This window comes from Ruegeria sp. AD6 (assembly GCF_056542325.1).
This window is the reverse complement of the sequence record NZ_JBQFZQ010000001.1, coordinates 1,184,612-1,238,230: the sequence shown is the minus strand read 5'-3', so window position 1 is coordinate 1,238,230 and position 53,619 is coordinate 1,184,612. Positions and strand designations below refer to the sequence as shown.

At 59.8% G+C, this 53,619-nt stretch carries 64 protein-coding genes (2 of these 64 only partly in view); 40 read left to right on the top strand and 24 right to left on the bottom strand.

What is annotated here, in order from left to right:
* From secF to ACR0KJ_RS06030, 8 genes are all read left to right on the top strand, one after another.
* Positions 1-257 carry the final stretch of a protein translocase subunit SecF gene (gene secF / locus ACR0KJ_RS06065; protein WP_170449797.1) on the top strand. 712 nt of this gene lie to the left of the window's left edge, so 257 of the gene's 969 nt are visible here — the last part of the coding sequence; its start codon lies beyond the left edge, outside the window; its stop codon occupies positions 255-257.
* A complete protein-coding gene (locus ACR0KJ_RS06060) occupies positions 250-996 on the top strand; it encodes a TSUP family transporter (RefSeq protein WP_480626173.1) in 747 nt (248 codons plus the stop codon). Before secF ends, ACR0KJ_RS06060 begins: the two co-directional genes overlap by 8 nt.
* 9 nt (positions 997-1,005) lie before the next feature.
* Positions 1,006-1,359, top strand: coding sequence for an Mth938-like domain-containing protein (locus tag ACR0KJ_RS06055; RefSeq protein WP_480626172.1), 354 nt, complete (start codon positions 1,006-1,008; stop codon positions 1,357-1,359).
* 182 nt (positions 1,360-1,541) lie between these two features.
* A complete protein-coding gene (gene ccmA, locus ACR0KJ_RS06050; RefSeq protein ID WP_480626171.1) occupies positions 1,542-2,156 on the top strand; it encodes a heme ABC exporter ATP-binding protein CcmA in 615 nt (204 codons plus the stop codon).
* Entirely contained in the window at positions 2,153-2,809 is a 657-nt protein-coding gene (ccmB, locus tag ACR0KJ_RS06045) for a heme exporter protein CcmB (RefSeq protein ID WP_170449804.1), read from the top strand. Before ccmA ends, ccmB begins: the two co-directional genes overlap by 4 nt.
* Before the next feature lie 61 nt (positions 2,810-2,870).
* On the top strand, positions 2,871-3,644 hold the full coding sequence (locus ACR0KJ_RS06040) for a heme ABC transporter permease (protein WP_480626170.1): 774 nt from the start codon (positions 2,871-2,873) through the stop codon (positions 3,642-3,644).
* The gene (ccmD, locus tag ACR0KJ_RS06035) at positions 3,641-3,799 is read left to right on the top strand and encodes a heme exporter protein CcmD (RefSeq protein WP_170449808.1); all 159 of its coding nucleotides are present in this window, start codon (positions 3,641-3,643) and stop codon (positions 3,797-3,799) included. The genes ACR0KJ_RS06040 and ccmD overlap by 4 nt, the downstream gene beginning before the upstream one ends.
* The gene (locus ACR0KJ_RS06030) at positions 3,792-4,331 is read left to right on the top strand and encodes a DsbE family thiol:disulfide interchange protein (RefSeq protein WP_170622006.1); all 540 of its coding nucleotides are present in this window, start codon (positions 3,792-3,794) and stop codon (positions 4,329-4,331) included. The genes ccmD and ACR0KJ_RS06030 overlap by 8 nt, the downstream gene beginning before the upstream one ends.
* Positions 4,332-4,340: 9 nt before the next feature.
* On the opposite strand, the gene ACR0KJ_RS06025 is transcribed toward ACR0KJ_RS06030, so the two are convergent.
* Entirely contained in the window at positions 4,341-5,042 is a 702-nt protein-coding gene (locus ACR0KJ_RS06025; RefSeq protein WP_480626169.1) for an SDR family NAD(P)-dependent oxidoreductase, read from the bottom strand.
* Between the two features lie 144 nt (positions 5,043-5,186).
* Positions 5,187-7,877 carry an aconitate hydratase AcnA gene (acnA, locus tag ACR0KJ_RS06020; protein WP_480626168.1) on the bottom strand — a complete coding sequence of 897 codons (2,691 nt, stop codon included), beginning with the start codon at positions 7,875-7,877 and terminating at the stop codon, positions 5,187-5,189.
* A gap of 247 nt (positions 7,878-8,124) precedes the next feature.
* Here acnA and ACR0KJ_RS06015 point away from each other — a divergent pair, with 247 nt between their 5' ends.
* Positions 8,125-8,826, top strand: a complete 702-nt coding sequence (locus ACR0KJ_RS06015) for a DUF1223 domain-containing protein (protein WP_480626167.1) — start codon at positions 8,125-8,127, stop codon at positions 8,824-8,826.
* Here ACR0KJ_RS06015 and ACR0KJ_RS06010 read toward each other — a convergent pair whose 3' ends face one another.
* The 5 genes from ACR0KJ_RS06010 to purB form a co-directional block, all read right to left on the bottom strand.
* Positions 8,827-9,750, bottom strand: a complete 924-nt coding sequence (locus ACR0KJ_RS06010) for a lysophospholipid acyltransferase family protein (RefSeq protein WP_480626166.1) — start codon at positions 9,748-9,750, stop codon at positions 8,827-8,829.
* A 95-nt stretch (positions 9,751-9,845) separates the two neighbouring features.
* Entirely contained in the window at positions 9,846-10,937 is a 1,092-nt protein-coding gene (locus ACR0KJ_RS06005; protein WP_480626165.1) for a flagellar motor switch protein FliG, read from the bottom strand.
* 67 nt (positions 10,938-11,004) lie between these two features.
* Positions 11,005-11,544 carry a tetratricopeptide repeat protein gene (locus tag ACR0KJ_RS06000; protein WP_170449822.1) on the bottom strand — a complete coding sequence of 180 codons (540 nt, stop codon included), beginning with the start codon at positions 11,542-11,544 and terminating at the stop codon, positions 11,005-11,007.
* Positions 11,545-11,648: 104 nt separating this feature from the next.
* A complete protein-coding gene (locus tag ACR0KJ_RS05995) occupies positions 11,649-11,801 on the bottom strand; it encodes a hypothetical protein (protein WP_170449824.1) in 153 nt (50 codons plus the stop codon).
* 113 nt (positions 11,802-11,914) lie between these two features.
* Complete coding sequence (purB, locus tag ACR0KJ_RS05990; RefSeq protein ID WP_170449825.1) at positions 11,915-13,219, bottom strand: adenylosuccinate lyase; 1,305 nt, start codon at positions 13,217-13,219, stop codon at positions 11,915-11,917.
* A gap of 89 nt (positions 13,220-13,308) precedes the next feature.
* Here purB and ACR0KJ_RS05985 point away from each other — a divergent pair, with 89 nt between their 5' ends.
* The 3 genes from ACR0KJ_RS05985 (at position 13,309) to ACR0KJ_RS05975 (ending at position 14,695) form a co-directional block, all read left to right on the top strand.
* Positions 13,309-13,650, top strand: a complete 342-nt coding sequence (locus ACR0KJ_RS05985; protein WP_170519461.1) for a hypothetical protein — start codon at positions 13,309-13,311, stop codon at positions 13,648-13,650.
* Between the two features lie 107 nt (positions 13,651-13,757).
* The gene (locus ACR0KJ_RS05980) at positions 13,758-14,318 is read left to right on the top strand and encodes a hypothetical protein (RefSeq protein ID WP_170519458.1); all 561 of its coding nucleotides are present in this window, start codon (positions 13,758-13,760) and stop codon (positions 14,316-14,318) included.
* An 11-nt stretch (positions 14,319-14,329) separates the two neighbouring features.
* Entirely contained in the window at positions 14,330-14,695 is a 366-nt protein-coding gene (locus tag ACR0KJ_RS05975; RefSeq protein WP_170519455.1) for a UbiA prenyltransferase family protein, read from the top strand.
* Between the two features lie 41 nt (positions 14,696-14,736).
* On the opposite strand, the gene ACR0KJ_RS05970 is transcribed toward ACR0KJ_RS05975, so the two are convergent.
* Entirely contained in the window at positions 14,737-15,546 is an 810-nt protein-coding gene (locus tag ACR0KJ_RS05970; protein ID WP_480626281.1) for a glycosyl transferase, read from the bottom strand.
* Positions 15,547-15,596: 50 nt separating this feature from the next.
* A complete protein-coding gene (locus ACR0KJ_RS05965) occupies positions 15,597-16,814 on the bottom strand; it encodes a bifunctional alpha/beta hydrolase/OsmC family protein (protein ID WP_170519452.1) in 1,218 nt (405 codons plus the stop codon).
* Positions 16,815-17,082: 268 nt separating this feature from the next.
* Here ACR0KJ_RS05965 and ACR0KJ_RS05960 point away from each other — a divergent pair, with 268 nt between their 5' ends.
* The gene (locus ACR0KJ_RS05960) at positions 17,083-17,277 is read left to right on the top strand and encodes a hypothetical protein (RefSeq protein WP_170735112.1); all 195 of its coding nucleotides are present in this window, start codon (positions 17,083-17,085) and stop codon (positions 17,275-17,277) included.
* A gap of 8 nt (positions 17,278-17,285) precedes the next feature.
* On the opposite strand, the gene dddP is transcribed toward ACR0KJ_RS05960, so the two are convergent.
* Entirely contained in the window at positions 17,286-18,629 is a 1,344-nt protein-coding gene (gene dddP, locus ACR0KJ_RS05955; protein ID WP_170449840.1) for a dimethylsulfonioproprionate lyase DddP, read from the bottom strand.
* Between the two features lie 123 nt (positions 18,630-18,752).
* On the opposite strand from dddP, the gene ACR0KJ_RS05950 reads away from it, so the two are divergent.
* Positions 18,753-19,496: a heme-dependent oxidative N-demethylase family protein gene (locus ACR0KJ_RS05950; protein ID WP_170449842.1), complete on the top strand. Its 744-nt coding sequence runs from the start codon at positions 18,753-18,755 to the stop codon at positions 19,494-19,496.
* 35 nt (positions 19,497-19,531) lie between these two features.
* Here ACR0KJ_RS05950 and ACR0KJ_RS05945 read toward each other — a convergent pair whose 3' ends face one another.
* The 5 genes from ACR0KJ_RS05945 to ACR0KJ_RS05925 form a co-directional block, all read right to left on the bottom strand.
* Positions 19,532-20,434, bottom strand: coding sequence for a hypothetical protein (locus ACR0KJ_RS05945; RefSeq protein ID WP_480626164.1), 903 nt, complete (start codon positions 20,432-20,434; stop codon positions 19,532-19,534).
* Between the two features lie 200 nt (positions 20,435-20,634).
* Complete coding sequence (locus tag ACR0KJ_RS05940) at positions 20,635-21,426, bottom strand: lytic murein transglycosylase (RefSeq protein WP_170449844.1); 792 nt, start codon at positions 21,424-21,426, stop codon at positions 20,635-20,637.
* 63 nt (positions 21,427-21,489) lie between these two features.
* Positions 21,490-22,134, bottom strand: coding sequence for an MSMEG_1061 family FMN-dependent PPOX-type flavoprotein (locus ACR0KJ_RS05935; protein ID WP_480626163.1), 645 nt, complete (start codon positions 22,132-22,134; stop codon positions 21,490-21,492).
* A 101-nt stretch (positions 22,135-22,235) separates the two neighbouring features.
* Entirely contained in the window at positions 22,236-23,642 is a 1,407-nt protein-coding gene (gene glnA, locus ACR0KJ_RS05930) for a type I glutamate--ammonia ligase (RefSeq protein ID WP_170449848.1), read from the bottom strand.
* A gap of 36 nt (positions 23,643-23,678) precedes the next feature.
* Positions 23,679-24,017: a P-II family nitrogen regulator gene (locus tag ACR0KJ_RS05925; RefSeq protein ID WP_050602105.1), complete on the bottom strand. Its 339-nt coding sequence runs from the start codon at positions 24,015-24,017 to the stop codon at positions 23,679-23,681.
* A gap of 169 nt (positions 24,018-24,186) precedes the next feature.
* Between ACR0KJ_RS05925 and ACR0KJ_RS05920 the strand changes: the two genes are divergently transcribed.
* The 3 genes from ACR0KJ_RS05920 to tig all read left to right on the top strand — a co-directional run bounded on the left by ACR0KJ_RS05920 (position 24,187) and on the right by tig (position 28,792).
* Complete coding sequence (locus ACR0KJ_RS05920; protein WP_480626162.1) at positions 24,187-25,842, top strand: NAD(P)H-hydrate dehydratase; 1,656 nt, start codon at positions 24,187-24,189, stop codon at positions 25,840-25,842.
* Positions 25,843-26,150: 308 nt separating this feature from the next.
* A complete protein-coding gene (locus ACR0KJ_RS05915) occupies positions 26,151-27,275 on the top strand; it encodes a porin (protein WP_170449853.1) in 1,125 nt (374 codons plus the stop codon).
* A 185-nt stretch (positions 27,276-27,460) separates the two neighbouring features.
* Positions 27,461-28,792 carry a trigger factor gene (gene tig, locus ACR0KJ_RS05910; protein WP_170452999.1) on the top strand — a complete coding sequence of 444 codons (1,332 nt, stop codon included), beginning with the start codon at positions 27,461-27,463 and terminating at the stop codon, positions 28,790-28,792.
* A 94-nt stretch (positions 28,793-28,886) separates the two neighbouring features.
* Here the strand turns inward: tig and ACR0KJ_RS05905 are convergent, their stop codons facing one another.
* From ACR0KJ_RS05905 to rpsF, 6 genes are all read right to left on the bottom strand, one after another.
* Complete coding sequence (locus ACR0KJ_RS05905; RefSeq protein ID WP_170449855.1) at positions 28,887-29,741, bottom strand: acyl-homoserine-lactone synthase; 855 nt, start codon at positions 29,739-29,741, stop codon at positions 28,887-28,889.
* Positions 29,742-29,848: 107 nt separating this feature from the next.
* Positions 29,849-30,550 (bottom strand): LuxR family transcriptional regulator, encoded by a 702-nt coding sequence (locus ACR0KJ_RS05900; protein WP_170449857.1) that lies wholly within the window; start codon positions 30,548-30,550, stop codon positions 29,849-29,851.
* A 239-nt stretch (positions 30,551-30,789) separates the two neighbouring features.
* The gene (locus tag ACR0KJ_RS05895; protein WP_170449859.1) at positions 30,790-31,275 is read right to left on the bottom strand and encodes a lytic transglycosylase domain-containing protein; all 486 of its coding nucleotides are present in this window, start codon (positions 31,273-31,275) and stop codon (positions 30,790-30,792) included.
* Positions 31,276-31,425: 150 nt separating this feature from the next.
* The gene (gene rplI, locus ACR0KJ_RS05890; protein WP_480626161.1) at positions 31,426-32,046 is read right to left on the bottom strand and encodes a 50S ribosomal protein L9; all 621 of its coding nucleotides are present in this window, start codon (positions 32,044-32,046) and stop codon (positions 31,426-31,428) included.
* A gap of 12 nt (positions 32,047-32,058) precedes the next feature.
* Entirely contained in the window at positions 32,059-32,286 is a 228-nt protein-coding gene (rpsR, locus tag ACR0KJ_RS05885; protein ID WP_005608650.1) for a 30S ribosomal protein S18, read from the bottom strand.
* A 28-nt stretch (positions 32,287-32,314) separates the two neighbouring features.
* Positions 32,315-32,668, bottom strand: a complete 354-nt coding sequence (rpsF, locus tag ACR0KJ_RS05880) for a 30S ribosomal protein S6 (RefSeq protein ID WP_170449863.1) — start codon at positions 32,666-32,668, stop codon at positions 32,315-32,317.
* 285 nt (positions 32,669-32,953) lie between these two features.
* On the opposite strand from rpsF, the gene ACR0KJ_RS05875 reads away from it, so the two are divergent.
* Entirely contained in the window at positions 32,954-33,472 is a 519-nt protein-coding gene (locus ACR0KJ_RS05875) for a hypothetical protein (protein ID WP_170449865.1), read from the top strand.
* A 125-nt stretch (positions 33,473-33,597) separates the two neighbouring features.
* Positions 33,598-34,170 (top strand): YceI family protein, encoded by a 573-nt coding sequence (locus tag ACR0KJ_RS05870; protein WP_170449867.1) that lies wholly within the window; start codon positions 33,598-33,600, stop codon positions 34,168-34,170.
* A gap of 59 nt (positions 34,171-34,229) precedes the next feature.
* Here ACR0KJ_RS05870 and ACR0KJ_RS05865 read toward each other — a convergent pair whose 3' ends face one another.
* On the bottom strand, positions 34,230-35,459 hold the full coding sequence (locus ACR0KJ_RS05865; protein WP_480626160.1) for a cytochrome b/b6 domain-containing protein: 1,230 nt from the start codon (positions 35,457-35,459) through the stop codon (positions 34,230-34,232).
* A 166-nt stretch (positions 35,460-35,625) separates the two neighbouring features.
* Here ACR0KJ_RS05865 and fabD point away from each other — a divergent pair, with 166 nt between their 5' ends.
* From fabD to mltG, 7 genes are all read left to right on the top strand, one after another.
* The gene (gene fabD / locus ACR0KJ_RS05860; protein WP_170621994.1) at positions 35,626-36,564 is read left to right on the top strand and encodes an ACP S-malonyltransferase; all 939 of its coding nucleotides are present in this window, start codon (positions 35,626-35,628) and stop codon (positions 36,562-36,564) included.
* A 42-nt stretch (positions 36,565-36,606) separates the two neighbouring features.
* On the top strand, positions 36,607-37,344 hold the full coding sequence (fabG, locus tag ACR0KJ_RS05855; protein WP_170449874.1) for a 3-oxoacyl-[acyl-carrier-protein] reductase: 738 nt from the start codon (positions 36,607-36,609) through the stop codon (positions 37,342-37,344).
* Positions 37,345-37,554: 210 nt separating this feature from the next.
* Complete coding sequence (locus ACR0KJ_RS05850; RefSeq protein ID WP_008756330.1) at positions 37,555-37,788, top strand: acyl carrier protein; 234 nt, start codon at positions 37,555-37,557, stop codon at positions 37,786-37,788.
* 139 nt (positions 37,789-37,927) lie between these two features.
* Positions 37,928-38,467, top strand: coding sequence for a GNAT family N-acetyltransferase (locus tag ACR0KJ_RS05845; RefSeq protein ID WP_170519421.1), 540 nt, complete (start codon positions 37,928-37,930; stop codon positions 38,465-38,467).
* Between the two features lie 122 nt (positions 38,468-38,589).
* The gene (locus ACR0KJ_RS05840) at positions 38,590-39,333 is read left to right on the top strand and encodes a 1-(5-phosphoribosyl)-5-[(5-phosphoribosylamino)methylideneamino] imidazole-4-carboxamide isomerase (RefSeq protein ID WP_170449877.1); all 744 of its coding nucleotides are present in this window, start codon (positions 38,590-38,592) and stop codon (positions 39,331-39,333) included.
* Positions 39,334-39,544: 211 nt separating this feature from the next.
* Positions 39,545-40,810, top strand: coding sequence for a beta-ketoacyl-ACP synthase II (gene fabF, locus ACR0KJ_RS05835; RefSeq protein ID WP_170449879.1), 1,266 nt, complete (start codon positions 39,545-39,547; stop codon positions 40,808-40,810).
* Entirely contained in the window at positions 40,811-41,968 is a 1,158-nt protein-coding gene (gene mltG / locus ACR0KJ_RS05830; RefSeq protein ID WP_170449881.1) for an endolytic transglycosylase MltG, read from the top strand.
* Between the two features lie 55 nt (positions 41,969-42,023).
* Here the strand turns inward: mltG and ACR0KJ_RS05825 are convergent, their stop codons facing one another.
* Positions 42,024-43,286 carry a DEAD/DEAH box helicase gene (locus tag ACR0KJ_RS05825; protein ID WP_170449883.1) on the bottom strand — a complete coding sequence of 421 codons (1,263 nt, stop codon included), beginning with the start codon at positions 43,284-43,286 and terminating at the stop codon, positions 42,024-42,026.
* Positions 43,287-43,704: 418 nt separating this feature from the next.
* On the opposite strand from ACR0KJ_RS05825, the gene ACR0KJ_RS05820 reads away from it, so the two are divergent.
* From ACR0KJ_RS05820 to ACR0KJ_RS05810, 3 genes are all read left to right on the top strand, one after another.
* Positions 43,705-44,586 (top strand): DMT family transporter, encoded by an 882-nt coding sequence (locus tag ACR0KJ_RS05820; RefSeq protein WP_170449885.1) that lies wholly within the window; start codon positions 43,705-43,707, stop codon positions 44,584-44,586.
* A 465-nt stretch (positions 44,587-45,051) separates the two neighbouring features.
* Positions 45,052-46,422, top strand: a complete 1,371-nt coding sequence (locus ACR0KJ_RS05815; RefSeq protein WP_480626280.1) for a DNA-packaging protein — start codon at positions 45,052-45,054, stop codon at positions 46,420-46,422.
* A gap of 90 nt (positions 46,423-46,512) precedes the next feature.
* Entirely contained in the window at positions 46,513-46,911 is a 399-nt protein-coding gene (locus ACR0KJ_RS05810) for a hypothetical protein (protein ID WP_480626159.1), read from the top strand.
* A 26-nt stretch (positions 46,912-46,937) separates the two neighbouring features.
* On the opposite strand, the gene ACR0KJ_RS05805 is transcribed toward ACR0KJ_RS05810, so the two are convergent.
* Positions 46,938-47,135 carry a hypothetical protein gene (locus tag ACR0KJ_RS05805; protein WP_480626158.1) on the bottom strand — a complete coding sequence of 66 codons (198 nt, stop codon included), beginning with the start codon at positions 47,133-47,135 and terminating at the stop codon, positions 46,938-46,940.
* Between the two features lie 264 nt (positions 47,136-47,399).
* Here ACR0KJ_RS05805 and ACR0KJ_RS05800 point away from each other — a divergent pair, with 264 nt between their 5' ends.
* The 11 genes from ACR0KJ_RS05800 to ACR0KJ_RS05750 all read left to right on the top strand — a co-directional run.
* The gene (locus tag ACR0KJ_RS05800) at positions 47,400-48,560 is read left to right on the top strand and encodes a phage portal protein (RefSeq protein ID WP_480626157.1); all 1,161 of its coding nucleotides are present in this window, start codon (positions 47,400-47,402) and stop codon (positions 48,558-48,560) included.
* The gene (locus ACR0KJ_RS05795; protein ID WP_170449893.1) at positions 48,553-48,771 is read left to right on the top strand and encodes a GTA head formation protein, RCAP_rcc01685 family; all 219 of its coding nucleotides are present in this window, start codon (positions 48,553-48,555) and stop codon (positions 48,769-48,771) included. The genes ACR0KJ_RS05800 and ACR0KJ_RS05795 overlap by 8 nt, the downstream gene beginning before the upstream one ends.
* Before the next feature lie 26 nt (positions 48,772-48,797).
* Positions 48,798-49,343 (top strand): HK97 family phage prohead protease, encoded by a 546-nt coding sequence (locus ACR0KJ_RS05790; protein WP_480626156.1) that lies wholly within the window; start codon positions 48,798-48,800, stop codon positions 49,341-49,343.
* A gap of 29 nt (positions 49,344-49,372) precedes the next feature.
* The gene (locus ACR0KJ_RS05785) at positions 49,373-50,551 is read left to right on the top strand and encodes a phage major capsid protein (RefSeq protein WP_480626155.1); all 1,179 of its coding nucleotides are present in this window, start codon (positions 49,373-49,375) and stop codon (positions 50,549-50,551) included.
* Positions 50,552-50,724: 173 nt separating this feature from the next.
* Positions 50,725-51,324: a head-tail connector protein gene (locus ACR0KJ_RS05780; RefSeq protein ID WP_170621986.1), complete on the top strand. Its 600-nt coding sequence runs from the start codon at positions 50,725-50,727 to the stop codon at positions 51,322-51,324.
* Entirely contained in the window at positions 51,321-51,659 is a 339-nt protein-coding gene (locus tag ACR0KJ_RS05775; protein WP_170449902.1) for a phage head closure protein, read from the top strand. Before ACR0KJ_RS05780 ends, ACR0KJ_RS05775 begins: the two co-directional genes overlap by 4 nt.
* Positions 51,656-52,069, top strand: coding sequence for a DUF3168 domain-containing protein (locus tag ACR0KJ_RS05770; RefSeq protein WP_170449904.1), 414 nt, complete (start codon positions 51,656-51,658; stop codon positions 52,067-52,069). The genes ACR0KJ_RS05775 and ACR0KJ_RS05770 overlap by 4 nt, the downstream gene beginning before the upstream one ends.
* 20 nt (positions 52,070-52,089) lie before the next feature.
* Positions 52,090-52,503, top strand: coding sequence for a phage major tail protein, TP901-1 family (locus ACR0KJ_RS05765; RefSeq protein WP_170449906.1), 414 nt, complete (start codon positions 52,090-52,092; stop codon positions 52,501-52,503).
* Positions 52,503-52,823: a gene transfer agent family protein gene (locus tag ACR0KJ_RS05760; protein WP_170449909.1), complete on the top strand. Its 321-nt coding sequence runs from the start codon at positions 52,503-52,505 to the stop codon at positions 52,821-52,823. The genes ACR0KJ_RS05765 and ACR0KJ_RS05760 overlap by 1 nt, the downstream gene beginning before the upstream one ends.
* Positions 52,820-53,029, top strand: a complete 210-nt coding sequence (locus ACR0KJ_RS05755; protein ID WP_480626154.1) for a rcc01693 family protein — start codon at positions 52,820-52,822, stop codon at positions 53,027-53,029. Before ACR0KJ_RS05760 ends, ACR0KJ_RS05755 begins: the two co-directional genes overlap by 4 nt.
* Positions 53,016-53,619 carry the 5' portion of a phage tail tape measure protein gene (locus tag ACR0KJ_RS05750; protein ID WP_170449913.1) on the top strand. 59 nt of this gene lie beyond the right edge of the window, so 604 of the gene's 663 nt are visible here — the first part of the coding sequence; the start codon lies at positions 53,016-53,018; its stop codon lies off the right edge, out of view. Before ACR0KJ_RS05755 ends, ACR0KJ_RS05750 begins: the two co-directional genes overlap by 14 nt.

Genomic DNA, 53,619 nt, shown 5'->3' with positions numbered 1-53,619 from the left:
TGAACATCTCGATCAACGAAACGCTCAGTCGGACAGTGATGACCTCGGTCACAACCTTGCTGGCGCTGATCTCGCTTTATGTTTTGGGCGGCGACGTGATCCGGGGGTTTGTGTTTGCGATGATCTGGGGCGTGATCGTGGGGACCTATTCGTCGGTCTTTGTGGCCTCGACCATCCTGCTGTGGCTGGGGGTCAAGCGTGACTGGTCCAAGCCATCCAACACCGCCGGCAACCAGTTTGCCAACATAGATGCCTGAGGTTTTCGGCCAGTCCCCGCAGGGTCTGGGCGTTATCTTTTTTGCAGCGTTTCTGGGCGGGGTCGTGCGCGGCTTTTCGGGATTCGGAACCGCTTTGGTCTTCCTGCCCATCGCCACGCCTTATCTGGGCCCCTTCGGGGCTCTGATCGGTCTGACCATCATGGATATCTTCGGCCCCTTGCCGAACCTGCGCCGGGCTTGGGGCGCGGTGAACAAGGGCGATCTGGCACGTTTGGTGATCGGTTGCGCCGCGATTCTGCCGGTCGGCCTGTGGGTACTAACGCAAGTCGACCCCGAAGTGTTTCGCTACGCGGTCAGCGGCCTTGCCCTGATCATGCTCGCCATTCTGATCCTGGGCCTGCGCTATCACGGCCGTGTCGGCCGCGCGATGGTCACAGGTATCGGCGGTGCCGCTGGATTTCTGGGCGGCGTTGCGGGGTTGCCCGGACCAGCCGTTATCCTGTTCTACATGTCGCGCCCGCTGCCTGTGGAAGTAATCCGGGCAACCATCCTGCTTTTCCTGTTTGCCTTTGACTTCCTGCTGTTGGGCTATCTCACCGGCATGGGGCAGGTAACGCTGGCCGCCGCGGGGCTGGGGTTTGCGCTGGCCGTGCCAAACCTGTTGGGCAACTGGCTGGGGGGCTGGCTGTTCCGACCCGACCGCGAGCACCTCTACCGTGCCGCCGCCTATCTGGCGATTGCGCTGGCGGCCTTGTCCGGCCTGCCACTTTGGGGATAGATACCACCCATGCGATTGAATGAGATCACCTATTCCAACGCCCAACCCATCGACGGCTACGGACCGGGCTTTTTTCGTATCGGAGGGCAGGTCCATAACGGAGGCGTCTTGACTGGCGCAACTGGAACCCAATCGTGGGAGGGGTACGCCGACTCCGAACCCCTGCTTAACCTTTCGGACGCCGTAGATGTACTGTTGATCGGCACCGGAGCCGAACTGACCCACATCCCCACAGACCTGCGCCACGCATTGGAAAATGCGGGTATCGGGATCGAGATCATGAACTCCCCAGCTGCTTGCCGCACCTATAACGTCCTGCTGTCAGAAGGTCGCCGCATCGCGCTGGCCCTGATCCCCGTGTAACCGGATCCCCCTTCATCTGGCCAAAAATATCCCGGAGAGCCGCCATTAGTGCGCCATTGGTTCGAGCGCCAATGGCGGCGAGGCTGGCCTCTCGCTCCCGCAATCACCAATATGCGCCGACATCGCCACCCTGCGGCAAATCCCGCCTTTTGCCTGCGTCCCCAATCGGATAAGCGGGTCACATGACGTTAACCGTAACCGATCTGACCATCACCCGAGGCGGCATTCCAGTACTGGAGGGGCTGAGCTTCACGCTCCATCCCGGTCAGGCCCTGATCCTGCGCGGGCCGAACGGGATCGGCAAGACAACCCTGTTGCGCACGCTGGCCGGGTTGCAGGCCCCGTTGACCGGTCAGATAGACGGTGCCGAAGATCAGATCGCGTACGCCTCGCATTCCGACGGGTTGAAACCAACGTTGACAGTGACTGAAAACCTCAGCTTCTGGGCCTCGGTTTTTGGGACGCAGCAGATCCAGTCCGCCTTGGACGCCTTTGCGCTGAATGAGCTTTCGGACCGTCACGCTGGCAACCTGTCCGCCGGACAAAAGCGGCGATTGGGGCTGGCGCGGATGCTGGTCACGGGGCGGCCGATCTGGATGCTGGACGAACCAACCGTTTCGCTGGACAAAAACGCCGTGCAGATGTTCGCAGATGCGGTGCGCGCGCATCTGGGGCAGGGTGGCTCGGCCCTGATCGCCACCCATATCGATCTGGGCCTTGATGGCGAGGTCCTGGACGTAGGCCCCAACAAAGCCAAACCCGCCCCCATCGAAGACTTTGACGGAGGTTTCCTGTGATCGCCCTGTTGCTGCGTGATCTGAAACTGGCCTTCCGGGCGGGCGGCGGCTTTGGTCTGGGGCTGGCCTTCTTCCTGATCGTAACGGTTCTGGTGCCCTTTGCGGTCGGCCCGCAATCGTCGCTGCTGTCTACGATCGCGCCAGGTGTCCTGTGGCTCGGTGCGCTTCTGGCCTGCCTGCTGTCGCTTGACCGCCTGTTGGCGCTGGATTGGGAAGACGGCTCGCTGGACTTGCTGGCCACCGCGCCACTACCGCTTGAAGCGGTTGTCTCGATCAAGGCGCTGGCCCATTGGATCACCACCGGCCTGCCGCTGGTCCTCGCTGCACCCTTTCTGGGTGTGCTATTGAACCTGCCGGTGCCGGGCTTTTTCTGGCTGGTGATCTCGCTGCTGCTCGGCACCCCAGCCATGAGCGTTATTGGCACCTTCGGCGCAGCGCTAACCGTCGGCCTGAAACGGGGCGGGTTGCTGCTGTCCCTTCTGGTCCTGCCGCTTTACGTCCCAACCCTGATTTTCGGCGCTGAGGTCGCCCGCCGTGGTGCCATCGGGATGGAAACACAGACACCGCTTCTGATGCTTGCCGGGATCACCGCAGCAACCATCGCCCTGCTGCCCTTTGCCAGCGCAGCGGTGCTGCGGATCAATCTGCGGTGAAGCGCCACATCTTTGACCGAGGTCAATTGAGAAAACCTCCGATTCAGACTAAATAACGGCCATGACAATCGCAGCCAAAGCCAACGCCCTCTGGGAATATGCCAACCCGCGCAAGTTCCTTGCCACCAGTGAACGTGTCCTGCCGTTTTTCTGGATCACATCGGCAGTGTTTATCGTGGTCGGGCTGGTCTGGGGCTTTTTCTTCACGCCGGACGATTACAAGCAGGGATCGACCGTTAAGATCATCTACCTGCACGTCCCGTCGGCGCTGATGGCGATCAATTGCTGGCTGATGATGCTGGTGACCTCGCTGGTCTGGCTGGTGCGCCGCCACCATGTCAGTGCTCTGGCTGCGCGAGCCGCCGCCCCGATCGGCATCGTCATGACGCTGATCGCGCTGGCAACCGGTGCGATCTGGGGACAGCCGATGTGGGGGACATGGTGGGCTTGGGATCCGCGCCTGACCTCGTTCCTGATCCTGTTCCTGTTCTACCTCGGATACGTGGCGTTATGGGAGGCGATTGAAGACCCCGATACCGCTGCCGACCTGACCTCGGTCCTGTGTCTGGTGGGGTCGGTCTTTGCGATCCTCAGCCGCTATGCGGTGAACTTCTGGAATCAGGGCCTGCATCAGGGCGCGTCCGTCATGCGGGCGGGTGCCGTCACCGGCACCGATACCGAAGAGAAGGTCAGCAATATCTTCTTCTATCCGCTGCTGGCGTGCATCATCGGCTTTGTGCTGCTGTTCATCGCGCTGGTGCTGTATCGCACCGGCACGGAAATCCGGGCGCGGCGGATCAAGGCGTTGCTTACACGGGAAAGGGTGGGCGGATGATCCCTGATCTTGGAAAATACGCGGACGCGGTCCTGTCGTCTTATGCAGCCTCGATTGCACTGCTGGTCGCACTGGTTGTCTTCAGTATCCTGCGCGGACGCAAGGTGCGGGCCGAGATGGAAAAGATCGAACAAAGGGTAACCCGGAATGGCTAAAATCTCGCCCCTGATGCTCGCTCCGCCCCTGATTTTCGGGGCTTTCGCGGTTCTGGCCGGGATCGGCATGTTCCGCGAGGATCCAAATGCGCTGCCCTCTGCGCGCGAGGGGCAGCCTGCGCCCCCGGTCGTGCTGACCGAGTTTCCCGGCAAGGCCCTGTTCGACGACACGACCCTGAGGGATGGTGAGGTCAAGCTGGTCAACTATTGGGCCAGCTGGTGCGCTCCATGCCGGGCCGAGCACCCGAACCTTGAGGCGCTGTCGGACGAAGGCATCCCGGTCTATGGCATCAACTACAAGGACAAGTTGGACAATGCCGAGGGATTCCTGACCGAGTTGGGTGATCCATACGAAGCCATCGGCCGCGACGAGCAGGGCCGCATGGCGCTGGATTGGGGCCTATACGGCGTGCCGGAAACCTATGTGATTGACGGCGAGGGTATGGTCATTCTGCGTTTTGCCGGGCCGATCACTCAGCGCGTGATCGAAAGCACGATCCGCCCTGCTTTGGAAAAGGCGGCGGGCGGATAACCCCTTTGCCTAAAGCCTGTAGCCCCCGGTAACCGCCAAGGTCTCGCCGGTGATGAATGCAGCGTCATCCGAGGCGAGGAACCGAACGGCCTTTGCAATGTCTTCCGGTCGTCCGACGCGCCCAATGGCCGTGTCTTTCACAAACAGGGCTGTCAGATCATCGGGCCGCGGGGCCTCGGGGATGTTGATGGCCCCTGGTGCAACTGCGTTCACCCGGATGCCTTCGGGCCCAAGCTCCTTCGCCATGCCGCGGGTCCATAGGTTCAGCGCAGCCTTGCTTGCCCCATAGGTTACCGCGTCTTTCGGCGGCAAAACGGCGTTCATCGAAGATATGCTGACAATCGCCGCACCCGGTTTCAGATGCGGCAACGCGGCAGTCAACAAGGCTGCGGGCACAAGCAGGTTCAAATCCAGAATGGCGCGGTGGTCGTCGCGATTGAACACCTCTTTTGGGGTCGATTTCACCGCCCCCGCGTTGTTTACGATCACGTCCAGCCGGCCAAACTTGTCGATGATCTGCTGAATCACGGCCTCCGGCTGCCCATCCTCAGTCAGGTCGGATCGAATGGACAGAGTCCCGTCACTCAAAAGCGTATGCGTCGGCTCGGTCGAAAACCACGTGAATGCGATGTGATGGTCGCGGCTCAACTCCTCGACAATCGCGCGCCCAATGCCGCGCGCGCCTCCGGTTATCAATGCCACCTTGTTCATCGCGACCTCCCCGGCGCAGCAAACCCGGTCTCTTGCGCCAATTCAACTTCTTCTGTTCAAAAATACCTCGGAGCGCGAGGCAGAGCCTCGCAAAAAAAAGGACGCCCGAAGGCGTCCTTTCTGATCAAGTCCAAAGGCGCGGCTTTACCCCGCCTTTGCCAGATTCCGCAGCACATACTGCAGCACGCCGCCGTTTTCGATATATTCAATCTCGGGCGCGGTATCGATCCGGCATTTCAGGGTGATGGTCTTCTCGGATCCATCCCCGTAGATGATGGTGCAGGGCACCTCTTGCAGCGGCTCGACAGTGTCCAATCCGTGGATCGAGACCGTCTCATCCCCCTTCAGACCCAGCGTTTTGCGCGTGTCGCCGCCTGTGAATTCCAGCGGAATTACACCCATCCCCACAAGGTTCGATCGGTGAATGCGCTCAAAGCTTTCGGCGATCACCGCCTTGACGCCCAGCAACGCCGTGCCCTTGGCCGCCCAGTCACGGGACGAGCCCGCGCCATATTGCTCGCCACCAAACACGACCAACGGGGTTCCGTTCGCCTGATGCGCCATCGACGCCTCGTAGACTGAGGTCTGCTGACCGTCCGGCCCGACGGTGTAGCCGCCCTCGACGCCGTCCAGCATCTCATTCTTGACGCGGATATTGGCGAAGGTGCCGCGCATCATGACCTCGTGGTTGCCACGGCGGGACCCGTATGAGTTGAACTCGCGCGGCTGCACCTGGCGGTCGGTCAGGTACTTCCCAGCCGGTGTGGTCGTCGCAAACGATCCGGCGGGCGAGATGTGGTCGGTGGTGATCATGTCGCCCAGGATCAGCAGAACCTTGGCACCTTCAATATTCGAGATCGTGCCCGGCTCGGGGCCCATGCCCTGAAAATAGGGCGGGTTCTGGATGTAGGTCGAGCTCGGCGGCCAGTCATAGGTTTCCTGTTGCGGAACCTCGACGCTCTGCCATTTCTCGTCGCCCTTGAACACATCCGCATATTTGGTCTGGAACGCCTCGCGGGTCACGGTTGCCTCGACCAGTTCGGCGATTTCGCTTTGGCTGGGCCAGATGTCTTTCATGAAGATGTCGTTGCCGTCCTTGTCCTGACCGATCGGCTCCGAGGTCAGATCGATATCCAGTGTGCCCGCCAGCGCATAAACCACGACCAGCGGCGGTGATGCCAGATAATTGGCGCGCACGTCCGGAGAGATACGACCTTCGAAGTTGCGGTTGCCCGACAGAACCGAGGTGGCAACCAGATCGCCCTCGGCAATCGCTTCGGACAGTTCTTTCTGGATCGGACCCGAGTTGCCGATACAGGTGGTACAGCCGTAACCCACAAGGTTGAAGCCGATCTTGTCCAGATCATCCTGCAGGCCAGCGGCCTCAAGATAGGCCGACACAACCTGCGATCCGGGCGCCAGCGAGGTTTTGACCCACGGCTTGCGATCCAAACCCAGCGCGGCAGCCTTGCGCGCCACCAGACCTGCGCCGATCATCACATAAGGGTTCGAGGTGTTTGTGCAGGAAGTGATCGAGGCGATCACGACCTTGCCCGATTCCATGGTGTAGTCTTCGCCTTTGACGGGGACCTCTTTGCCCATGGGCCGCTTGAAGGTCTCGGCCATCTCGTGTGCAAAGGCGGCCTTGGCGTTGGTCAGCGCGACATAATCTTGCGGCCGTTTCGGGCCCGAGATCGCCGGGACAATGGTGCCCATGTCCAGCGACAGGGTATCGGTATAAATCGGCGCATAGTCCGCCCCGCGCCAGAACCCGTTTTCCTTGGCATAGGCTTCGACCAGCGCGATCCGGTCCTCGTCGCGGCCCGTATTGCGCATGTAGCGCAGGGTTTCGCCGTCGATGGGGAAGAAACCGCAGGTCGCGCCGTATTCCGGTGCCATGTTGGCGATGGTGGCACGGTCGGCCAGCGGCAGGCGATCCAGACCGCTGCCGTAGAATTCGACGAATTTGCCCACGACGCCTTTCTCGCGCAGCATTTCCACAACCTTCAGCACCAGATCGGTGCCGGTGGTGCCTTCGACCATCGCGCCGGTCAGCTCAAAGCCCACAACCTCGGGGATCAGCATCGAGATCGGCTGACCCAGCATCGCGGCCTCGGCCTCGATCCCGCCAACGCCCCAGCCCAGAACGGCCATGCCGTTGACCATGGTGGTATGGCTGTCAGTGCCGACCAGCGTGTCGGGATAGGCGACTTCTTCGCCGTTCTGGTCGGTGTCGGTCCAGACGGTCTGGGCCAGGTATTCCAGGTTCACCTGATGGCAGATGCCGGTGCCGGGGGGGACAACGCGGAAATTGTTAAACGCGTTCTGGCCCCATTTCAGGAACTGGTAACGTTCCATATTGCGTTCATATTCGCGATCCACATTCATCTGGAAGGCGCGGGGGTTGCCGAACTCGTCGATCATGACCGAGTGGTCGATGACCAGATCGACCGGGTTCAGCGGGTTGATCTTCTGCGCGTCGCCGCCCAGACCCTTGATGCCATCGCGCATCGCTGCCAGATCGACCACCGCCGGAACGCCGGTGAAATCCTGCATCAGCACGCGGGCAGGGCGGTAGGCGATCTCACGCGGGTTCTTGCCGCCATTCGCGCCCCATTCGCCGAAGGCCTTGATGTCCTCGACCGAGACGGAAAAGCCGTCATCCTCGAACCGCAGCATGTTTTCCAACACGACTTTCAGCGCGGCGGGAAGCCTTGAAAAATCACCCAGCCCGGCCTCTTGCGCTGCGGGGATTGAGTAGTACGAGATGGTTTTGCCATTCACGCTCAGGCTGCGGCGCGTTTTGGCGGTGTCCTGTCCGACTTTGATGGGCATCTGTTGGCCTCCCTCTCAAACAACTTGGAATTCAGGGTCGCTGCATTTTATCTGCATCACTCGGGCCACCGGTTCAAGAAGGATCGGCTCGTTAAGTGCATTTTTTGTATACCATTGCACACATTTTGGTGGAAATCCTTGCAACCGGTCTCAAGAAACCTTGATTGGAGGGTGATGAGCAAAGGGTTTAAACCATTACCACACCTTATCGAATCCAGAGAATAAAGCTGTTAGCCCGAGGCCAGACATGATCCGAACTGCCGCCATTGCCACTGCATTTTCCCTTTTTGCGCTTGTCCCCGTTGTGGCCAAAAGCGATCCGGTGGTGATCGAGCTGTTTACCTCGCAAGGCTGTTCGTCCTGCCCGCCGGCCGACGACATCATGCACGAACTGGCCAAACGCGACGATGTGATCGGTCTGGCCCTGCATGTGGATTACTGGGACTATATCGGTTGGAAAGACGAATATGCCGACCCCAGCCACACTGACCGGCAGCGCGCCTATGCACGGCAGGGCGGACGGACGATGATCTACACACCGCAGATGGTGGTAAACGGACAGCAGGGCGTGGTCGGGGCACAAGCCCGCCAGCTCGATCAACTGATCAATGCGCATCTGACGGCGGCCCCGCAAGCTTCGGTTCAGGCGCAGCGGGATGGCGGTGCCGTGACTGTTGAGGTCTCACCGGTCGAGCTGCCCGCGGGGCAGGTCTATGACGTCCGAGTGGTCCAATATTCGCCGATGCGCCATGCCTCGATCCGCCGGGGTGAGTTGGCGGGGCATGAACTGGATTATGCCAATGTGGTCGAATCCTGGCAGATCGCCGGGCAGTGGGACGGTGTTTCGTCGCAAAGCTACACAGCGGAACTGGTGTCAGACCTGCCTGCGGTCGTGCTGGTGCAGCAAGCCGGGCACGGGCCCATTGTTGCCGCCGCCAAGGTCAGGTGATCAGGGCATTTCCTCGGGGCTGACGCCCAGCCCGTTCCAGTGTTTCCACCGGCGATGGATCCAGAACCATTGGCCCATGTGCTGACGAACCATCTTTTCCAGATCGTTATTGGTGAACTGCGTCATTTCCTTGGGATCGGTGTGCGGAACCGGCTCATGCAGAACGATTTCAAAGTCGATTCCGTTGGGTTGACGCACCGCGTAAACCGGGATCAGGACCGCTTTGTACTTCATCGCAAGTTCGGCGTTCAGAACCGAGGTGATCGCGGGTTTGCCAAAGAACTGCAGCTGTTCGCCGCCCTGAACATGCAGGTCTGATACGATCGCGATAATGCCACCACTTTTCAGCGACCGCACCATTTCCACCATTCCGCGCCGACCCTGCTCGAACATGGGTGAGCCGGTTTTGTAGAAGGCTTTGACGTAATCGTCGTTGAAATAGGGGTTTGCCATTCGACGATAAAGGCATCCGATGGGCTTGCCGCACCGGGCCTGAAGCGCGACGCGCGCCGCCAGATAATGCCCGAAATGAGCGGTGATCATCATCACCGGACGGCCTTCGGCAATGGCGGCATCAAGCGCTGCGATTCCGGCACCACTGATTTTGGCGGTATTCTGACGCGCCATGAAACCTTCGGGCGAAAAATGCTCCATGATGGCGCGCCCGGCATTGTCCGACACATCGCCCGAGATCTTGCGAATCTCGGCCTCGGACAGGTCCGGGCAGGTCAGGTTCAGGTTGCGGCGCACGCGTCTGCGAAATCCAACCACCGGGGCAAGGCCGCGCACGATGGCACCCATGGTCGCGATGCGCCGTTCATACGGCAGCAGGCGCATGGTGCCGATGACCCCCTTCAGGAACAGATTGGCGACATAGTATTTTGCAAGCTCAGTCTGGCTGAGCTCTGACTTTTCGACAGGCATGAAGGCGTCTCACCGCATATTGCGCGTTTCCCGATCAGACATACAGACCGGGGCTGGCAACCTCAAGCATCCTCATGGGTCCATGGCGACCCAATCTACGCGTCCTCTTCCTCGGCTTCGATCAGGGTGAGCGTGCCTGCATCCACCAGATTGCGAATGGCACCGACGATCTGCGTCATCGCCTCCTCGGCTTCGGCTTGTTTGACGCGGCCGCGTTCGCCCATTTCTTCGCGTAGGTTATCGGCCATACGGGATGAGATGTTCGAAAGGACATATTCCACCGACGCCTTGTCGTCATCCGCCGCAGCACCTGCCAGGGCGGTGATCAGAACGGGTTGATCTACCTCGCGCAGGATGGCCGGAATGTCGCGGGCGGCGATACGGGTCGTGATATGGGCGAAGGTGAATATGGACTGGCGCACGACGCTAGCGAAATCTGCATCCTCTTCGTCCAGCGCGGTCAGCAACCCGTCGCGGGTCGAGGCCGCCGACTGGTTGAGAATCGCCCCGACCCGCGCGCCGGGCCCGTCGCTGAAGGCCTGGGCCGGACGTTGATCCAGTTGCGAGGCCAGCGACCAGCCAATCCGTTCGACCGCTTCGGGGGTGACATTGGCGGTTTTAGAGATGGCATAGGTGATCCGTCGGGCCACAGGTCCGGGTAAATGACCCAGCAATTGCGCCGCCTGCGCTGTATCGAGCTTGGAGACCATGACCGCCGCAATCTCGGTGCTTTCGGCTTGCGCCATTTGGGCAAGGTCTTCGGTTGGAATTTCGCGCAACCTTTGCCACGGATCACCGATCTGGCGCACGCCAGCCATTTTGCGCAACCGGGCCGCCGTGGCGGGCGCGATCTTGCCGTTGATCGCGTCCAGAGCCCCAGCCAAACCATGCGGGAAGGACAATCCGATATTGTCCAGCGCATCGCCAAATTCACGCGCGACGGCATCCAGTGTAACGCGATCCACCAACCCCATCTGACCCAATTGATGGGTCAGCTTTTCCTGCAAATCGTCAGGCAGGTCTTCCAGCGGTATATCCGCTCCTTCATTCAACAAAAGCCGCACAACAACCGCGGCCTTTTGTAGAGAGCTGAGCGATCGGGGAACAACCCTTGGGGCGTCGTTACCGTCACCGGCGGGGGCGGCCGCCCCCGGTGCCAATTGTATCAGCGCGTTCGTATCCTGCATCTGCCTGCCGAGCGAAAATCAAGTCCACAGGCAGATTAGCGAGAATCGGGTAAAGAAAGGCTGAAGCCTAATAGCTATATGTCAGCCCGGTGCGGATTGCGTCGCGCAACGAGGCTTCGGCCCAGGTGCCTTCGCCACCACGGGCCTTGATCTCGCGCCATTGTTCGATGGCCAGATCGGTGCGGCCTTCCGAGACAAAGCCCTGACCCATATAGCTGCGCGCCAAAATGTTGTCGGGGTTTGCAGTGATCGCATCCTGATAGAACGCATTGGCCAGCGCCAGTTCGCCCATCTTGCGGTAGGTAAAGCCCCAATATGTAAGAACACGGTCATCGCCTTGATCCATCACGCGCAGAATGTCCTGCGCATGTTCATACTGCCCGTCATAGGCCAGCTCGCGCACCGCGTCATACAACTGATCTTGGGTGAAATTGGTTTTGTTCGGCTTCACACAGCGGCCCGCAGCCTCGTCATACACACGGCCAAACAGGCATTTCTTCGTCGTGTTTGTCGGTTTCGGCGGGCTGCTGTCGCCACCTGCGGCATGAACAATGGGGGCAAAGGCAAATGCCTGAAATGCAATCGCGGATGCTAGGACTAGGCGCATAATTTAACTCCGTTCTCGGGTCTGCTAATTGAAATCATAGTGCGATCTTCAAAAAAGCTAACACCGGACGGGTCGCATTTATTCACAAACAGGAAAGAAAACTCTTAGCTGTTTATGATTTTTGTGCAGCTTTGCGATTCCTGATCCCAAACGGCGCCATCGGCGCAGGATTGGGTCTGCTTGGAATGGCCGGTGCAGGCAAGGCTGGCCGAGGCAAAGCAGACAAGGGCGATCGAGCAAAGAACGGTTCGGATCATGATCAGTTCCTTTTGCAGAGACGTCCCGTGAAGAGTAACCGATTCTTGCTGAATCGCAAAAAAGCCCGGCCTGCTGCTGTGGCAGACCGGGCTGTTTCACGGCTTACGATGATTTATTCGCCAAAAACACGCTCGAAAATCGTGTCGACATGCTTGGTGTGATAGCCAAGGTCGAATTTCTCTTCGATCTCTTCGGGGCTCAGCGCGGCGGTGACGTCGGCATCTGCCAGCAGCTCTTGCTTGAAATCGGTCCGGTGTTCCCAGACTTTCAACGCGTTGCGCTGCACCATGGCATAGGCGTCCTCGCGGCTGACACCGGCTTGGGTCAGGGCCAGCAGAACGCGTTGGCTCATCACCAGACCGGGGAACTTGTTCATGTTCTCCAGCATGTTCTCGGGGAAGATCAGCATCTTGTCGATCACGCCGGTCAGACGGGCCAGGGCAAAGTCCAGCGTGATTGTGGCGTCGGGCCCGATCATGCGTTCAACCGAGGAATGCGAGATGTCGCGTTCATGCCAAAGTGCCACGTTTTCCATCGCCGGGATCACAGCCGCGCGCACCATGCGGGCCAGACCGGTCAGGTTCTCGGTCAGAACCGGGTTTTTCTTATGCGGCATCGCCGACGAGCCCTTTTGACCCATCGAGAAGAATTCGGCGCCTTCCAGCACCTCGGTCCGCTGCATGTGGCGGATTTCGATGGCGATGTTTTCGATGCTGCTGGCGATCACGCCAAGGGTTGCAAAGAAGGCCGCGTGGCGGTCGCGGGGGATAACTTGGGTGCTGATCGGTTCGGGCACCAGACCAAGTTGGTCGCAGACGTGTTCCTCGACGCGCGGGTCAATGTTGGCGAATGTGCCAACCGCACCGCTAATTGCGCCGGTTGCGATTTCCGCACGGGCGTCGCGCATGCGGGACAGGTTGCGGTCCATCTCGGCGTAGAAACGGGCAAAGGTCAGGCCCATGGTGGTCGGCTCGGCGTGGATACCGTGGCTGCGGCCGATGCGGACGGTGTTCTTGTGTTCAATCGCGCGGCGTTTGAGCGCGGCCAGCAGACCCTCAAGATCGGCGATCAGCAGATCGGCGGCGCGGGTCAGCTGCACATTCAGGCAGGTGTCCAGCACGTCGGAACTGGTCATGCCCTGATGCACAAAGCGGGCTTCTTCACTGCCAACATGCTCGGCCAGATGGGTCAGGAAGGCGATGACGTCGTGCTTGGTGACGGCTTCGATCTCGTCGATGCGGGCGACGTCGAATTCCACGTCCTTGGCTTTCCACACGGCCTCGGCATTCTCACGCGGGATCACGCCCAGATCGGCCATGGCGTCGCAGGCATGGGCCTCGATCTCGTACCAGATGCGGAACTTGCTTTCGGGCGACCAGATGGCGACCATATCGGGGCGGGAATAACGTGGAATCATAAGCAGCGGCACCTTATTGTGTTTGGGCAGGAGGCGATGCGGCGGGGTTTAAACCCGCACCATCTAATGAACAAGGTGTGAGTGCGGATATGAGACGGTTTGCCCTGATTTTAGCGATCTGGCCCGGCTTTCTGGCGGCTGAAGAGTTTCAGACCCTGTCCGGCGAAGGAATTCTGGCGACGCTGACTGAACAGAAGCTGGATTACGGGGATGGCGTCTGGCAGACCTTTGAGCCCTCGATGCTGACCCAGTATTTTGCGGGCGGCCCAAGTGAGGGGCGCTGGGCTGTGCGGGGGGATCAGTATTGCTCGCTCTGGCCGCCATCGGATCTGTGGGCGTGTTATGATGTTCTGCAACAGGGTCAGACAATCCGCTTTGTCGATGACGCCGGCAACACAACAGATGGCGTGCTTGTTAAGCGGGGGAACTGACCCAACCCCTCCCGCAAGGATTTTCCGTTGTTGGGCAAGGCAGTACTGGACAAAGCAAGCGCGCCCGGTTCAATCTGATGGCAGCGAAACCATCAGGTTATTGAGATATGCGTATTTTTCTAGCGTCAACACTTGCTGCCTGTGCGGCCCTATGGGCGGCAGGGGCTGCGCCTGTCCGGGCCGAGACGCCTGTGACCTATACCGATGCGGGTCGGGCCTTGTTCCGGTTCTCGGTTCCGGATTTCTGGGCCCTGCGCACCGGCGGGCCGCGTGACATTGAAGATACCGAGTTAGGGGATGCCCGCGCCGTTGCGCGCGTGATGGCCATTCGACCGGTTACTGACGACACGGTCTGGATGGGCTTCGTATCGCCAGCCGGAGTTGAAGATATTCAGGACGGGGAGCGGTATCTTGAAGATATCGACAAGTTCCTTGTCAAAGATCCAAGCGTCACCAGCACCAGCGATACCCGCATCGGGGGGTTGCCCGCCCGTGTCTACCGTGGCACCGGCAACCGCGATGGTCGCCGGATCAATTTCACGGCGACCCTGATCGACCTGCCGCGAAACCGGGTGGCCGTCGTGGTGGCGATCCTGCGCGATGGGGCTGATCCGGCCTATGTGGATGATCTGAACGCCGTTTTCGCGTCGTTCCGGTCGCTGCAATGACGGAGGTTGGTATGACACGCAAACTGATCAAACGTTCTGTGCTAGCGCTGGGCTTGGGGGTCGCAGGTCTGACCCTGTCAGGCTGCGATGGCGTAAGTGTCGGCGTGGGCTATGGGTACCGGTACGACCCGTTTTACGACTCGATGCTGTGGAATGATTATTACCACGACGTCGATGTCGATATCGACGTGAACCGACCGGACCGGCCCAGACCTCCGGACGGCAAGCCGCCCAATCGACCGAAGCCCCCAGCGGGCAAGCCACCTGCGCGTCCGAAGCCGCCGATTGCCAAGCCGCCGTCGCGTCCGCGTCCTCCGGTTGCAAGACCGCCTGCGGCGCGGCCTCCGATCCATCGGCCTGCGCCGCGGAGACGCTGATTGGCGATCTGTTCCGTGCCCGGCATGCAGCCGGGCAGGGCCTAGCTTTGTTCTGCCTGATCCCAAATCCGTTCGACCCAGGTTGCAGGTCGTACAAATTGGCGGATTCCCCGAAGCTTGTGCTTTGACCTTAGCGCGCGCCAGATGTGTTGGCCGGGCGGCAGGTGCGGAACCTCGGCGTGGTACTGGCCTTTGATCGCATCGGGCGGGTTGAGCGATCCGGCAAAGATCACAACGCGTGCGTCCTTGGGTGCGCGCGTGTCCAGAAAGTAGTTCAGCGGGAACTTGGGAATACACTCGATCCGGAAATGGCGGACCCAGCCGGAGGGCCAGAACCTTATCCCGTTTGGCGCGTTCTTTGTCACAAAATGCTGTTCAAACCGATACGTATCCGCCACGCCCTGAGGGTCGGCGGCAAAGATATCCTGCAGCGGGGCAAGCGCCCCGACCGGCATACGGTAGATCGACGTCTGCCCCAGACGGCTGAGGGGTTTGGCCACATTGCGAGCAAGGATGACGTCGTCCGGGTCGCCGAACTCGAAGAACGGATCCAGCGAGCCGGTGATCGCGACGTCCAGATCCAGAAACAGGAATGGCCCCGTCAGATCAGCCAGCTCTGCGGCCCACAGTCTGGATTTCGGCCATTGGCCAATGGTTCGCTGCGGCATGAAGCCGGGCATCTCGGGCAGGTCAAAGCACTCGACACCGGGATCGACACCGTCGCGCGAATCCGTGAAGGCCACAAACCGGAAAGGCGGCGTCGTTCTGGCACAGACCATCCGATAAAGGCGGTTGATATAGGGGGCACCGTAGAGCGTGCCCCAGTTTATGCACACGATCTGTTTTTCCATGGCCGCGTGGGTAGCAGCCACGCGAAACAGTTCCGTGACAGGATTTCAGGTCACGCGTCCAGCAGGATCGTGGTCACAACGGACGAGCCTTCCAGCGTGCGGTGCACGGGGCATTTATCCGCAATCTCCAGAAGGCGCGCGCGTTGGTCGGGGGTCAAGGGACCTTCCAGCCGTATCTTGCGTTTGAACTGATCGATCTTGCCCTCGTTTGCCAGCCCCGCATCCTGCGCGTGGACCTTGTCGTGGCAGACATCGACGGTGATGCCGGTCAGTGGCCACCGTTTGCGCCGCGCATACATGCGTATGGTCATCGAGGTACACGCCCCAAGACCCGAGGAGACAAACCCGTAAGGCGACATGCCACGATCCGTGCCGCCATATGACACCGGCTCGTCCGCCACGACGTGATGGCGCGGCCCCGATTGAATGTCCTGCAAGAAACCGTTGGGGTCCGACTCGGTCACGCGAATGACGCCTTCGGGCGCGCCCGGCGGTGGGGCAGGCGGGCATAGCGAAACATAGCGCGACACCCAGGCTGCGATCACATCGGCCGCATACTCGGCATCTGCGGCGCGGGTGATCAGGTGGTCGGCATCGTCAAGGGTGACAAAGCTTTTGGGGTGTTTGGCCGCAAGAAAGATCGTGCTAGCATTGTCGATGCTGACGGTTTCATCCATCGGCGCGTGCAGGATCAGCAATGCGGCTTTCAGATCAGCAACCGATGGGGTCAGTGCTGCTTCGGCAATATCGTCGACAAAGGCCTTGCCAATGCGGAACGGACGCCCGCCCAGCGAAACCTCGGCGCTGCCGTCCTGTTGGATCTGCGGCAGGGCATCTTCGAAATGGTGCGAGACGTGGCTGGGATCGGCCGGGGCCCCAAGGGTCACAACCGCCTTGACCGAAGGGATGCCCGCACGGGCGCGCAAAACCGCAGCACCGCCGAGCGAGTGACCGATCAACAGGGCTGGGGCCATATTCCGGCCCGCAAGATACTGAGCCGCCGCAATCAGGTCTTCGACATTCGAGGTGAAGGTGGTGTTTGCGAATTCGCCTTCCGAGTGGCCCAGACCCGTAAAGTCGAACCGCAAGACCGCGATGCCCATTGCCGCCAGCCGGGCCGAGATGCGGCGCGCGGCTGGAATGTCCTTGGAACAGGTAAAGCAATGCGCGAACAGGGCGGTTGCCAGCACCGGACCGTCGGGCAGGTCCAGTCGTGCTGCAAGTTGACCGCCGTCATGTCCGGCAAAAGTGATGCGTTCCGTGGGCATTTCGGCTCCTTCGGTTTGGGGGGATGCCTGCAATACTGTGGTGAAGCAAAGCCAGTCTCAAGGGATATGTCAAAGGCGTAACGGTAAGGTGAGGACTTGGCGGACAGGTGCACAGGACCTGTGCACTTGCGCAGGTAAGCGGTGTTGCGGCGTCCAATTGAATGACCAAACATCACAATTGGTGATGTTGTGTCGATTAAATATTCATTTTCATAATTCAACTGCCTCCCCCATCTTCACGGTATCCACACCATCGCCGGAGGAAAGCATGACACATATTACAGCAACCCCGCAGTCGCCCGGTATCGGGGCAGGCACATTGGTTACTCTTGTTCTGGTTGGCGCATTGGGTTTTGCGCTGGGACAGTCCTGGCCACTGGGCGAATTCGCAAGCGACCCGCAATTGACGCAGCCGATTGAAGACTGGCACGGCAATGTGCGTCGTTCAAATTGGTCAGAGTGAGGGCATCCTCACTCTGACCCCATAAGCCGCCCATCAAACGGGTATTTGGTCAGGTTTTCATAGCCGTCCTCGGTTATCAGTACCTGATCTTCCAGCTTGATCGAGAAATCTCCGCCCACTTCGCCAACAGCGGCTTCGACACAGAGCACCATGCCGGGTTCCAATGGATAGTCATAGGCCCCGGTAACCGCCTTGTCGGGATAGGCAACCAACGGCCATTCGTCACACAATCCCACACCATGCATCAGGCAGCCGTATTTCTGCGCCTGAAACTTGTCGTCCAACCTGTGAGAGTTGGCCGTCAGTTCAGGGATCATCACACCGGGTTTCAGCATTTCCATATTGGTCATGATGTGTTCATGCGCGTGCTGCATGGCATAGATCATATCGGCGCGGGGTTTCTGGTCGCCGATCCACCATGTGCGTGAAATATCGATGCAAATCCCGTACGAACCGATCAAGTCCGTGTCGAAGGCAATGATTTCATTCTGCTGCGTAATACGGGGGCCGCATTCCTGAAACCACGGGTTGGTGCGCTGGCCCGAGGCCAAAAGGCGGGTTTCGATCCACTCACCCCCGCGCCGGATGTTTTCGGCATGCAGAACGGCCCAGATGTCATCTTCCGAGGTTTTGCCGTCGCCGACATTGGCACGGGCGAATTTTTCCATCTCGGCCACGGCGGTCTCGCAGGCATGGCTGGCGCAGCGCATGGCCAGAATCTCGTCCGGGCCTTTGATGGCGCGGGTCTTTTCGGTCAGTTCCTCGCCTTCCATGATTTCGAACCCCTGCGCCTCAAGCGCGCGCAGCCCGTGCAACATGATCTTGTCGACCGCCAGACGCTTGTTTCCGCCGCCATGTGCGTCGATCAGCACGCGCACCTCGTTCGAGAACACGTCCGCTGCGATATCCACCTTGTCGCCCCGGTCGAAATAGAACAGATCCGCGCCTGACCGCTGTTCGCGCACCAACGGGTTGAACGTCGACAGGAAGGGTGAGTTCTTATAGTCCCAGATCACCATATACCCGTCGGCGCATAGCAGCACAGCCCGGAACGGGTTGTGGGTGTTCCACAGCTGCATGTTGGTGCTGTCAGTGGCGTAGCGGATGTTCAGCGGGTCGAAGATCAACAGTCCACCGTATCCGCGATCGACAATCGCCTGCGTTAGGCGCTTCCAGCGGTATTCGCGCATCCGTTCAAGGTTCGGTAGCTGCAACCCGGCCGCAGCCCATTCGTCAAAGGACAGTTGCGTCGGTCCGATCTCGATCCGGTTGTTGTCGTTGGGTGTTCCGTCGCCCAGTGTTTCCCCTCGGGTCGGGTCGATTTTGCGGGTATCCCGGTAGTGTTGATTCACGTCACGCCTCCCTGACATGGGGTCGAGTGTGTTGAGGCCCTGATCCGTCGTCGCAGAAGATTGCGACCGTCTGCGGGTCGTTTTTTGACCGACATTGCATGGATTCGGTGGTAGCTGGGTCTCATGACTATCATTTTGCAGGAAAAAATCCCGTATGACCCGCGCAACGCCCGTGCGCTGCCCGGTGTGCAGCCTGCGTCGCTGGACGCGTGGCTGCATCAGGATGATGCCTTTGCCGCGCAGATGAGCCATCGGGCGACCCTGTTGAAAGAACTGCGCGATCAGGTGCTGGCACTGGACCAAGGTGCCGAACCTGCGGCGCAAGAGCTTTTGGAGCTGGTTCTGGCGCAGGTCTATCCTGATGCTACGGACAGCGTGCGCCGACCTGACGGCGTGTCGGTTGACATCGATAGGACCCGGCCACTGGATACGCTGTGCCATCTGGTTCAAGAGGATTTCTGTATCCTGCAAAAGCAAGCCGAACAGCATGTTCTGACAGGCGCGATCCTGTGTTTTCCGGCCAGTTGGCGTTTGAGTGAAAAATTCATGCGCCCGCTGGTAGATATTCATGTGCCGGTCGCCAGCTACGACGACAATATCGCCCGGCGCGTGCAGCGATTGTTCGATGGGATTCAACCAGATCGCCCGCTTTGGCGCTTCAATGCGCTGTGGTACGAGGACCCGGAGCTTTTTCAACCCCGCAGTGCCAGCGAACCGCGGGAAAAACCAAAAGCGGGGACCACCTCATACCTGCGAAGCGAGCGTCAGACTTTGATGCGGCTGCCCAAGACTGGCGCGGTCGTTTTCTCGATCCACACCTATGTTTTGGCCGCGCACAGCCTGGCAGAAATGGAAAACCCCGCCTGACGGCGGGGCCTCCAAGGAGGGTTCTTGTAATTCGGTTACATGCCCAAAGCGGTGGCAACGTCGGCAAAGGCGTTGCTGGCATTCAGGGCGACAATGGCAAAGGTGAAGACCAGAACCTGAGTGTTCAGTCTGAAATCCTCACCGCGGATCAGGTTAACCGCCGCCATGGACAGCGCAATCGGGGTGGAGACACTGGCGATCACGCCTGTCATGCACCAGCTGCTGAGCCGCAGAATGTCGCTTGGCCGCTCGTCTTCCTCAGCGGTTTCGCTGGGCAGGGTTTCTGTTGGGGTTTGGGGTTCGTCCGTGCGAAACGCGATGCTGAGCAGTTGTTCGTCTGACAGCTGGATCGGACGGGCCGCAGGTTTGGCTGCTTCGATAGGATCTTGCGGTTCTGGGATGTCCAGACCTGCAAACTGACCGGTCACAGATTGAAAGATCTGTTTTCGGTTTCTGGGTTTGCTGGGGGCCAGCGTGTCAAAGGCGCTCATGAACTGTTCGACGGTCAATACCGTGTGCGGTGACAGCCATTCCACCCGCCGGGTCGAGCAGATATCGACCATGCGATACAGAATGACGACCAGCATAAGTTCCGAGATCTCGAGATCGTCCAGCAGCGGCGACACCGGAGTAACCGTCAGGACCAACCGGTTCTGAGGGTTGGACACAACGGGCCGGGCGAGCGTCCGCAGGCCAGCCGCGCGATCCATACGTTCGTAACGTGTGTCGGTATCCGCCGCTTCGGTATCCAGCGTCAGGCGCACCATATACTGGCTTGAGACAACGCTTGCCTCAGTCCGTGACAACAGCGCTTTGCGTTCGACCAAATGGCCGTAATCCTCAAGCGTCGTGGCGACAATTGTGCCAAACCGCTCGATCGCGCCGTCTGTGTCGCCATCGAATTGCAGGCCGCCATGGTAGCTGTGCTTCCGAGCCACTGGAGTGTTCCTTTGCCGCTTATTGTCTAAGCCGACAAACTATCAACGGTTTTTGGACAGAATTTGACCAAAATGGAAAAAAATCGAAATTTCCGAGGATTGATTACGCTTTGGAAACCCTGAATCCAAGGCGTTTTGGTGGCCACTATGGCAATTTTGTGGCCGAATTGCGTGTAGGGCGTGGTGACGGAGTGTCGGGCCTAACCATCGATTCGCGCGGCCATGATGGCGATGGATTGCTGATAGACCGATGCCGCATTCCATTGTTGAATGACTGCGAAATTCGGCTGTCCCGGCTGATACCCACGCCCCGGTTTCCATCCTTTTTTGCGAAGGAAATTCGCGGTCGAGGCCATTGCATCCGTCAGGTTGTAAAAGTCCACACGTCGGTCGCCGGTGGCATCGACACCGTATTCCAGGGCGTTGCCGGGCAGGAATTGCGTATGGCCCAGTTCGCCATGTTTTGCCCCTTTTGTCGCCATGGTGATGCTGCCCTGATCGACCAGTTTAAGCGCCCCAATGGCATGGGGGATAAAGAAATCCGATCTGCGGCAATCATAGGCTAATGTTGTGATTGCGGAAACAACCTGACTGTCGCCCATGAAGCTGCCAAAGCCGGTTTCCATGCCGTGGATGGCCAGCAGAATTCCGGATGGCACGCCGTATTGGCGTTCCAATGCGGCGTAGAAATCCGGGTTTCTGGCTTTGCGTTTGCGCCCCTGCGCAACAATTGTATCCGCGCCGCGCACACGCATGAATTTATCCAGCGAGTATTTGAAACTCTTCTGGTTTCGGTCGGCCGCAATGGTGCGGGTGGCGTATTGCGTCTGAGCCAGCGCTTGCAAGCCCTTCCTTTTCACTCCGGCCCGGCGCGCCTGTTTGGCAAAGTCCGCTTTCCAGGCCTCGAACCCCGCGCTGGTATTCCCGCAGGGCGCGGTTAGTCCGACGGTCGGGATGGTCAGGGCAAGCGACAGAAAAAGCGCGCGCAGCATAGGGGCACTCCGATTGGCTGTGGTTGTGAAAGCGTAAATGCCAAGGGCGAAATGGCAAGTCGGTTAATACAGGTCCAGTTCGTCCGTGGCTTTCAGGCTTTCGAACCATTCCTCGGGGGTTTTGTCGATTTTCGCGTGTTTGACCATCATCGCGTTCATGTTCGGCAGTTGCGAGGCATCGGGCCAGTGATCGGGTTGCCACAGGTTCCCACGGATGACGCATTTGGGGCAGTGGGCAAAGGCAGTTTCGACATGGATCAGCAGGACAAGTTTCGGCACCCGCCCGTTCACGGCCATACCGCTTAGCAGGTCGGGGTCAGCGCATATTCGCGCCGTGCCGCGAATGCGCAGAGTTTCCATTTTGCCGGGAACAAAGAAGATCACACTGACGCGCGGGTCTTTCAGAACGTTGTGAAACGTGTCCACCCGCTTGTTGCCGGGGCGATCCGGGATGGCGATCAGGGTGTCCGAGATCACCTGAACAAACCCCTCAGGGTCGCCTCGCGGTGAGATGTCCAGATACCCATCCGGGTTGGCCGAAGCGATCAGGCAGAAGGTGGATTTGTCGATGAAGTCGCGGCACATCTGGTCCAGTGCGGACAATTCCTTGGCGATGATCTGGGGCAGAGGCGCGCCGGTGATGCGTTCCAGATCTTCGACCGAGGTTACAATGTCCGAGAATTGTGCAAACGGGGTATCGGATGACATGCGCTCTCTCCTGACCGGTTTGCATCCGAGTGTGAAAGATCATGCCAAACGAAACAAGGGCGCCCGTTTGGACGCCCTTGCAGATGTAACCCTGTGCCGGATCAGCAGCTGTAGTACATGCCGTACTCAACCGGGTGCGGGGTATGCTCGTAGGTTTCGACCTCTTCCATCTTCAGGGCGATGTAGCCGTCGATCTGGTCTTTGGTGAACACGTCGCCCTGCAGCAGGAAGTCGTGATCGGCAGCCAGAGCTTCCAGAGCCTCACGCAAGCTGCCGCAGACGGTCGGAATGTCGGCCAGTTCTTCGGCGGGCAGGTCGTACAGGTTCTTGTCCATGGCTTCGCCCGGATCGATCTTGTTCTTGATGCCGTCCAGACCAGCCATCAGCAGCGCAGCAAACGCCAGATAGGGGTTTGCGGCCGGATCGGGGAAACGGGCCTCGACGCGCTTGGCTTTCGGGCTTTCGGTCCACGGAATACGGACACAACCCGAACGGTTACGGGCCGAGTAAGCGCGCAGAACCGGGGCTTCAAAGCCCGGGATCAGGCGCTTGTAGCTGTTGGTCGACGGGTTGGTGAAGGCGTTCAGGGTCTTGGCGTGTTTCAGAACACCACCGATGAACCACAGGGCCTCGTCCGACAGGTCGGCGTATTTGTCGCCTGCAAACAGTGGCTTGCCGTCTTTCCAGATCGACATGTTCACGTGCATGCCAGTGCCGTTGTCGCCTGCGATGGGCTTCGGCATGAAGGTCGCCGATTTGCCATAGGCGTGCGCGACGTTGTGGATGACGTATTTGTACTTCTGCAGCTCGTCCGCCTGTTTGGTCAGGCTGTCGAAAATCAGGCCCAGCTCGTGCTGGCACGAGGCAACCTCGTGGTGGTGCTTGTCGACCTTCATGCCCAGACGCTTCATGGTGCTGAGCATTTCCGAACGCAGGTCCTGAGATTCGTCGATCGGGTTAACCGGGAAGTAGCCACCCTTGACGCCTGGACGATGGCCCATGTTGCCCATCTCGTATTCGGTGTCGGTGTTCCACGACGCGTCGGTCGCATCAACCTCGTAGGATACCTTGTTGATCGTGTTCGAGAAACGGACATCGTCAAACAGGAAGAATTCAGCTTCGGGGCCGAAGAAGGCCGCGTCGCCGATGCCGGACGCTTTCAGGTAAGCCTCGGCTTTTTGGGCGGTGCCGCGCGGGTCACGCTCATAGGCTTCGCCGGTGTCGGGCTCGACGACCGAGCAGTGCACGCAGATGGTTTTTTCTGCATAGAACGGATCGACATAGGCGCTGTCGGTGTCGACCATCAGTTTCATGTCCGATGCTTCGATCGACTTCCAGCCCGCAATCGACGAACCGTCGAACATGAAGCCTTCTTCCAGGAAGTCTTCGTCAACCTGATCAGCCATCAGGGTCACGTGCTGAAGCTTGCCGCGCGGGTCGGTGAAACGGACGTCGACGTAATCGGCGCCTTCGTCTTTGATCAGCTGAAGAACTGCGTCCTTGCTCATTCTATTGTTCCTCTGGTTTGAGAATTCGGTAATGGGTTACAGCGCGTCCGAGCCGGTCTCGCCGGTGCGGATGCGGATGGCTTGTTCAACGGGTGAGACAAAGATCTTGCCGTCGCCGATCTTGTCGGTCTTGGCGGCCGAGACGATAGCCTCGATGGCGGCATCGACCTGATCGTCGTCCAGAACCACTTCGACCTTCACCTTGGGCAGAAAATCGACCACGTATTCGGCACCCCGGTAGAGTTCCGTGTGACCCTTTTGGCGGCCAAAGCCTTTGACTTCGATCACGCTGAGGCCCTGGACGCCAACGTCCTGCAATGCCTCTTTCACTTCGTCCAGTTTGAACGGCTTGATGATCGCTTCGATCTTTTTCATCCCGGCTCACCTCGCATGGTTGTCAGACCCGCAGTGATCACGTCTAAGATCGCTCAGCAATGTGATTGCGAAAATGTAGGCCTTAGGGCGGGGCGAAATTTGGCGTGGGGTGAAATTTTAGTCACTTTGCACAAAAAGTAATCAGAATTGAATCGCGAAGGGGTTTCGGATGGCAGAATTGCTGACAGCGGCGCAGATGCGGGCGATCGAGCAGGCGGCTATTGGGTCCGGTCAGGTGACGGGTCTGGACCTGATGGAGCGCGCGGGGCAGGGCGTTGTCGACGCGATTTTCGAGGAGTGGCCAGAGTTGAGGGATCGAGGGGCCAGCCCCTCGAACTCCCCGGGATATTTGGGGCCAGATGAAGGGGATCCCTTGCGTGCTGTGGTTCTGTGCGGGCCGGGGAACAACGGGGGCGACGGGTTTGTTGTGGCGCGGGTGATGCGGGAGTTGGGTTGGGAGGTTGAGGTTTTTCTGTATGGCGACCCAGAGAAGCTGCCTCCGGATGCGCGCGTGAACTATGAGCGGTGGATGCAAAACGGTGCTGTTCAAGACCTTTCTGTTCGCGATGTTTTTGACGACATGGCGGCAGTGGACTTGATCGTTGACGCGGTTTTTGGAACCGGGCTTGCGCGTCCTATTGAGGGGCAGTTGGCCCATGCCTTTCAGTCTGTTAGGGCGTTCAGGGAGACGCGCGGCGGCAGGATTGTCGCGGTCGATGTGCCCTCGGGTCTTTGTGCAGACAGCGGCAAGGTACTGGGCGACAGGGAGATTCTGATTGGTGCAAACCTTACGGTTACCTTCCACGGCAAAAAGCCCGGTCATATGCTTGATATTGGCCCCGAATACTGCGGCAAGACAGTGATGACTGACATTGGGTTGTCATTACCAGGAGAACCGAATTCAATTTCGCGCGCGGCTTTGATTGCGTTCCATGATGAAAGAAGGCTCGGCAGGGTGCTGAGTTTAGAGGTGGAGCAAAGCACTTTGTCACCGTACCTTTGCAAAGAGCCTTTCGAGCACAAATACACGCACGGTCACGCCCTTATCCTATCGGGTGGTGCTGGCAAAACGGGCGCGGCGCGGTTGGCGGCTCGGGGTGCTTTGCGGATCGGTGCCGGGTTGGTGACGATTGGGGTGCCTCCGTCGAGCCAGATGGAGGTTGCGGCGCAGGTGACGGCCATCATGTTGCAGCGCGTTGAGGGCGCAGATGGATTGCCCGAGGTGTTGCAGGATGAGCGGCTGAATGCCGTGTGTCTTGGTCCCGGACTGGGCTTGGAGCGCGTGCAACAATTGGTGCCGGCCGCGTTGGCAGCGCGGCGAGCGACGGCTCTGGATGCCGATGCGCTGACGGCCTTTGCGAACGACCCGGACGCGCTATTCGGATTGCTGCACGCCAACTGCGTGCTAACCCCACATGGCGGTGAGTTTGCGCGGCTGTTCCCGGATATTGCTGAGAAACTGAATGCGGTGCCCTCCAAAGGCCCGGCTTATTCCAAAGTGGATGCCACTCGTGAAGCCGCGAAACGGGCCGGGTGTGTCGTTCTGTTCAAAGGGCCGGATACGGTGATTGCCGATCCAAGTGGCCGCTGTTCGATCAACGCGGCGCATTACGACCGTTCCGCCCCGTGGTTGGCGACAGCCGGGTCGGGGGATGTGCTGGCCGGGTTCATCACAGGGCTGATGGCACGAGGGGTTTCAGCCATGCAGGCCGCCGAGAGCGCGGCCTGGCTGCACGTCGAATGCGCGCGCCATTTCGGCCCAGGGCTGATTGCAGAAGATCTGCCCGAGCAGCTTCCATACGTATTTAGGCAATTAAATATATAAGTATATTGGGCGGGGAATGGCTCAGCGGGGTGCGACTCGGCGGAAATCCGCCGTCAAGACCTGCGCGGATGCATAGCGAGTGTTTGCCAGACGCATGGCTCGGCGTCACAATTCACTTGTGGTGCTTGGCGAGATCTAGTGTGTGAATATTCAAGCCTTTATAAACATTAAAAAATATCAAATTTTGCGAGTTTCTGCTGTTGCGAAAAAGCAATGCTCGCGCGGGACCGATTGCGGCGCACTGGAACGCTCACGTTCCGTAAACATCTGAGCAGTACCTGAAACCTGAATTTTTCATGGTGAGTGAAATGACCCTGAACTTTAAATCCACATCGGTTGTTGCAGTCCTTGCCGCATCAACGGCAATTCCGGCTGCGGCTGAATTGAAATATGAAAACAACAGTGGCGGCTATGTCGAGCTTTATGGCCAGCTGAACCCGGCCATTATTTCGGTCGACGATGGCGAAGAGACCGAGACCCGGCTTTTGGACAACGATCTGTCGAACAGCCGCGTTGGCCTGCGTTTGCTGCAGCCTTTTGGCAGCAACGAGTTTACCTTCCGCTTTGAAACCGGCCTGGGTCTGCCCGGATCAGCCTCGGCGGATCAGTTCGGCACCAATGGCGATGGCTGGACGCGCGAAGATCTGCGCCATGTCGATTTCGCCTTGAAGGGCGATTGGGGTAAATTCTCGGCCGGGCAGGGCAGCATGGTGTCCGATGGTGCAGCCGAAGTGGATTTGTCCTATGTCGGCACAGCGCTTTATTCGTTCACCAACGACGAGAACGCGGGCTTCTTCTACCGCGGAACTGACGGTATGCTGAGCGATATCACCGTTGGCGACTCCAGCAGCAACCTGGACGGTTCGCGCCGGGGGCGCATTCGTTATGACACGCCGACCGTCAACGGGTTTTCTGCCGGGATCGCCTATGGTCAGAACATCCTGTCCAGCAGCGATGACGACGATTACTACGACATTGGCCTGTCCTACGAAAACACCTTTGCGGGCGGGGTCGAATTTGCGGCCGGTCTGGCCTATGCCGTGCGCGACCGCGACGACAACTCGGGTGAGCGCAAAGACACGATCGGCTCGGCCTCGGTTCTGTTGCCCAGCGGGTTCAGCTTTACCGTTGCAGCAGGTACGCGCGACGACGACGCGGATGGCGCGTCCGATCCCAATTACTGGTACGGCAAAATCGCCTATGAAGGGAACTGGGTACCATGGGGCAAAACCGGCGTCGGGATCGACTATTTTGACGGTTCGGATTTTGACTCGGACGGGTCCAGCACCAAGGCGTGGGGCATCGCGGTGGTGCAGAAGATCGACGCAATCAACACCGATGCCTATCTGAAATACCGCAACCACGACTTTGACGACGGCACCTCGTTCGACAACAACGAGGCCTGGGTTCTGGGCGCGCGCTGGCGGTTCTGATCACCCGGACGATTTCCTGAACAAACGCCCCGGTCCAATCCGGGGCGTTTTTTATACTGAGAAGCGGTAAATCCGGGGTGATCCGGCCTTTGCCCCCTTGCACGCGGGCGGCTGGGCAAATAGAAGGCGTCAAATTTGCCCGGCGCGCCGTTTTGCGCGCCCCGAATCCTATGGGGACTACCATAATGCAGGTTACCGAGACGCTGAACGAAGGTCTGAAACGCGGCTACAACATCACCGTCACAGCAGCCGAGCTGGACGACAAGGTCAACGAGAAGCTGACCGAGGCGCAGCCCGAAGTTGAGATGAAGGGCTTCCGCAAAGGCAAGGTGCCGATGGCGCTGCTGAAGAAGCAATTTGGCCAGCGCCTGCTGGGCGAAGCGATGCAGGAAACCATCGACGGTGCGATGAACAAGCACTTTGAAGACAGCGGCGACCGCCCTGCGCTGCAGCCCGAGGTCAAGATGACCAATGAGGACTGGAAAGAAGGAGACGACGTCGAGGTCGCAATGTCCTACGAAGCGCTGCCGGAAATCCCCGAGGTTGACCTGAAATCGGTCGAACTGGAGAAGCTGGTTGTCAAAGCCGATGACGCAGCCGTGGAAGAGGCGCTGAACAACCTGGCCGAAACTGCACAGGATTTCAAAGCGCGCCGCAAGGGTTCGAAAGCCAAAGACGGCGACCAAATCGTGTTCGATTTCGTCGGCAAGGTTGACGGCGAAGAGTTCGAAGGCGGCTCGGCGGAAGACTACCCGCTGGTGCTGGGCTCGAACAGCTTCATCCCCGGCTTTGAAGAGCAGCTGGTTGGTGTGAAAGCCGAGGAAGAAAAAGACGTCAACGTCACCTTCCCCGAAGAATACGGTGCCGAGCATCTGGCCGGTAAAGACGCCGTCTTCACCTGCACCGTCAAAGAGGTGAAAGAGCCGGTCGCCGCCGAGGTCAATGATGAGCTGGCCAAGAAATTCGGTGCCGAGGATCTGGAGGCTCTGAAAGGTCAGATTTCCGAGCGTCTGGAGGCCGAATACGCTGGTGCGTCACGCGCTGTGATGAAGCGCGCCCTGCTGGACGCGCTGGACGAGAAGGTGTCCTTTGACCTGCCGCCGTCGCTGGTAGAGGCTGAGGCCAAGCAGATCGCCCACCAGCTGTGGCACGAGGAAAACCCCGAGGTCGAAGGCCACGATCACGATGAGATCGAACCCACCGACGAGCACAACAAACTGGCCGAGCGCCGCGTGCGTCTGGGCCTGCTGCTGGCCGAGCTGGGCCAGAAGGCTGAAGTTGAAGTGACCGATGCCGAGATGACTCAGGCGATCATGAACCAGGCGCGTCAGTACCCGGGTCAGGAACGCCAGTTCTTTGAGTTCGTGCAGCAAAACGCCCAGATGCAGCAGCAACTGCGCGCGCCGATCTTTGAAGACAAGGTTGTCGACTACGTTTTCGAACTGGCCACCGTTGCAGACAAAGAAGTCAGCAAGGACGACCTGCAAAAAGCCGTTGAGGCACTGGAAGAGGAATAATCCTCTTCCCCCCTTTTCGGGGGCCAAAAGTAAAGCGGAGCCGCCTGAAATTGGCGACTCCGCATGGGTGGCTTTGTACTATGAGGTGAGGGGGTCAGGCCTCATGAGCAAAAGCACGGGGGGTCTGTAGCAGAGCGGTCTTCTGCTCTGGCGTGAAGGTGTCGGTCAGCGCTTCGATCAGCTTCAGAACATCTTGCCGTTCCGCTTCGGTGCGCGCTGCGCTCATCTGTTCGACAAAGTATTTTTCGAGGTCAGTGAGCGGTTTGTGATCGCGGTTGGCCGGATTGGGCTCAACAGCTTTCTTCGAGTTGAACAGGGCCAGCGCCTCTTCCTCGTCCAGGAAGACATCGCCTTCGATGCCAGCGAAGTCGCGGACGCCCTGAATGCGTTCATCGGTGCAATCCAACAGCGCGGCCAGTGCAGACACTTTGCCCATTGGAACAGTTTTGCCGACATAGTCATAAGGCGCACAGTTCGACCGCTGCAGAACGCGATCCATAACCGGATCGATTACGGTGATGATGTCCTGGATACCTGCGTTCTTGGCATATTCCAGCGAGCCAATCATCAGTTCACAGGTGGCATAAGACACCGAGTTTTTGTCCTTGCCGCGTTTGAGACGCTGCGTGTCGACGCAAAAGCGCGTGGATTCCCACATCGTCGCGCTGCGCAGCGGTGCTTCGCCATCCAGAATGGCCGAGAAAACATCGGAAAGCATGTGAGGTCCGGTGGTCTGCAGGGCACGCACGGCTGCGACGACATTCCCCCCGTCGTCGAGTCCGATTACGTATGCAGGATCCAGGTGATCGAATTCATCGATCTCTTTCCCGTCTTCGATATTAACGTCCCATCCAAGACGTCCGCCGAATACGCGTGCGCGCAGTTCAAACATTTCGTCGAGAACTTCGCCGAACAGGTGTCTGTTCAGCCCATCTACCACGATGATCATTTTTTCCCCCTTCGAGTGGTTGTTCGGTAAACTAGAAGTTACCGTTTTGAGGGGGTTTTTCTATTGGGGGTTTCCCGTATTTTGACGGAATTTGGGGAATTTTGTGTTTAACCTGGGGTAATAAGCCCAATTGCGATGGCCCGGCCGACGGCTTGCGGCGTGGTCAATGCGCTCAGCTTTTCGCGGCTTGAACGCAGATGCACCTCGACGGTGCGGTGTGAGATGGACAGAATGTCGCCGATATCCTGCTGCGACTTGCCTGCCGCGACCCACTGCAGGATCTCGGCTTCGCGCGTGGACAGGGTGGGATGGTACAGCGCACCGGTCAGTTCATCTGAGGTCACGACATGGTCGTGAATGTGAACGGCCATCGATTGCAGGTCGCTGATGACATGGGTGTACAGTTTACGCCATTCTTCCTTGCTGCAATTGCGGGTCGCGCTGAGCAATCCAATATCGCCGTAAGGTCCACGGACAGGAATGGTAACGCCTTGATTCGGAATGCCAAAATCATGGGCGTCCCTGAAAACGCGCTGAAATTCCGGGCTGCGTTCAAGACGGCTCCAATCCACGGGGGCGATGCTGCGTCGGGCCATGTGGATTGTGGGGTCGATCATGATCAGACCCTGGTTCTGATAGTGTTCGTTCCAGGCGTCGTCGTAGGTCACAAAACCGGCTACGGTACCAGCCGCAGGATTCATGCCAGCATAGGCGGCATGGTCCATTTCATGCTTGTCGCAAATCTGCTTAAGAAACTCGGTATACCGAGTTTCTGCATCCGGCAGAGTGCTCAGATCGAAAATTTCCATGCGGCGCCTACCAACTGCGGCCCATACCACAAGTCTGATGGTGTCGTCAGACCGGCAGTAAACTTAGAGTGGAACCCAACTTACCTCACGGCAGCCAGCACAACATACTTTTGAAAACATGACAAGGCGACGTGCGAAATGTCTGCGCTTTTCGACGCTGCTGGTGACGTATTAGAACATTTTTGTCACTATCGGAACGCAACTGCTAACAGAAGATCATTCCGATTGACCGCCCCATATCACGGCGCGGGTCGTAATCCTGTCTCAACCAGCATACCGCGTGCCTTGGCTTCGGGATAGTACCCTTTTGCATATAAAAAGATGGCGCGTTGCTGATCGCCATCGGAAAGCAACCATGCACCGCGCAGGTATTTTCCCGCAAACTCAAGATTGGTGTCAGCGTCCAGCAGACCTTGCGCGTTGCCCTTATATCCCATTGAGCGCGCCGTGGCAGGCAGGATCTGGAGCAGGCCGTAGTAAGGGCGGTTCACAGCCCACGGTCTGTGCGTGCTTTCGCGGATCGCCAGCTTGTGCACCAACTCACGCGGCAACTCGTAGTGATCTGCCCATTTGTTGATCGACGCGCGCAATTCCGGGGTCTCGTTGGGGTAGAGCGGCGGATCGAACGGTTCCGCGTCACCTCGGGATACTTCGGCGCCGCTACAGGCGGCAAGGGTGGCCATTGCGAGGAAGGCGATGATGCTGCGGCGGGGGAAAACTGCCATCTAAATTCTCCAGGTTCCGGTGCGCGATGATATGGATCGCGGTCGACGCCGCAAGATTAGCTGTGAAATTGGGCTGAATTTTGCTGGCTCGGGCAAGAAAAAGGGCCGCGCGAATGGCGCGGCCCTTTCTGTAAGGTCAGCTTGGCCAGATCAGGCTTTTGCTTCGTCTTCTTGGGCAGGGGCGTCTTCGGCCACCAGATCGTCGTCGTCCGAAGCGGCCGAGCCGATGTCGTCGAACAGTTCGGCGATTTCGAATTCAGCGGCAGCTTCTTCTTCAGCGGCCAGTTCCTGAATCGATTTGCCCGATGCCTGCAGTTCGGCTTCTTCTTCTGAGCGGGCAACGTTCATCTTGATCTCGACTTCAACCTCGGGGTGCAGGCGAACGGCGACCGAGTGCAGGCCCAGTTCCTTGATCGGAGCGATCAGGATGACCTGTTTCTTGTCGACGGTGAAACCTGCTTCGGTTGCGGCACCTGCGGCGTCACGCGGGGTGACCGAGCCGTACAGAGCGCCAGCATCCGATGCCGAGCGAATCACGATGAACTGCTGACCGTCCAGCTTTTCAGCCAGGGCTTCAGCTTCTTTCTTGGTTTCCAGGTTGCGTGCTTCCAGCTGCGCTTTCTGGGCTTCGAACGACGCGATGTTGGCGTCCGATGCGCTCAGGGCTTTGCCCTGGGGCAGCAGGAAGTTGCGGGCGTAGCCGGGCTTGACGTCAACGACGTCGCCCATCTGACCCAGTTTCGCAACGCGTTCCAGAAGGATAACTTGCATGTCAGTCTCTCCTTACTTCACGGCGTAGGGCAGCAGGGCGAGAAAGCGGGCGCGCTTGATAGCACGGGCCAGTTCACGCTGCTTTTTCGCCGAAACGGCGGTGATGCGCGAAGGAACGATCTTGCCACGCTCAGAGATGTAGCGCTGCAGCAGACGAGTGTCTTTATAGTCGATCTTCGGCGCGTTCTCACCCGAGAACGGGCAGACCTTGCGGCGGCGGAAAAATGGTTTTGCGGCCATGGTTTAGTGTCCTTTTCTCAGGCGTTGATCAACGACGCTCGCGGCGGTCGCCACGTTCGTCACGCTTCTGCATCTGAACCGACGGGCCGTCTTCGTGACCGTCGACCTTGATGGTCAGAACGCGCATGACGTCGTCATGCAGGCGCATCAGGCGTTCCATTTCCTGAACCGCACCCGAGGGGGCATCGGTCTTCAGGAAGGCATAGTGGCCTTTGCGGTTCTTGTTGATCTTGTAGGCCATCGTCTTGACACCCCAGTACTCGCTATCCACGAGGTTGCCGCCGTTGTCGGCCAGCACGGTGCCAAAGTGTTCGATCAGGCCTTCGGCCTGCGCGTTGGACAGGTCCTGACGCGCGATCATTACATGCTCATACAGTGGCATGTTCACTCCTGTTTATATCAAGGCGCATTTCATAGGCGGGGCCATTGTGGTCCTTCGCGACCCTGCCACGAGAGGCTGCGCGATTCATGTGTCGTGCGAAGGATGGCCCCGTATACACGTTTCCCCGTCCGGGGCAAGGCCTGCCGGGACTGCCATGGTGAAGTCGTCCAATTTCCTTTGCTGCGCCCAATTCCTGACGCTTTTCGGCTCAAAGTTGTTAAGCAAGCCGGAACACATCCGGACAGCCAAATCTAAGACGGTAACCTTATACAGGGTGATGATGTTATGACCGCGACGAACACGAACACACTTGGCAAGCAGGCGCAGGGCGCGGGCTTTGAACATTCCGTGCCGGTCAAGATTGCATTCAAAGTGAACTGGAAAGCCCGGATCGTTCTGGCCCGCATCGTCGGAGCCTTCCTGATCGTGTCGGCCTTTTCGATGTGGCTGATGCCGGGGTCGGTGATCGGGGCCGAGGTCTGGCCGATCAAGATGGTCGCGTCGATGCTGTTCCTGATCGTCGGTGTCAGCCTGTTGACCATCGAAGTGATGGATTCACGCCCGGATGCCTATTTCGACCCGATCCGCCGTGAAGTCCGCATTTTGCAAAAGAATGAGAACGGCCGTCCCCAGACGGTTCTGCGTCGCAGCTACGAAAGCCTTGGCGGTGCCCGTTTCGAGGATGATGAAGTCCAATTGTATGACGTTGACGGCAGCCTGCTGATGAAACTGCCGTTGCAATCGGCGGATGTCAGCCGAGCGCTGAAGGGTCAACTGAGCCAAAGCGTAACAATTTTCGCCTGAGTTTTATTCTGTTCAAAAAGGAACAGAGTTTGTGAATCAAAAATACTTGTGTGCCGCCCTTGGGCGGCACATTTTTGTTATGAGCAACCCAAACGGTTTGCATTCACAAAAAAGCGGAGACTGTTATGAAATCCACCCTGCTTGCTGCTGCCCTGGCCATGACGGCGACCACTGCCTTCGCCAGCGCCGAGAAATACGTTCTGGATCCAAGCCACAGTCAGGTCATTTTCAGCTATGACCACCTGGGATTCTCGACCACCACTGGCATGTTCTCGGGCTTTGAAGGCGAGATCATGTTCGATCAGGAAGACCCTGCCGCATCCAGCGTGTCGGTCTCGATGCCGGTGATGTCGATGTTCACCGGCTGGGAAGCGCGTGAAGATCACTTTATGACCGAAGACTTCTTTGGTGCGTCCGAAGGCGATCTGATCACCTTCACCTCGACCGGGATCGAAGTTACCGGAGACGACACGGCCAATATTACCGGCGACCTGACCATGAACGGTGTGACCAAGTCGGTCGTTCTGGATGCCAAACTGAACAAGGTCGACCAGCACCCGATGGCCAACAAGCCCTGGGCCGGTTTCAATGCGACCACAACCCTGACCCGCAGCGAGTTTGATCTGGGCCAGTTCGCCCCGTTCGTCAGCGACGAGGTACAGGTTCAGATTTCGGTCGAAGCGCAGAAAGCCGAATAAGCGAAGCTTGATCGTTACGACAGGAAACCGCCGGGTCAGACGACCCGGCGGTTTTTTTGTCACTCTTCGTCCCGCTCGGTAGTCAACTCGACCGAGACTATGACGTTAAAGCCCAGCGAGTCCTCTGTCGGTTGAGATGTGCCAACGTCGAAATCCATCCGGTTCAACTGCAACTCGCCTGACATGGTTGCCTGATCATCCTGCAACTCCAGGGCGAAAGGCAGAACAACGTCCAGGGATTTGTCGCGGATCGTCAGAGGCCCGCGGGCCTCATAGCCTGTTTCGGTCTTGAACAGATCGGCCTTGAAAGCGGCGGTCGGGAATTGCGCGCTGTCAAAGAAATCCGCGCCCATCGCCTGATCGGTCACTGTACCCAGGCTGAGCGATCCGATGGCAATTGTCACATCAACCGCCCCGGCCAATCCCGGTTCGGCGGGGTCTTCGAAGGCAATCGCGGCTGTCCAGTCGCCAAAGGTCCCGGTCACGGGGCTGCCCAGCTGAGAGATGGTGATCGACAAGGTGCCATCCTCGACCTCCCATTCCGATTGCACGTCTTCAAGCTCGGCCGTGTCGGTTGCCGCTTTGGAGTGGTCATCAAATGTGCCGTTGGTCCAGCCAAAGCCCAGAACCCCCAACCAGACGATCAAGGCAGCGAATGCAGGCAGGGCCGAGTGGTGTTGTGCTGGCGGTTCGGGTGCGTCCGCCTGACCGGGCAGCATGCGGCGCAGGGTGCTGTCCTTATCTACAACGTGGTGTTTCAGGGCGCCCATGATGTGCAGAACCAGTGACCCGCCTAAAACCCAGATGAACAGCCAGTGCAGCCCAGCGGTCACCTCGGCCACGTATGGCGATTTCGGAACAAACGGCAGGTTTTGGCCGAAAGGCCACAGGATCGGCGCAAACCCTTCGGCGGCGGCGTGGTGAAGCCAGCCGGTCAGCGGCACCAGAACCAGCGAGGCATAAAGCATCCAATGCACGGTTTCGGCGGCAAAAGCCTCGGGCTTGTTTTCAGCGTTCAGCAATCCCGGTTTGGTTTGAGACAATGTCCACAGAATGCGGGCCAGCGCGACAAAGAACACCGTCACGCCAACGGTCTTGTGCAGCGAGAACAGGCGGGCCGCGTTGGCAATATCCTCTTCGGATGTCGGGATGTTAGGGTCATAGATCGCGTGGGCCAACTGGTTGGCGTACCAGCCCAGTGGCAGGGCCGTGAAGATCAGCAAAGCCGTCAGCCAGTGAAAAGCCTTGGCGACGCTGCCATAGCTGGAAAAGGTATTGCTTGAGGGCATCGAACAAACGCTCCGGTATGGGTAGGCTGCCCCCAACCTAAAGCGCACGCGCAATGACACAAGTACGAGACTGCGCACATTCAAGGTGCCGCAATGCACCCTACTTGTGCCGCGTCCCATGTCAGTTTACACCCCGCCGCAACCTAACGTCATCCATGAGGTTGCAATGACACGCGCGTTCGTTTTTCCGGGGCAGGGCGCCCAGACCATCGGAATGGGTAAAGCACTGGCCGAGGCCTACCCGGCGGCCCAAGCCGTTTTTGATGAGGTCGACGAGGCGCTGAGCGAAAAGCTAAGCAGCCTGATCTGGGACGGCGAGATCGAAGAACTGACGCTGACTCAGAACGCGCAGCCCGCGCTGATGGCCACTTCTATGGCGGCGATGCGTGCGCTGGAGGCCGAAGGTGTGTCTGTAACTGATGCGGCCTATGTGGCCGGGCATTCGCTGGGTGAATATTCCGCACTGGCGGCGGCGGGTGCTTTGTCGGTGGCCGATACCGCCCGCCTGTTGCGCAAGCGCGGTCAGGCGATGCAAAGCGCGGTTCCGGTGGGTGAAGGTGCAATGGCCGCTGTTCTTGGTCTGGACCTTGAAGCGGTGCGCGCCGTCGCTGAAGAAGCCGCGCAGGGCGAGGTGTGTCAGGCGGCAAATGACAACGATCCAACGCAGGTTGTCGTATCCGGCGCCAAGGCAGCCGTGGAACGCGCTGCCGAGATTGCCAAGGAAAAAGGCGCAAAGCGGGCGATTTTGTTGCCGGTAAGTGCTCCATTTCACTGTGCGCTGATGCAGCCTGCTGCAGATGTAATGGCAGACGCCTTGGCCGCAGTCGAAATCAAGGCCCCGACGGTTCCGGTCGTCGCCAATGTGCGCGCCGAGGCCGTGAGCGACCCGGACCTGATCCGGCAGTTGCTGGTCGAGCAGGTGACGGGCTCGGTTCGGTGGCGCGAAAGCGTGCAGTACATGGCGGCGCAGGGCGTGACCGAGACATGGGAGATTGGCGCGGGCAAAGCCCTGTCCGGCATGATCCGCAAGATTGACCGGGCCATCGCTGGCAAAGCGGTTGGAACGCCAGAAGATGTCCTAAAGGCCGTCGCGGCCGAGTCGTAAGCATAGAACGCGCCGTTCAGGGCGCCTCACGAGGGAAACAGTATGTTTGATTTGACGGGTAAGAATGCGCTGGTTACTGGCGCTTCGGGCGGGATCGGGGGCGATATCGCCCGCGCCTTGCATGGCGCTGGTGCCAATGTGGGCCTATCAGGTACGCGGGTTGAGCCACTGCAGGCTTTGGCCGATGAACTGGGAGAGCGGGCGCATGTGCTGCCCTGCAACCTGAGTGACACAGAGGCCGTCGAGGCACTACCGAAACAGGCAGCCGAGGCGATGGGATCAGTCGACATTCTGGTCAACAATGCCGGCATCACGCGTGACAATCTGTTCATGCGCATGTCCGATGAAGAATGGCAGAGCGTCATTGACGTGAACATGACCTCGACCATGAAACTGTGCAAAGGCGTGATCCGGGGCATGATGAAGGCGCGTTGGGGCCGGATCGTGAATGTCTCGTCCGTGGTGGCCGCGATCGGCAATCCGGGGCAGGCGAACTATGCGGCGTCGAAAGCCGGAATGATCGGCTTTTCCAAGGCCTTGGCCCACGAAGTTGCCACGCGCGGCATCACCGTTAACGCTGTGGCTCCGGGTTTCATTACCACGGCCATGACCGAGAAGCTGACCGAGGAACAGAAAAAGGGTCTGTTGCTCAAGGTTCCGGCGGGTCGTATGGGCGACCCCGAGGAAATTGCGGCCGCCGTTCTGTATCTTGCCAGCCCCGAAGCGGGCTATGTTACCGGAAGCACCTTGCATGTGAATGGCGGTATGGCCATGTTGTGAGCGCATAACAGGACAGGCGCGAAAGCGTTTGCCTTGTGCGCGGACTATGTTATAGGCGGCGCATCTATGCAGGGGCCGGTCGTTCAGGTCGGCCTTCTACTTTCCCGGTGAGCCGGGACCCAAACCGCCCGGAACGGGCAAATCAAAGCCAACCCGTGCGGGCAAGGGCAGAACCGGGCAAACCGCCCTGAATAGGAATGAGGAATAGACATGAGCGACGTCGCAGATCGCGTTAAAAAGATCGTTGTTGAGCACCTGGGTGTTGAAGAAGACAAGGTTGCGGAAAACGCCTCCTTCATCGACGATCTGGGCGCAGACAGCCTGGACACCGTCGAGCTGGTCATGGCCTTCGAAGAAGAGTTCGGCATCGAAATTCCTGATGACGCAGCCGAGACCATCCAGACCTTCGGCGACGCGGTCAAATTCATCAGCGAAGCGTCCTAAGCGTTTCATTTCTGATCAAAAGCGGCGCTTCCGGGCAACGGGGGCGCCGTTTTTTATTGTCGGCCCAACTTTCAGGCTTGCGTGACGCCTGTTCGCTTAGCACTGTTTCCACTGAGGCGTTATTCCAAGTGGGCAGGCGATGATAAGATCCACACCGATGATCAATACGGCACGGCTGACGCTGTGTGCGATGCGGCCCGAGGATTTTGAGCGCTTTGCCGAAATCTGGCGCGACCCTTGCGTGGTTCAGCATATCGGCGGCCAGCCCCGTTCGCGCGGTGAAGCCTGGGATTCGTTCCTGCGCAATGCGGGCCATTGGCAGATGGCCGGGTTCGGGCAGTGGGGCGTTTTGCAACAATCGAATCGCAAATTGATAGGTCAGGCCGGGTTCTTCTACGCCGATCGCGGGATGGGTGAAGAGTTCGACGCTTTCCCCGAGGCCGGTTGGGTCCTCGCCACCGAAGCCCAAGGGCAGGGGCTGGGGTATGAGGCCGCGCAGGCCGCGCATGACTGGTTCGACCGGATCATGCCGGGGCCTTTGGTTGCCATGGTGAATGCAAGCAACGCGACTTCGCAGAAACTGGCGAAAAAGCTGGGCTATGTGCTGACGCGCGAGGCCGAGTACAAGGGCACTCCGGTCCACTTGCTACGTCGCAACGGACCACCGGCGCGGGCGTAACTCCGCCGAGGGCAACTTATGCCGCAAATTGACCAGACTTTGCCGATCCCGGTAAATTGAGCCGATCCATCGCATGTATGCTATTCTGGATTTCCAGAACGATTGAGCGGAGGAGAATGCTCATGCGGATTTACCCCACGATGGAATTGCAGAACGGGCGGTGCGTCACCCTGGACAAGGGTCGCCTGGACGATGCAATGATCTGGCATGTGGACCCGGTTGAAACAGCGCGCAGCTGGGCTGCCGTCGGTGCTGAATGGATGCATCTGACCGATTTCGACGCGATCGAAGGGCGCGACACCAACGCGGGGCTGGTCGAAGAGATCATTCGCAGCGCTGAAATCCCGGTACAGCTGGGCGGTGGCATGCGCAGCCGCGAGCATGTCGAGCATTGGATCGACAAAGGCGCGGGCCGTATTGTGATCGGGACATTGGCGGCGCGTGATCCGCAACTGGTGAAAGAGCTGGCCAAGCTGTACCCCGATCAGATCGTGTTGGCGGTGGATGTCTGGCAGGGCTACGTGATGACCGAAGGTTGGCGCAGCCAGAGCGCCTTTACGCCCGAGGCATTCATCGACGCGTTCGAGGGTACGCCCTTTGCGGCCATCGTGGTGACGGATATTGACAGCGACATGGAAGATGTCGAAGCCCAGCTTGGGCTGATTTCCGGCCTGGCGCAGCATTCGCGTACGCCTATCGTAGCAAACGGCGTGGTGCGTTCGGCTGATGATATTTCGCGGCTGGCCTATATTCCCAACATTTCGGGTGCGATGTTCGCGCGCGCATTGTTCCGCAAAACGCTGGATCTGTCAGAGGCGCTTGAGGTTGCGACGGCTGCCCATGAACCGGTAGCGCAGTTCCAGTAAGACTGGCCGGGAAATCTGTTCCGCCCTTTTCCACATCCGGGAGAGGGCGGTTTTTTTTGTTCCAGCGGGGTGGCGAAACCCGGCTGCCCGGCAAGATGTGACCGGAATTGGCAATATGATGACGGTAAGGAATGCGCCCTTGCTCTTGCCCCCGTACCCCGGGGCGGGGTATGAGCGGTTCTCATAACAGGAAGCAGGCAAGAGGCACTTCATGCGCAGAGTCGTCGTAACCGGTCTGGGATTGGTCACTCCTTTGGCCAGCGGGGTCGAAGAAACCTGGTCACGTCTGCTGGACGGAGAGTCCGGCGCTGGCCCGATCACACTGTTCGATGCCGAGGCAAGCGGGGTCACCACGACCTATGCCTGCGAAGTGCCACGCGGGGACGGAACCAACGGGACGTTCAACCCCGACGACTGGATGCCGCCGAAAGAGCAGCGCAAGATCGAGGACTTTATCCTGTATTCCATCGCGGCGGCCGAGATGGCGTGCAAGGATGCGGGCTGGACGCCCGAGGATGAAGAGGATCGTCTGCGGACCGGCGTTCTGATCGGGTCGGGCATTGGTGGCCTGGGATCGATTGCGGAAACTGCAAACCTGATCCGCGACAAAGGCCCACGCCGCGTATCGCCGTTCTTTATTCCCGGCGCGCTGATCAACCTGGCGTCTGGTCAGGTTTCGATCCGGTTCGGTTTCAAGGGGCCCAACCATTCGGTGGTGACGGCCTGTTCGACCGGTGCCCACGCCATTGGCGATGCCAGCCGGATCATCCGGTCGGGCGACGCGGATGTGATGATCGCCGGTGGCGGCGAAGGCTGCATCTGCGAGATTGGGATTGCAGGATTCAACGCGTGCAAGGCGCTGTCGACCAAATATGCCGATGATCCGAAGAAAGCCAGCCGTCCCTATGACGTTGATCGTGACGGTTTTGTCATGGGCGAAGGCGCAGGCATTGTGGTCCTGGAGGACTATGAGCACGCCAAGGCGCGCGGTGCGAAGATTTATGCCGAGGTTCTGGGCTATGGCATGTCCGGTGACGCCTATCACATCACCGCACCGTCCGAGGATGGAGACGGGGCCGAACGTTCGATGAAGGCCGCGCTGCGCAGTGCCGGGCTGGAGCCGAAGGATCTGGACTATATCAACGCCCACGGTACCTCGACCATGGCGGATACGATTGAGCTGGGCGCAGTGGAGCGTCTGCTGGGCGATCATGCCAGCAGCGCCACGATGACCTCGACTAAGTCGGCCACCGGTCACCTGCTTGGGGCTGCGGGTGCGATTGAGGCGATCTTCTCGATCCTGGCGATCCGCGATCAGGTTGCACCGCCGACGATCAATCTGGACAATCCGGCGGTTGAAACGCCGATCGATCTGGCCCCGAATACCAAGCGCGAGCGTGAGATTAACGTGGCCCTGTCGAACTCGTTCGGGTTTGGCGGAACCAATGCCAGCGTGATCTTCGGAAAGGTCAGTTAAATGTTGCGTGCCCTGGCATCGAACGCGCTGACCATTCTGGTGGTCGGCCTGTTCCTGATGGGCGGTCTGATCCTTTGGGGCCAATCCCAGTACAAGGCCGAAGGCCCGCTGGACACCGCGATTTGCCTGCAAGTGGCAAGCGGGTCGAACATGACCCGCGTCAGCCGCGATCTAGAGGATCAGGGCGCGATCACCAGCGCCACGATCTTTCGGATGGCTGCGGATTACACCGACCGGGCGCAGCAGTTGAAGGCGGGCAGCTTTCTGGTGCGCGAAGGCGCGTCGATGGAGCAGATCATTGACGAAATCACCAGCAGCGGGGCCAGCACCTGCGGGTCCGAGATTGAGTATCGGATCGGCGTGACCCGTGCCCAGACCCGTGTACGCGAGTTGAACCCGGCGACGCTGGACTTCGACGAGATCGCGTCATTCGATGCCGCAGAAGACGAAACGCCCGAAGCCTATACGGAGAAGCGCAACGAAGCGGATACCCGCTATCGTGTGTCGCTGGCCGAGGGCGTGACCTCGTGGCAGGTGGTTGAGGCGCTGAAGGGGTTTGAAGCGCTGAGCGGTGAGGTGACAGAAATTCCCGCCGAAGGATCGCTGGCGCCGGACAGCTATGATGTCGTCGCCGGGCAGGACCGGAACGAAATCCTTCAGGCGATGCAGGAAACTCAGCAGTTGCGCATCAATGCAGCTTGGGAAAGCCGTCAGGATGGTCTGCCGCTGCAAAGCCCCGAGGAAATGCTGATCCTTGCGTCGATCATCGAGAAAGAAACCGGTGTCCCGGAAGAACGTGGTCAGGTGGCGAGCGTGTTTGTGAACCGTCTGAACCAGGGTATGCGGCTGCAAACAGACCCGACCGTTATTTATGGCGTCACCAAGGGGCAGGGCACGTTGGGCCGGGGATTGCGGCGCAGCGAGTTGAACCGCCCGACGCCGTGGAACACCTATCAGATCGATGGTCTGCCGCCGACTCCGATTGCCAACCCCGGCCAGGCCAGCCTGCAAGCGGCGGTTACCCCAGACAGCACGAATTACATTTTCTTTGTCGCGGATGGCACCGGTGGTCACGCTTTTGCCGAGACCCTGCAGGAGCATAACCGCAATGTCGCCAAATGGCGCGAGATTGAGGCCGAACGGAATTCGGGCAACTAAGCTCTGAGTTTGAAAGAAAAAAACAGCGCCGGTTCGGGCGCTGTTTTTTGTTGGGTCAAGCTGCGGGTTTGCGACGGGGCCGCCTGCGCTTGGATTGCGACGGCTTTGAGCCGCCACTGGCGGGCTTGGGTCGGAATCCACGGCGGCGATTGTTCTGACCGCGCGCGGGGCGTTCGGCCTGAACGGCTTCGGGCATTTCTCCGCTGGCCACGGGAATGTCGATTTTCATCAGCTTCTGAATCTGGCGCAGCAGATCGACCTCCTCCGCTGAGCAGAACGCGATGGCTTCGCCCTCGCGCCCGGCCCGTGCGGTGCGGCCGATGCGGTGGACGTAGTTGTCGGGCACCTCAGGCAGATCGTAGTTGATCACATAGGCGACGCCCGGAATGTCGATCCCACGTGCGGCCACATCTGTTGCGACCAATACATTGATTTCTCCGGCGCGGAAGGCCTTGATGGCGCGGTCACGCTGGCCCTGACTTTTGTTGCCGTGGATCGACGCGGCGTTATAGCCATCGGCGACCAGACCTTTCATCAGCTTCTCGGCCCCGTGTTTCGTGCGCGAGAAGACAAGCGTCAGGGCATCGGTGTCCTGCGACAGGATTTCCCGCAGCTTGCCGGGCTTTCCGGGTTTGCTGACAAAATGCACCGACTGGGTGATCTTGTCCGCCGCCTTGCCCGGAGGCGAGACCTGCACCCGTTGCGGGTTGGTCAGGTACGCGCGGCTAAGCTCTTCCATCTGCTTGGGCATGGTGGCCGAGAACAGCATGGTCTGGCGCGGCGTCCCCAGCGCGGGCGCGATCTTGCGCAGCGCGTGGATGAAGCCGAGGTCGAGCATCTGGTCTGCCTCGTCCAGCACCAGATGGCGAACGGCGCCAAGGTCAACCGCGCCGCGCTCCATCAAATCGATCAGACGTCCGGGGGTGGCGACCAGAATGTCGGTGCCACGGGACAGAAACATGATCTGCTTGTTAATGGACTGTCCGCCCACAACAGTGGCCACGCGCAGCTTTGTCTTTTGGGTCAGGGTGCGCAGGCTGTCGGCGATCTGGTTCACCAGCTCGCGGGTGGGGGCAAGGATCAGGGCCTTGGCGGTTTTGGGATCGGGCTTGCCCGGCTGGGCCAGCAGGTGATCGATCAGCGGCAGGCCAAAGGCCAGGGTTTTACCGGTACCCGTCTGGGCGAGCCCCAGAATGTCATGCCCGTTCAGGGCCAACGGAATGGCCTGGTTCTGGATTGGGGTCGGTTGCGAAAAATTCGCGCGTTTCAGCGCGTCATTCAAAGCTGGCGCAAGGCCCAGCATGTCAAAGTCGAACAATGTCTATCCTTTTTCCACCCCTGACCGAACTGGCCGGGGCGCATTTGAAACGGGTCACGCGGCAACCGCGCAACCGGCAGGGGTTTTGCGCGGCCTCGGGACTCACAGGCGAACCCTGTGCCATCCGGCCATCGCATCAAGAACCCTGCGTGAAGGGGAACTGAAGAAGTGTCTGTGGGGCGCTGTGGGGCGGAAGAAGCCCGGCAATGCTCACGCGTCAGCGCTTTGATGGGGCACATGAAGGCTGTGACGGCGTTTGTCAAGGTGTTGAGCCTGCATTGGGTAAACCCTAAGCGCCTCGAGGTATAGAATCTGCTGGTGTTCCTGGGCGGATTGCGGCATCGATTTTGTGGTCCAGGCCGCTGCAATTTGAGCGGGTTGTGCCGCAACCGGAATTGATCGGCACCGAGTATCACAGATGATGTCAAGAAACTTGCACGGCTCTAACCTGAAGGTCGCAAGTGTCGCCCTTGTGTTTGGCGGCATGATGTGGGGGCTGTATTGGATCCCGGTCCGCTTTTTCGTTGATCAGGGACTAAGCGGCGCTTGGCCCGGCATCGTGATGTATTCCGCTGCTCTTGTCGGTCTGGCACCCTTTTTGTGGCGCGACTGGCGGGATCTGGTGCTTCGCTGGCAGGACTTGATGTTCAGTGGCGTTTTCACTGGCGCAGCTTTTGGCCTGTTCACGATCAGCCTGATCTATACCGATGTCGTGCGCGCGATCCTGCTGTTCTACCTCACACCAGTATGGGGAACGATTGTCGGCCTTGTCTTTCTGGGCGAGCGGCTGACCCTGATCCGGCTGTTGGGGCTTGCCTGTGGGCTTGGCGGTATGGTCATCGTCCTCGGGGGCGAGCAGATCATCCCCTGGCCCAGCAATGCCGGGGATTGGGCGGCCCTTCTGTCAGGGATGGCCTGGGCTGTGGGAACACTTGGGCTGTACCGGGCGTCAGGTATTTCTGTTCCGGGGCAGGTCTTTGCGTTCATCACCGGGGCATTGTTGCTGTCAGTGGCCAGTCTGGCCTTCAGCGCGGGCGCGTTGAGCGAGCAGAGCGACGTTATTGTCCGGGTGCTTCCGATTGCGCTGCTGTCGGTCCTATACACGCTGCCGATGATTTTTCTGACAATTTGGCCCGCAACGCTGTTAACGCCTGCGCGGGTCGGTTTGCTTTTGATGAGCGAGATTGTCGTTGGCCTGATTTCCGCCGCCGTGTTCTCGGGTGAACCTTTTGGGCTGCGCGAATTAATCGGCGCGACGCTGATCGTCAGCGCGGCATTGTTGGAAATCGCGCGGGGGTAAGGCCTGAAACCGTCAGGAGATTGACGGCGAAGTGTAAACAGGTCGCACGGTGCGTGTTGCGCGTGTGTTGCGTAAAACATTGACTTCGCGCGCTTTTTTCTATATCGATTGTGCCATGCTAGAAGAGGTGGGCAACGGCCTCGGGGCAACCCGGTGGCCGTTTTTCGTTTCTCTCGTGCGGAAAAAACTCACGCATGAGGTCACAGGCAAACATGACTTTGATTACCCCGGAAGAGCGGATTTCCCAGACGGCTGACTTGTTGCAGTCGCTTGAGAGGTCCATTCGCGATCTGCGGCAAGCGGCGGAAGACCTGCGCAAACAGATCGGTGCCGGGGAGGATGCAGATCTTGCTGGTTCAGCCAGGCAACTCGGGCAGTTAGAGGGGCTGATCCGAAGTTGTCAGAAAGTGGAGACAAGCTTTGTCGAACAACATCACAGACAAGCCGGAATTGCCCAAGGGGGATATGCGCTCGACCTTGAGCGCGCTCGATTTGAAATCGGGTGCAGGTTGGCTCGCCTCCGCCGATGCTGCGGTGCGAGAGAGATTTCTGAGTGAGATCGGGGAGGGGGGGCTGTGCGCCCTCCCTTTCCTGTTCGAGTTCTGGGCGCTGCCGCATCAATTGCCGCCCGAGGGCGATTGGCGGTCATGGGTGATCATGGGCGGGCGCGGCGCGGGCAAGACGCGCGCCGGGTCCGAGTGGGTGCGGTCGATGGTCGAGGGGTCTTTGCCGCTGCATCGCGGAGAAGCCAGCCGGGTGGCGTTGGTCGGTGAGACCTTTGATCAGGTACGCGATGTGATGATCTTTGGCGATAGCGGGATATTACAGTGCTCGCCGCCGGATCGTCGGCCCACATGGAAGGCGTCGGAACGGAAACTGATCTGGCCCAACGGGGCCGAGGCGCAGGCGTTCTCGGCGCATGATCCCGAGGGGTTGCGTGGCCCTCAGTTTGACGCGGCTTGGGTGGATGAGCTGGCCAAGTGGAAGAAGGCGGGCGAGACCTGGGATATGCTGCAATTTGCGTTGCGGTTGGGGGAGCGGCCTCGGGTCTGCGTGACCACGACACCGCGCAATGTGAAGGTTTTGAAGGCGTTGCTGGCCTCTCCCTCCACCGTGCAGACCCATGCGCCGACCGAGGCGAACCGGGCCAATCTGGCGGACTCGTTTTTGGAAGAGGTGCGCGCACGGTATGCGGGCACGCGGCTCGGTCGGCAGGAGTTGGACGGTGTGTTGCTGTCGGATGCCGAGGGGGCGCTGTGGACGGGTTCAATGCTGGAGGCCGCGCGCTGTGCGCAGGTGCCCGATTTGGATCGGGTTGTGGTCGCGCTGGACCCGGCGGTGACATCCGGTTCAGGTTCGGATGCTTGCGGGATCGTGGTTGTGGGGGCGCAAGTGCAGGGGCCGCCCGAGGAGTGGCGTGCTTATGTGCTGGCTGACCGGACGGTGCAGGGCATTGGGCCTGCTGGTTGGGCGCAGGCGGCGATTGACACGATGGATGAGTTCGGGGCCGAACGGCTGGTGGCCGAGGTCAATCAGGGTGGCCAACTGGTGGAAGAGGTCGTTCGGCAGGTGGACCCTCTGGTCCCGTTCCGCGCGGTGCGGGCCTCACGCGGCAAGGTTGCGAGGGCCGAGCCTGTGGCGGCGTTGTACGAGCAGGGCCGGGTGTTTCATGTGGCCGGTCTGGACGCGCTGGAGGAGCAGATGTGCCAGATGACCGCGCGCGGGTTCGAGGGGCAGGGCTCGCCCGACCGGGTCGACGCGCTGGTCTGGGCGCTGCATGAGTTAGTTGTGGGGCCTGCGGGGGCGTATCGGCGGCCTAGGGTGCGGAGTTTGTGATCTCGCCTTGGATTTTGACTCTAAGAAAAATGCTTGAAAAACAATGCGTCCATAACCAGAGTTCGTTCATTGAATGCTTGGAGATTGTAAATGCTTGCACGGCTTGTTCGAAACTATGAGTTGCTCAGAGCGCAACGACTGGTCGCAAAATGTGAGTATTCCAGAGCAGAGCGAATTGTTTGCCGACTTCTGGAGAAACACCCGCGTTCGGTAGGCTACAATCTGTTTCTGGCTGATATCAAATTGTTCGAAGGCGACATAGAACGAGCTTTGTCTATGTATAGCGCAACGAAGCAGATATTGGACAGCGAGCAGGAAGTGACGCAGGAAAACAGACGGTTCTATGCGGCGTATATGAATTTTAGAACCACCGCGATCCAATTTCATAATAAGGGTCAAGAATTTGCGAAGTGGCGCGAGTTCGCGGCGTTGATTAATAAACTTGAGGCGGACCGCCTTGTCAAAAGACTGTTTCCGTTGCCTGAGTAGCTGCTGCTACGCCTTTTCGAACTAGTCTACATCTTCATGAGTTGTTCTTTGTACCCGGTAGGCAGCAGGTCTTCGGCATCGTGTGCCGCTTGTGCCACCCGCTGGTAATATCCGTCGAAACTTTTTTTGTAGTCGTCGACCGTGCTCATTTCTTTATGCAACGCATAGCGTAGGTCACACAGAACTTCGTAGATCTCGATTATCTTTTCGTCTTGTTTGCTCATTACTAGTTTCTCAAGTTCGAATGCTAGGAATACAGGCTTTTGCTGTACGGTTCGGAACCGCATTTGAATGGCGGGTAAAGCACTCTGGCCTCCCGTTTATTCAAATGGTTATGTCATTCGACTTTGCAATTAAACTACAAACTCGCGCCTTCTTTGACCTACCCGTTGCCCAACTCCCGTACGCCCCATTCCCAAGCCCTAAACTTCTTTCCGTCATAACTCCTTTCAACAAGCCGGGCAGAGCGGCGGCAGAAAGGAGCACAGATGGTATTCGATTTCTTGCGTCGTGGATCGGCTGGCGAGGCACCCGAGGCGAAGGCGAGCGCGGCGGGGCCTGTGGTGGCGTGGCAGACGGGTGGGCGCGTGGCGTGGAGCCCTCGGGACGCGGTGTCGCTGACGCGGACGGGGTTTTCGGGGAACCCGGTGGGGTTTCGCTCGGTCAAGCTGATTGCCGAAGCGGCGGCGGCCTTGCCCTTGGTGTTGCAGGATCAGGCGCAGAGGTTTGATGTGCATCCGATCCTGTCGCTGATGCGCCGACCGAATGCGGCGCAGGGGCGGGCGGAGTTGATGGAGGCCTTGTTCGGGCAGTTGTTGTTGTCGGGCAATGCCTATGTCGAGGCGGTGCAGGCCGAGGAAGGGTTGCCGGTTGAGCTGCATGTTTTGCGCTCGGATCGGATGAGCGTGGTGCCCGGGGCGGATGGATGGCCCAAAGCGTACGACTACGCCGTCGGCGGCAAGAAGCATCGGTTTGCTGCCGACGCGATCTGCCATATCAAGTCGTTCCATCCTCAGGATGATCATTACGGGTTCTCGCCCATGCAGGCGGCCGCGATGGCGATTGATGTGCATAACAGTGCGTCTCGGTGGTCGAAGTCGCTGCTGGACAACGCGGCGCGTCCTTCGGGGGCGCTGGTGTGGAAGGGCGACGGCCATGGGGTGATGGCCGAGGATCAGTTCCGCCGCCTGTCCGATGAGATTGAGCAGAACTATCGCGGGGCGCGCAATGCCGGGCGGCCGATGGTTCTGGAAGGGGGGCTGGATTGGAAGCCGATGGGCTTTTCCCCTTCGGACATGGAGTTTCAAAAGACCAAGGAAGCCGCCGCCCGCGAGATCGCGCTGGCCTTTGGGGTCCCGCCGATGCTGCTGGGGATCCAAGGCGACGCGACCTATTCGAACTATCAGGAGGCCAACCGGGCGTTCTATCGCCTGACCGTGCTGCCCCTGGTGACGCGGGTGGCGGCGGCGGTGTCGGACTGGCTGGCGGGCTTTACCGGCGAGGAGTTGGTGTTGAAGCCCGATCTGGATCAGGTGCCCGCATTGTCGGCGGAACGCGATGCGCAATGGGCGCGGGTCAACGGGGCCGATTTCCTGAGCGATGCCGAGAAGCGCGCTTTGCTGGGGCTGCCGGAGCGTGCCGATGGCTGAGGGGTATCCCCCGTTCGAGTGCGCGCCGGGCCTGCGTCTGGCCGCGCATGAGCGGGTGGCCGAGATCCAGCACGCTCACCTCTGTCGGCGACTGGATCAGATCGAAGAGATGATGGAACGGCTGGAGCGGCGGTTGTGGCTGACGGTCTATGGCGTGGCGGCGGTGATCCTGGCGCAGGCGTTTCAGTCATTCCTTGTGGCGGCGCCATAAAGTCAGTGAGTTACATGGAGAAGTTCATGGATTTGGAACATAAATTCGCGCGGTTTGGGGACGGTCTGTCCGTCTCGGATGATGCGGTGATTGAAGGCTATGCCAGCCTGTTCGGGCAGGTCGATCAGGGCAGCGATGTGGTGCAGCGCGGGGCGTATCGAAGCTCGCTGGCCGGGCTGGCCGAGGCGGGTCAGCGGGTCAAGATGCTGTGGCAGCACGACCCGGCCCAGCCCATCGGCGTCTGGGACGAGGTGCGCGAGGATGACCGGGGCCTTTGGGTCAAGGGACGTCTGCTGGAGGCGACGCAGAAGGGCCGCGAGGCAGCGGAACTGATCCGCGCCGGTGCCATGGACGGACTGTCGATTGGCTATCGCACCAAGCGGGCCGTGAAGAATGACAAGGGCCAGCGGGTCCTGACCGAACTGGAGCTGTGGGAGGTGTCTTTGGTGACCTTCCCGATGCTGCCCAGTGCGCGGGTGGCGGCGAAAGGGGCAGACCCCGAAACCGCGTTCACCTGGCGCAGTATTGCCGAGGTGTTCCGAGATGCCCGGCAGGAGCTGGCGCGGATCTAGCGCCGCAACCCCCCAATAAGGAAGTGCTGATGAGCAAGACCGAGACCCCGGCCTTGACCGGAGAGGGTGCGTCCCTGGTTCAGGAGGTGAAGCAGGCGATGGCTGGCTTCGTGAATGAATTCAAGGGCCTCAAGGCCGAAGTTAAAACCAAACTGCAACAGACAGAAGAGCGACTGACCATGCTGGATCGTAAATCAACCATCGCGGCGCGTCCGCATCTTGCGGCCTCGATCGAAGACGGCGCACCGCATCAGAAGGCGTTCGACGCTTATGTGCGGTCCGGCGAGGATGACGGGCTGCGCGGGCTCGAGATGGAAGCGAAATCGCTGTCCACCGCGGTCAACAGCGATGGCGGCTATCTGGTCGATCCGCAAACCGCTGAGACGGTCAAGTCGGTGCTGAACTCGACCGCTTCGATCCGTTCGATTGCGTCGGTGGTGAATGTCGAGGCGAACTCGTTCGACGTGCTGATCGACCATACCGATGTGGGCGCGGGCTGGGTGGATGAGGCGTCGACTACGGCAGAGACCTCGACGCCGGTGATTGACCGTATCTCGATCCCGCTGCACGAGCTGAGTGCGCTGCCCAAGGCCTCGCAACGTCTGCTGGATGACAGCGCGTTTGACGTCGAAGGCTGGTTGGCCGGTCGCATCGCGGACAAGTTCGCCCGTGCCGAGGCCGCAGCCTTTATCAACGGGGATGGGATCGACAAGCCCAAGGGCCTGATGATCCACCGTGCGGTGGCGAATGACACCTGGTCGTGGGGAAGCCTGGGCTATGTGGCCACCGGCATCGATGGCGGCGTTGATGCGGATGCGATTGTCGATGTGGTCTACGCGCTGGGCGCGCAGTACCGGGTCAATGGCACCTTCGTCATGAACTCGAAAACCGCCGGTCAGATCCGCAAGCTGAAGGACAGCGATGGCCGCTTCCTGTGGTCGGACGGTCTGGCCTCTGGTGAGCCTGCGCGTCTGATGGGCTATCCGGTGCTGATTGCCGAGGATATGCCGGATGCGGCGTCCGACAGCTTTGCCATTGCCTTTGGCGATTTCCAGGCGGGCTACACCATCGCCGAACGCCCCGATCTGCGCGTGCTGCGCGACCCGTTCAGCGCCAAGCCGCATGTCCTGTTTTACGCGACCAAGCGCGTCGGCGGTGACGTGAGCGATTTTGCTGCGATCAAGCTGCTGAAATTCGGCACTGCCTAAGCGGTGACGGATCCGGGGGGCCATTGGCCCCTCGGGCGGCGGGCGCGGGCCGGGGTGAGATCCCCCGCGTTGTCTAGCTGCTCCCCTCCGTCCGAGCAACGTGGGGCGGCGCGTGCCCGCCAATTTCCTGAAGTGACGACCCCCGGAGGGGGCCGAGATTGCGGAGTGAATGGATGATGTTGATCGAAGAAACCGCCATCGCGGATGCGGCGCTGCCGGTGGATCAGTTCAAGGCGCATCTGCGGCTGGGCACAGGCTTTGCCGAGGACAATGTGCAGGACGAGGTGCTGAAGGGTTTTCTGCGGGCAGCGATTGCGGCGATTGAGGCGCGCACGGGCAAGGTTCTGATTGAACGCGCTTTTTCCTGGAGCCTGAACGGCTGGCGCGATCGGTCTGGCGAGGTTTTGCCGGCTGCCCCGGTCTCGGCGATTGATGTGGTCACGGTTACCGACGCGGCTGGCGTGGACAGCGTTGCCGATGACGGTGCTTATCGGCTGGAGCGCGACAGTCAGCGCCCCCGGCTGCGGCCTGTGGCGACTGCTTTGCCCAAGGTCCCGACCGGGGGCAGTGTGAAGATTGATTTCACCGCCGGGCTGTCGGTGGATTGGGGCGGATTGCCCGCCGATCTGGGGCAGGCGGTGCTGCTGCTTGCTGCCCATTACTACGAATATCGCGATGAAACAGCGCTTGGCGCGGGCTGCATGCCCTTTGGCGTCACCAGCCTGATCCAGCGCTACCGGATTGTACGCTTTGGCGCAGGGGTGACCCAATGAGCGCTCCGCATCTGAACCGCAAGCTGGTGCTTGAGGCCCCCATACGCGTGGCCGACGGTGCGGGTGGCTTTGCCGAGACCTGGGAGGCGCTAGGCACAGTATGGGCCGAGATAACAGCGCGCAGCGGGTCCGAGCGATCCATCGCCGGGGTGCCGGTGTCGCGCGTTGGCTATCGCATTGTCGTGCGCGGCGCGCCCGAGGGGTCCTCGATGCGGCCTTCGCCGGATCAGCGTTTCGTGGAAGGCGCGCGCCGCTTTGTGATCCGCGCGGTCGCGGATCGGGACCCACAGGGCCGGTATCTGACCTGTTTCGCAGATGAAGAGGTGGCGGCATGAGTTACGGCGTTTCAGCTGCTTTGCAGGCGGCGGTGTTTCAACAGCTTTCGAACGACGCCGATGTCAGCGCCCAATCCGGTGGCGCGATCTATGACGCGGTGCCCATCGGAACCGTGCCCGAGACCTACGTGACGCTAGGCCCGGAGGAGGTCCGGGAAGCCTCGGACAAATCCGGCGCGGGTGCATTGCATCGGTTCACGGTTTCCGTGGTGTCCGAGGCGGCTGGTTTCAGCGCGGCCAAGATGCTGGCCGGGGCAGTGTGCGATGCGCTGGAAGGCGCGGACCTGACCCTGGATCGGGGGCGTCTGGTTGGGCTGTGGTTCGAACGTGCCCGCGCCCGGCGCACCGGAACAGGCGGCGCGATCCGCCAGATCGACCTGAGATTCCGCGCCCGCGTGGAAGACGACTAAGCAATCAACGGAGAGAGCACATGGCTGCCCAGAACGGAAAAGACCTGTTGGTCAAAGTGGATATGAACGGCACGGGCCTGTTCGAGACCATCGCGGGCCTGCGCGCCACGCGGATCAGTTTCAACGCGGAAAGTGTGGATGTGACAACGCTGGAAAGCCAGGGCGGCTGGCGTGAGTTGCTGTCGGGGGCGGGGGTTAAGTCGGCCTCGATCTCGGGCTCGGGCGTGTTTCGGGACGAAGGCACGGATGAGCGCGCGCGGCAGTTGTTCTTTGATGGTGAGACGCCGGGCTTTCAGGTGATCATTCCCGATTTCGGCATTGTCGAAGGCCCGTTTCAGGTGACCGGCATCGAATACGCAGGCTCGCACAATGGCGAGGCGACCTATGAGATGAGCCTGGCAAGCGCCGGTGCGCTGAGCTTCACGGCGCTCTGATGGCCAATCCGTGGACGGGCGAGGTGGCATTGACCATCGATGGGGAGCGGCGGGTGCTCAAACTGACTTTGGGTGCCTTGGCGGAGTTGGAGCAGGAACTGCAGGCCGGGTCGCTGGTCGATCTGGTGCAGCGGTTCGAAGGTGGGGCCTATTCCAGCAGTGATGTGCTGGCGCTGATCGTGGCCGGATTGCGCGGCGGTGGGGCCGATGTGGCGCGGGCCGATGTGATGCATGCCGAGATCACAGGCGGCCCCATGGCAGGCGCAAAAGCGGCGGCAGAACTACTGGCGCGGGCCTTCATGGTGCCGGGTGGCGCATGAGCGGGTTCGACTGGCCTGTTCTGATGCGGGCCGGTTTCGTCGGCTTGCGCCTGACGCCGGAACAGTTCTGGCGTCTGACCCCTGCCGAGCTGCGGCTGATGCTGGGGCAAGGCGCCGGGATTCCCGCGATGAACCGCGCCGGACTGGACGCGCTGTTGGCGACCTACCCGGACAAGCAACTAGGAGAGCGTGATGACGGATCGTGACGGGTTTGACGACCTGCAGGAACGGGGCGAGGCACTGGGCGACTCGCTGAGTGATGCGGCCAGCATGGCAGCGGCGTTTGACGGGCAGATGAAGCGCATCAGCGCAGCTTTTGAAGAAACCGGCAAGGATGTCGCCACGCTGGAACGCGGCATGTCCAGCGGGTTGCGCAAGGCCTTTGACGGCGTTGTGCTGGACGGGATGAACCTGTCGGATGCGCTGGACGTGTTGAAGAACTCGCTGATCCAGACGGCCTATGCGGCAGCGATCAAGCCGGTGACGGATCACTTTGGCGGGTTGCTGGCCAACACAGTCGGCAGCGTGGTGCAAGGGGTTCTGCCCTTTGCCGATGGCGGCAGCTTCAGTCAGGGGCGCGTGATGCCCTTTGCCAATGGCGGCGTGATCAGCGGCCCGACCACCTTCCCGATGCGGGGCGGCACGGGGCTGATGGGTGAGGCGGGCCCCGAGGCGATCATGCCCTTGGCCCGCGGGCCGGATGGCAAGCTGGGCGTGCGCACCTCGGGCGGTGGGCGCGCGGTCAATGTCGTCATGAACATCACAACACCTGACGTTCAGGGGTTCCGACGCAGCC

Excerpts from the sequence above, each read along its gene's own strand:
- ACR0KJ_RS05920 (WP_480626162.1), top strand. The coding sequence starts at position 24,187 with ATGGCAGAATTGCTGACAGCGGCGCAGATGCGGGCGATCGAGCAGGCG.
- ACR0KJ_RS06005 (WP_480626165.1), bottom strand. The coding sequence starts at position 10,937 with ATGCAGGATACGAACGCGCTGATACAATTGGCACCGGGGGCGGCCGCC.
- ACR0KJ_RS05785 (WP_480626155.1), top strand. The coding sequence starts at position 49,373 with ATGAGCAAGACCGAGACCCCGGCCTTGACCGGAGAGGGTGCGTCCCTG.
- ACR0KJ_RS05915 (WP_170449853.1), top strand. The coding sequence starts at position 26,151 with ATGACCCTGAACTTTAAATCCACATCGGTTGTTGCAGTCCTTGCCGCA.
- ACR0KJ_RS06010 (WP_480626166.1), bottom strand. The coding sequence starts at position 9,750 with ATGCCTGTCGAAAAGTCAGAGCTCAGCCAGACTGAGCTTGCAAAATAC.
- ACR0KJ_RS05810 (WP_480626159.1), top strand. The coding sequence starts at position 46,513 with ATGCTTGCACGGCTTGTTCGAAACTATGAGTTGCTCAGAGCGCAACGA.
- ACR0KJ_RS05980 (WP_170519458.1), top strand. The coding sequence starts at position 13,758 with ATGCGTATTTTTCTAGCGTCAACACTTGCTGCCTGTGCGGCCCTATGG.
- ACR0KJ_RS06000 (WP_170449822.1), bottom strand. The coding sequence starts at position 11,544 with ATGCGCCTAGTCCTAGCATCCGCGATTGCATTTCAGGCATTTGCCTTT.
- ACR0KJ_RS05960 (WP_170735112.1), top strand. The coding sequence starts at position 17,083 with ATGACACATATTACAGCAACCCCGCAGTCGCCCGGTATCGGGGCAGGC.
- ACR0KJ_RS05840 (WP_170449877.1), top strand. The coding sequence starts at position 38,590 with ATGCGGATTTACCCCACGATGGAATTGCAGAACGGGCGGTGCGTCACC.
- ACR0KJ_RS05815 (WP_480626280.1), top strand. The coding sequence starts at position 45,052 with ATGCGCTCGACCTTGAGCGCGCTCGATTTGAAATCGGGTGCAGGTTGG.
- ACR0KJ_RS05905 (WP_170449855.1), bottom strand. The coding sequence starts at position 29,741 with ATGATCATCGTGGTAGATGGGCTGAACAGACACCTGTTCGGCGAAGTT.
- ACR0KJ_RS05985 (WP_170519461.1), top strand. The coding sequence starts at position 13,309 with ATGAGACGGTTTGCCCTGATTTTAGCGATCTGGCCCGGCTTTCTGGCG.
- ACR0KJ_RS05790 (WP_480626156.1), top strand. The coding sequence starts at position 48,798 with ATGGATTTGGAACATAAATTCGCGCGGTTTGGGGACGGTCTGTCCGTC.
- ACR0KJ_RS05775 (WP_170449902.1), top strand. The coding sequence starts at position 51,321 with ATGAGCGCTCCGCATCTGAACCGCAAGCTGGTGCTTGAGGCCCCCATA.
- ACR0KJ_RS05940 (WP_170449844.1), bottom strand. The coding sequence starts at position 21,426 with ATGCTGCGCGCGCTTTTTCTGTCGCTTGCCCTGACCATCCCGACCGTC.
- ACR0KJ_RS06040 (WP_480626170.1), top strand. The coding sequence starts at position 2,871 with ATGACAATCGCAGCCAAAGCCAACGCCCTCTGGGAATATGCCAACCCG.
- ACR0KJ_RS05895 (WP_170449859.1), bottom strand. The coding sequence starts at position 31,275 with ATGGCAGTTTTCCCCCGCCGCAGCATCATCGCCTTCCTCGCAATGGCC.
- ACR0KJ_RS06030 (WP_170622006.1), top strand. The coding sequence starts at position 3,792 with ATGGCTAAAATCTCGCCCCTGATGCTCGCTCCGCCCCTGATTTTCGGG.
- ACR0KJ_RS06060 (WP_480626173.1), top strand. The coding sequence starts at position 250 with ATGCCTGAGGTTTTCGGCCAGTCCCCGCAGGGTCTGGGCGTTATCTTT.
- glnA (WP_170449848.1), bottom strand. The coding sequence starts at position 23,642 with ATGAGCAAGGACGCAGTTCTTCAGCTGATCAAAGACGAAGGCGCCGAT.
- ACR0KJ_RS05820 (WP_170449885.1), top strand. The coding sequence starts at position 43,705 with ATGATGTCAAGAAACTTGCACGGCTCTAACCTGAAGGTCGCAAGTGTC.
- ACR0KJ_RS05770 (WP_170449904.1), top strand. The coding sequence starts at position 51,656 with ATGAGTTACGGCGTTTCAGCTGCTTTGCAGGCGGCGGTGTTTCAACAG.
- ACR0KJ_RS05865 (WP_480626160.1), bottom strand. The coding sequence starts at position 35,459 with ATGCCCTCAAGCAATACCTTTTCCAGCTATGGCAGCGTCGCCAAGGCT.
- ACR0KJ_RS05925 (WP_050602105.1), bottom strand. The coding sequence starts at position 24,017 with ATGAAAAAGATCGAAGCGATCATCAAGCCGTTCAAACTGGACGAAGTG.
- ACR0KJ_RS05800 (WP_480626157.1), top strand. The coding sequence starts at position 47,400 with ATGGTATTCGATTTCTTGCGTCGTGGATCGGCTGGCGAGGCACCCGAG.
- ACR0KJ_RS05780 (WP_170621986.1), top strand. The coding sequence starts at position 50,725 with ATGATGTTGATCGAAGAAACCGCCATCGCGGATGCGGCGCTGCCGGTG.
- ccmD (WP_170449808.1), top strand. The coding sequence starts at position 3,641 with ATGATCCCTGATCTTGGAAAATACGCGGACGCGGTCCTGTCGTCTTAT.
- ccmA (WP_480626171.1), top strand. The coding sequence starts at position 1,542 with ATGACGTTAACCGTAACCGATCTGACCATCACCCGAGGCGGCATTCCA.
- rpsR (WP_005608650.1), bottom strand. The coding sequence starts at position 32,286 with ATGGCCGCAAAACCATTTTTCCGCCGCCGCAAGGTCTGCCCGTTCTCG.
- ACR0KJ_RS05760 (WP_170449909.1), top strand. The coding sequence starts at position 52,503 with ATGGCCAATCCGTGGACGGGCGAGGTGGCATTGACCATCGATGGGGAG.
- fabF (WP_170449879.1), top strand. The coding sequence starts at position 39,545 with ATGCGCAGAGTCGTCGTAACCGGTCTGGGATTGGTCACTCCTTTGGCC.
- ACR0KJ_RS05755 (WP_480626154.1), top strand. The coding sequence starts at position 52,820 with ATGAGCGGGTTCGACTGGCCTGTTCTGATGCGGGCCGGTTTCGTCGGC.
- purB (WP_170449825.1), bottom strand. The coding sequence starts at position 13,219 with ATGATTCCACGTTATTCCCGCCCCGATATGGTCGCCATCTGGTCGCCC.
- ACR0KJ_RS05875 (WP_170449865.1), top strand. The coding sequence starts at position 32,954 with ATGACCGCGACGAACACGAACACACTTGGCAAGCAGGCGCAGGGCGCG.
- ACR0KJ_RS05850 (WP_008756330.1), top strand. The coding sequence starts at position 37,555 with ATGAGCGACGTCGCAGATCGCGTTAAAAAGATCGTTGTTGAGCACCTG.
- acnA (WP_480626168.1), bottom strand. The coding sequence starts at position 7,877 with ATGCCCATCAAAGTCGGACAGGACACCGCCAAAACGCGCCGCAGCCTG.
- ACR0KJ_RS05765 (WP_170449906.1), top strand. The coding sequence starts at position 52,090 with ATGGCTGCCCAGAACGGAAAAGACCTGTTGGTCAAAGTGGATATGAAC.
- ACR0KJ_RS05870 (WP_170449867.1), top strand. The coding sequence starts at position 33,598 with ATGAAATCCACCCTGCTTGCTGCTGCCCTGGCCATGACGGCGACCACT.
- rplI (WP_480626161.1), bottom strand. The coding sequence starts at position 32,046 with ATGCAAGTTATCCTTCTGGAACGCGTTGCGAAACTGGGTCAGATGGGC.
- ACR0KJ_RS05965 (WP_170519452.1), bottom strand. The coding sequence starts at position 16,814 with ATGCCCACGGAACGCATCACTTTTGCCGGACATGACGGCGGTCAACTT.
- rpsF (WP_170449863.1), bottom strand. The coding sequence starts at position 32,668 with ATGCCACTGTATGAGCATGTAATGATCGCGCGTCAGGACCTGTCCAAC.
- ACR0KJ_RS05995 (WP_170449824.1), bottom strand. The coding sequence starts at position 11,801 with ATGATCCGAACCGTTCTTTGCTCGATCGCCCTTGTCTGCTTTGCCTCG.
- ACR0KJ_RS05805 (WP_480626158.1), bottom strand. The coding sequence starts at position 47,135 with ATGAGCAAACAAGACGAAAAGATAATCGAGATCTACGAAGTTCTGTGT.
- ACR0KJ_RS05975 (WP_170519455.1), top strand. The coding sequence starts at position 14,330 with ATGACACGCAAACTGATCAAACGTTCTGTGCTAGCGCTGGGCTTGGGG.
- ACR0KJ_RS06055 (WP_480626172.1), top strand. The coding sequence starts at position 1,006 with ATGCGATTGAATGAGATCACCTATTCCAACGCCCAACCCATCGACGGC.
- ACR0KJ_RS05845 (WP_170519421.1), top strand. The coding sequence starts at position 37,928 with ATGATAAGATCCACACCGATGATCAATACGGCACGGCTGACGCTGTGT.
- ACR0KJ_RS05970 (WP_480626281.1), bottom strand. The coding sequence starts at position 15,546 with ATGGAAAAACAGATCGTGTGCATAAACTGGGGCACGCTCTACGGTGCC.
- mltG (WP_170449881.1), top strand. The coding sequence starts at position 40,811 with ATGTTGCGTGCCCTGGCATCGAACGCGCTGACCATTCTGGTGGTCGGC.
- ACR0KJ_RS06015 (WP_480626167.1), top strand. The coding sequence starts at position 8,125 with ATGATCCGAACTGCCGCCATTGCCACTGCATTTTCCCTTTTTGCGCTT.
- ACR0KJ_RS06025 (WP_480626169.1), bottom strand. The coding sequence starts at position 5,042 with ATGAACAAGGTGGCATTGATAACCGGAGGCGCGCGCGGCATTGGGCGC.
- tig (WP_170452999.1), top strand. The coding sequence starts at position 27,461 with ATGCAGGTTACCGAGACGCTGAACGAAGGTCTGAAACGCGGCTACAAC.
- ACR0KJ_RS05935 (WP_480626163.1), bottom strand. The coding sequence starts at position 22,134 with ATGTCATCCGATACCCCGTTTGCACAATTCTCGGACATTGTAACCTCG.
- ACR0KJ_RS05795 (WP_170449893.1), top strand. The coding sequence starts at position 48,553 with ATGGCTGAGGGGTATCCCCCGTTCGAGTGCGCGCCGGGCCTGCGTCTG.
- fabD (WP_170621994.1), top strand. The coding sequence starts at position 35,626 with ATGACACGCGCGTTCGTTTTTCCGGGGCAGGGCGCCCAGACCATCGGA.
- ACR0KJ_RS05900 (WP_170449857.1), bottom strand. The coding sequence starts at position 30,550 with ATGGAAATTTTCGATCTGAGCACTCTGCCGGATGCAGAAACTCGGTAT.
- ACR0KJ_RS05950 (WP_170449842.1), top strand. The coding sequence starts at position 18,753 with ATGACTATCATTTTGCAGGAAAAAATCCCGTATGACCCGCGCAACGCC.
- fabG (WP_170449874.1), top strand. The coding sequence starts at position 36,607 with ATGTTTGATTTGACGGGTAAGAATGCGCTGGTTACTGGCGCTTCGGGC.